Here is a 51812-nt window from a genome sequence, read left to right on the forward strand (position 1 = left end):
ACGGCGAGCCCGATGTTCAACCCGACGTATCGGCACCGCCGTCCAAGCCATCCACACCCTCTTGACCTGCGACTATTCAGGATGAAAGAGGTTCACTGACAGGCTTTTCAGACGCCCTCTAGACGGTCGGGGAATGCTGTTGGATGCTCAATGGCCCCTCAGTCCCGACCACACCGAACACTCGAAAGGCGGCCGTGTAATTGAGTACGATCGAGACCGGAAAAAGCATTCTTGCCGATACCCCGGGGCCGCCCTCGGTGCGGCACATCGTGGGCGCTTATCTATCCCTCTGCAAGCTGCGCATAGTCGAGCTCCTGCTGATCTCGGCGGTCCCTACGCTCTTCGCAGCTAGCGGTGGCATACCCTCGATCACCGCTTTCCTCGCCGTTACCTTGGGAGGCACCTGCGCGGCGGCTAGTGCGGGTGCGTTCAATTGCGTAATAGACCGTGATGTCGATCAGTTGATGGAGCGCACCAGGCATCGTCCGCTGGCTCGCCATCAGGTCGGTCCGCGGGCGGCTCTGCTTTTCGCTACCGCCCTCTGTCTGATCTCCGTCGGAATTTTCCTCGCCCTGGCCAATCCGCTGGCCGCGGTGCTCGCCCTGTGCGCAATCGGTCACTACGCACTGGTCTACAGCCTGCTACTGAAGCGTCGTACCCCGCAGAGTACGCTATGGGGTGGTGTGTGTGGATCCGCCCCTGTCCTGATCGCCTGGGCAGCCGCGACCGGCTCCCTTTCCTGGACCGCGCTGTCGCTCTTCCTTGTCGTCTTCTTCTGGCAGCCGCCACATTTCTGGGCGCTGGCCGTCAAATACCAGGACGACTACGCTAGAGCCGGTATTCCGGTACTGCCGGTCGTGGCGTCGACCCGACGCGTGCTGACCGAGAGCGTCGTGCACAGCTGGCTCATGGTGCTGTCGTCCGTCGCGGTGTGGCCGCTCGCTCCCACCACACCCCTTTACGGCGTCTCGTCCATGGCTCTCGGCGGCGTGTTCCTGTTCCAGGTGCACGGCCTTCATAAGGCGGCGCGAAGCGGACACGAGCCGCAGACCATGCGCCTTTTCCACACATCGATTCTCTACCTCACACTGCTTTTCCTGACCCTGGCCGCCGATTCGCTGCTCCGTCACGGGAGTTGAGGCGTGCCGGTACTGGCACGCCTCAGCCGCACGATTTCAGCCGGCCGGGTCTTTCTCCAGCGCCACAGGAAGGCTGCTCACACCCGTGATGAAGTTCGATTCGATGCGTCGCACCTCACCCCGGAGTTTCACCTTGGCAACCCTTTCCCGCAGAACACGCAGCATCGTGCGCAGCTCCATCCGGGCCAGCACCGCCCCGATGCAGAAGTGGAGCCCGTAACCGAAGGTGAGATGCCGGTTCGGTGAGCGCCCGATGTCGAAGACGTCGGGCTCCGCGAACGCGTGTTCATCCCGGTTCGCTGAGACGTTCCAGATCGTCACAACGTCACCCTCGCGTATGACCTCGCCGTGCAGTGTCACGTCGGCCAGCGCGGTCCGCCCGATGTGCGACGCCGGTGTGGTCCAGCGCAGGATCTCCTCTGTCGCCGGGTCGACCAGGGCGGGGTCCCGGCGCAGCCGTTCCCACTGCTGCGGGTTCTCCATCAGTGCCAGTAGCCCGCCGCTCATGGCGAGCCGGGCCGTCTCGTCCCCTCCGACGATGAGGTTGTAGCAGTTGAGCAGCACTTCCTGCTTGGTGAGCCGACGCCCGTCGACCTCGCTGGTGGCCAGCAGGCTTACCATGTCGCTGCCCGGCGCTCCGCCGCGCACCGCGGCCAGGTTCGCGTAGTACTGCAGGATCTGGCTGCGGGCGACACGGATCTCGATGTCGGGTGCCTCGATGTCACCCGACAGCATCGCCCTGTTCGTCAACTCCAGTACGCGGGGCCGGTCCTGGGGCGGCACCCCGAGCAGTTCACAGATGACGGTCAGGGGGATCTGCGCCGCGACGTCACGCGCGAAGTCGCAGGTGCCCCGCTCCAGCGCCCTGCTCACGAGATCACGCGTCGTGGCCTCGGTGAGGTCCTTGACCAGGTCGAGCACCTTGGGACCGATGCCCGAGAGCATGAGCCGGCGCAGCCCCGCGTGCCACCGGCCGTCGGAGACGGCGACCATGCGCCCCGCGCCGGTGTCGCCGCCGTGCAGCAGGGTCGCGAGCATGTTCCCGCGGCCGACGGTGAATCGCTCGTGGTTCTTCAGCAGGCCGAGCACGTCGGCGTACCGAGTGACGACCCAGAATCCGGTGACACTTCCCTGCGGGGGGTGCCACCATATCGGGGCCTCCTGCCGCAGTTTGCTCCACAACGGCCCCAGATCGGCTGTCGCGTGCAGCGCGGGATCGAGCAGATTCACCCTGTCCAGGTCTTCGAAGGCAACGGATTTCAGCCCGAGCACGAATAATCCTCCCTGTGCGAAATGGGGCTCGCCCGCCCGTGTGGCCAGAGAGCCGAAGGCGTGGGCCCGGCATCACCATCACCCGTTCCCGTGACCTCCGTCCACACCGTGCCGACGGCACAGCGGCCTCACGACTCCCGTTGGTTCGCCTCCTCATGGAGAATCGCCACCGCGTCTACACCCGCCGCGCGCGACATCCCTGACGGGAAATCATAAAAGGAGTTGACGAATGAGCAGCAAATGGGTTTCCCGGATCGGATCCTCCCGCCCCGACCGGCCGCTTCTCCTGGTCTTTCCGCACGCCGGCAGCGGACCGTCCGCCTATCAGCGCTGGCGCACCGTCGTCCCTTTGGAGGTCGAGGTACTTGCGGTGCGATTCCCCGGCCGTGAGACCCGTATCCGCGAGCCGCTGATTCCCGACGTGGAAACGCTGGTGAAGGAAACCGCGGACGGGCTCGCCGAGATCCTCCAGGGCCGCCGCTTCGCCTTCCTTGGACACAGTGTGGGTTCTCTCGTCGCCTACGAACTGGCCCTTCTGCTCAGGCACCAGGGGCTGCCCGGCCCCGTCTGCCTGGGCGTCTCGGGGTACCCGGCACCACAGGTGCGCATACCGGACCCGCTGCACGACGTGCCGGACGAGAGTCTGCTGCGCTTCCTGCTGGAACGTCAGTACGTGCCCCGGTCTCTCCTCTCCCAGCAGGGCTTTCTGCAGATGTTTCTGCCCATACTCCGGGCCGACTTCTCCCTGGCTGGCACGTACCGGCTGCGCCCGGAGCGGCCGCTGGAGTGCCCCGTCCACGCGTTCGCCGGAGAGTCGGACGTGTTCGCCGACCCCGAGGAGCTGCGGGGCTGGGCGGCGCTCACCGAGGCGGAGTTTTCGTTGGACCTCTTCCCCGGGGACCACTTCTATCTCTTCGACCGGGGCGCGGAGATCCTTCGGAAAGTCACCAAGGCTTTGCTTTGACATCAGCCGTGTCCCGTCGACGGGACACGGCTTCAGTGCGTCGCGTATCGCGCCTCACCGTTCCTTGAGTCCGATCCGGGCCCGGAGCTACCGTGGCGCGGCCCCTGTATGAGGTCAATTCGAAGGAGCGATTGTGGTGAATGGAGTTGCTCGGTTCGTTGGGACATCGGCGGGACGACGAACCAAGTGGCTCGTTCTCTTGACTTGGTTATTCCTGCTGGTTCTGGTGGGTTCCCAGGGCAGCAAGATGTTTACGCTGCAGAAGAACAGCGCTATCAGCGCCCTGCCCGACTCGGCCGAATCCGTCAAGGCCGACCGACAATACCAGAAGTTCCCTCAGAGCAAGCGAATACCGGCGCTCATCATTTATCAACGCGGCTCCGCTCTCACCGATACCGATCGGGCCCGGATCGACGCCGACCGAGCGGCCGTCAGCCGGAAAATCACGAAGAAGGTGCAGGTGCACGAGGCCACCTTCGCGCGTGACGGCACGACGGCCGTCGTCCGGGTGGATCTCCCGGTGCCCGGCACCGCGCTGAGCTTCGACGAGACGGCGAACGTGGCCGACTCCGTGCGCGCGGTCCAGCACCTGGTCGGCCGTGGGGACGGCGGGCTCGCGGTGGCCGTCACCGGTCAGGCGGGGTACACGACAGCCAACGCCGACATCATGAGCGACGTCAACACGACGCTCTTCCTGGCCGCCCTGCTGCTCCTGGTGCTGGTCCTGATCGTCGCCCATCGCAGCCCCTGGCTGTGGGCCGTCACCCTGGCGGTCGGCGGCGTCGCCCTGGCGGTCGCTGAGGGCGCGGTCTATCTACTCGGCAGGGCGACTGGACTCACATACACGACGCTGTCGCAGGGGCTGCTCACCGTGCTCACCGTGTGCGTCTCGACCGGCTATGCCCTGCCGCTCGTCTCCCGGTACCGCGAGGAGCTGCGCGGGCACGCCGACAAGCACGAGGCGATGAGCGCCGCGTTGCCCCGTGCTGGCCGTGCCGCCGTCGTGAGCGCGGTCCCGGTGGTCGGCGGCCTGCTCTGCCTGATGGCCGCGGATCTGCGGACGACCCGCGGACTCGGTCCGGTCGGCGCAGTGGCGGTGCTGTGCGGGCTCGCCGCGGCCATGACGTTGCTGCCCGCCGTCCTGCTGGTCTTCGGTCGCTGGATCCTCTGGCCTCTCGCACCGCGGTTCGGGGACGCGGCAAAGGCCGATGCCGGCTTCTGGGGCCGGCTGTGCGAGCGGGTCGGCGGCCGGCCTCGGAGGGTCTGGGCGGTCACGGCCGTCGTACTCGCCGCGCTGTCGGTGGGACTGTTCGCGTCCCGCACCGGACTGAGCACCGACGACACGTTCGCCGGCGAGCCCCAGGCCGTCGTTGGCCAGCAGCTGCTCGCCCGGGAGCTCCCCGCGGGCAGTGCGTCACCGGTGACCGTCGTCGTGCGGTCGGCCGCCGAAGAGCGAGTGCTCGCCGCCCTACGCGCCGACAACGGCCTGACGCAGGCGGGGCGCGCAGCACGGACGGGCGATCTGTCCTTGATCACCGCCGTGCCGACCTCACCGCCCGCGAGCCCGGCCGCCCTGCGCACTGTGACACGTGTGCGCGACACACTCGGCGCTCTCCACGTCGCGTCCGCCACCGTCGGCGGCCCCGACGCGGTCGCCCTCGATACGGCCGACGCGGAGAGTCGGGACCGGAAGGTCGTCGTCCCGCTGATGCTGCTCGCCATGGCGGTGCTCCTCGGCCTGCTGTTTAGGGCCGTGGTCGCGCCCGTGGTGCTGATCTCGACGGTGTTCCTCACGTACACCGCGGCACTGGGCGTCTCGGTCGCCCTCAACCGCCCCCTCTTCGGGTTCTCGGGACAGGAGGGAACGCTGGCGCTGCACTCCCTGGCCTACCTGGTGACGTTCACCGTCGGCTCCGGTGTCTTCCTCCTGACCCGCGTCGAGGAGGAGTCCGTCCGCCTGGGCCGGTCGGCCGGCACGGTGCGGGCGGTCGCCGCCACCGTCCCGGCGATCACGGGTGCCGCCCTCGTCGTCGCCGCCCTGTTCGCCGCGCTCGGGCTGATCCCGCTGGTGGGCATCGTCCAGGTCGCTCTCGTGGTGGCCCTCGGGGTGCTCCTGGACGGGTTCGTCGTCCGGCCTCTGCTGCTGCCAGCCCTGCTGATGGACCTCGGGGAGCGATCGTGGTGGCCGCGACCGCGGTCCGCGCGGTCCGCCTCCGGGGCCGGGCGTCCGGCCCCCGCGCAGTCCACGGCCGGCACGGTGGCGGGAGGCCGGGATGTCTGAGGTCCGGTTGCTGCGCCTCGGTCCCGAGCGGCCGACCGCGCCGGTGGTCGTCTGCCTCCCGCATGCTGGGGGCGGCGCCCAGTCCTTCCGCCGCTGGGCCCGCTCCCTGCCCGCCGAGCTGGAACTGATGGCCGTTCAGCTCCCGGGTCGCGAGGAGAGGGCGGGGGAACCCTTCCTCACCGACTTCGACGAGCTCGAGTCATCGACCGCCGGGGCCGTTGCCCGGGCCGTCGCCGGCCGCCCGTACGCGCTCTTCGGCCACAGCGCGGGTTCGCTGATCGCTTTCGCGCTGGCCCGGCGGGCGCGGCGCGACGGCCTGCCGCTGCCGGCCACGCTGGCGGTCTCCTCGTTCCCCGCGCCCCACACTCTGCAGCCGCGCGCTCTGGACGGTGTCCCGGACAAGGCCATTCTGGATTTTCTGAACGGGCTCTCCTACGCTTTTTCGAATGGTCCGGAATCACAGCCCGATCTGATCCGGGAAATCCTGCCAGTGCTGCGCGCCGACTTCGCTTCCGTGAGCAGCTACCGACATGCCGAAGAGCCGCCTCTGGAATGTCCGCTGCATGTATTCGGCGGCTCGGTCGACCGCTTCGTCAGGCCGGCCGAACTGGAACTGTGGCGGCCTTACGCGGGACGCGAGTTCACCCTGCACGTCATGCGCGGCGGACACTTCTACCTCCACCAGAGCACCGCTCGCATCCTGAGCGTTCTGGCCGCGCACCTCACCCAGCAGCCCATCACCGAGGAGGTCTGACCGGCATGTCCGAAGGCAAGGCGATTCGCACCATAGGCGTGATCGGCGGAGGCAGCGCCGGATATCTGGCGGCGCTGACCCTGCGAGCCCATCTCCCGGACACCGAGATCAGTCTGCTGGAATCCTCCAGCATTCCGGTCATCGGCGTCGGTGAGGCCACCACGTCGGAATTCCCGCCCTTCCTCTACAAGGTGCTGGGTTTCGACATCGAGGACTTCTACCGGAAGGTGCGCCCGACCTATAAGCTCGGTATCCGTTTCAACTGGGGCGGCACGGACGAGGACCACTTCTTCAACTACTCGTTCGACACCGGCACGGCCGCCGAGTCCCAGGAGTACGACGGGCACATCAGGCGCAGCACGCTCGAGTCGGTGCTCATGACGGAACACCGCCATCTCGTCGTCCGCTCCGGCAGCCAGCCCCCGTTCTCCCTGGAGGCGCTGTACCCGTTCGGCTACCACATCGACAACAAGCGGTTCCTCGCCTATCTGCACGAGATGGCGTGGGCCCGGGACATCACCCATGTCGACTGCACCGTGGCCGAGGTAGAGCAGGGGGACGACGGCCTCGTCACCTCGGTCGTCGACACGGAGGGCCGGCGGCACGGGTTCGACTTCTTCATCGACTGCACCGGCTTCAAGTCGCTGCTCCTGGAGAAGACCATGGGCTCCGAGTTCCTGTCGTACGCCTCCACCCTCTTCACCGACAGCGCGCTGTTCGGCACGGCCGGGCACGACGGGACCATCAAGCCCTACACCCGGGCGCAGACCATGGACAACGGCTGGGCCTGGACCATCCCCATGCGGGACGAGGACCACCACGGTTACGTCTACTCCTCGGCCTTCGTGTCGGACGAGGACGCCGAGGCGGAGTTCCGGCGGGTGTACCCCGGCCTCGGACCGGTGCGCAAGGTGCGTTTCCGCTCCGGCCGGCACGACGAGTTCGTCAAGGGAAACGTAGCGGCGATCGGGAACTCCTACGGTTTCGTCGAACCTCTGGAATCCACCGGTCTGTTCGTCATCTGCCGTCAGTCACTGCTGCTCGCCATGGCCCTGGCCGAGAGCGGCGGAAGGCTGACGCCGAAGACGACCGAAGCGGTGAACGGGGCCATCTCCGACACCTGGGACTTCATCCGGTGGTTCCTCTCCGTCCACTACCGCTTCAACACACGCCGGGACACCGCATTCTGGCGGGCCTGCCGCAGGGACACCGACATCTCCGGGGTGGAGAAACTCGTGGCGCGTTTCGGTGAACTGGGCGCGCTCACCTATTCCACCTCCGATCTGAGCGTCGGCGGCACCGTCAACTTCGGTGCCTTCGGACACGACGTACTGCTCTTCGGCCAGCAGGTTCCGCACCAGCGGACGGGTGCCCGGGAATCCCGGGAGGTGTACGAGCGGCGCGCCGCCGGTTATGAACAGCTGGCCGAGGACGCGCTGAGCCAGGCAGATGCCCTGCGTTTTCTCGAGGAGCACCCCGAAATCCTGCGTGAGCCCATCGTCAACGAGTCCTCCTGGATGGCCAAGTTCATGGGCTCGGTGATCGACATCTGCGAGGAAGCCCTACGCACGGGGCATTCCAAGGACACCACCATGGCGGAAAGGAATCAGCAGTCATGACCCTCCCCCAGGAAGCCGTACCGGCCGGCCGCCTGCTGCACGAGCTGGTGGCCGAGCAGGCCACGGCGGCTCCCGGCGCCATCGCCGTGGAAGCGGGCGACGACCGCGTCACCTATGCGGAACTGGACGCCCGCGCGGACCAGTTGGCCTGGGTGCTGCGGGACCGGGGCGTCGGCCCCGAGTCGGTGGTCGGCGTCTGTCTGCAGCGCGGTGTGGAACTCGTCGTGTCCCACCTGGCCGTGCTCAAGGCCGGCGGCGCGTATCTCGCCCTGGACCCCGCCGACCCCGGTGAGCGCCTGGCCTACACGATCGAGAACGCCGGTGCGGCCGTGGTCCTCTCCGAGCCCGGCGTCGTCTCGGACTGGCCGGAGACCGCCGCGAGCCGCGTGCTGGACGTGCACGCCGCCGAGAAGGAGGGTGCCGCCCTGGAGCGCCAGGGTCCGCCGCCGGCCGAACTGAGCGGCGAGCACTGCGCGTACGTGATCTACACCTCGGGCTCCACGGGCCGGCCGAAGGGTGTCCTCGTGCCCCACCAGGGCATCGTCAACCTGGCGCGGTGGCACGTCCATACCCACCGGATCACCGGCGACGACCGGTGCGCCCTGCTCGCCCGGGTCGCCTTCGACGCCATCTGCTGGGAGACGTGGAGCGCGCTGGCCGGTGGCGCGACCCTGGTCGCCGCGCCGGAGACGGTCAAGCAGGACCCGGACTCGACGCTCGCCTGGCTCGCCGAGCAGGCCGTCACCGTGGCGTTCCTCCCGCCGCTGCTGGCGGAACGCCTCTACGACAGCCCGTACGCCCAGCAGGTCAAGCTGCGGATCCTGCTGACGGGATCCGACCGGCTGGCCCAGCACCCGCCGACCGGACTCTCCTTCGAGGTCCACAACCACTACGGGCCCACCGAATACAGCGTGATCGGCAGCGCCGGCCCGGTCCCCGCGGGCGCCGAGGGCTCCCCGTCGCTCGGTGTGCCGGTCGACGGCACCGAGGTCCACATCCTCGACGAGTCGGGTGCCCCCGTGCGGCCCGGCACGACCGGCGAGATCCACCTCAGCGGCGTCGGACTGGCCCGCGGCTATCTGAACCGGGCGGCACTGACCGCGGAGAAGTTCCTGCCGGACCCCTTCTCCCCCGTGCCAGGCGCCCGCATGTACGCCACCGGCGACCTCGGGCACTGGAACGCCGACGGGACACTGGCCTTCGAGGGACGCGCCGACCGCCAGGTGAAGATCCGCGGCTTCCGTGTCGAGTGCGGCGAGATCGAGACGCGTCTGCTCGCGCATCCGTTCGTCCGCGAGGCGGCCGTGGTGGCCGGCGAGGACTCCAGCGGTGCCGCGCGTCTCGTCGCCTACGTCGTCTCCGCGCCCGGTCACGAGCCCACCGAGTCGGAGCTCCGCGAGCACCTCGGTGCCACGCTGCCCGACTGGATGATCCCCGCCGTCTACCACCCGCTGACCAGCCTGCCGAAGAACGCCAACGGCAAGGTCGACCACGCCCAGCTCCCCGACCCGCACACCGAGCGGCCGGACACGGGAACGGACTTCGTCGGCCCGCGCAACGCCACCGAGGAGAAGATCGCCCGGATCTGGGGCGAGGTGCTCAACCTCGACACGGTCGGCGTGTACGACAACTTCTTCGACCTGGGCGGGCACTCGTTGCTGGCCACCGAGATCGTCGAGCAGATCGCCACCGAGCTCGACGTCGATCTCGACGTCCGGGCCATATTCGACTACCCGACGATCGCCGAACTCTCCACGAGCCTCACCTGAGGGAGCACCATGACCGTGATCATCGATGTGGACAGCCACTTCCAGGAGCCCCCGGACTGGCTGGTGGAGGCCGACGAGCAGCTGGCGTCGCGCATCGAACCACGTTGGTATTTCCGGACGTCAACGCAGGACCTGTTCGGGTTCTTCTCGGACGCGGCACCCGCCGACCGGCTCGCCGTGGACGCGGAACGGCTCACCGCGTCCATCCAGCAGTCGCAGAGCTTCTTCGCCGGCTTCCCGACCCTCAAGGAAGCGGCCGCGGCGGCCAACGAGAGCCGGTTCCGCGGGATGGCGTACCCCTTCGGCGGCTATCTGGCCTCCGAACGGCTGGCCTGGATGGACAAGAACGAGATCGACGCGCAGATCATCAATCCGGCTTCCGCCCTGGTCACCGTCGACCGGGTCAGGGAGTATCTCGGGCCCGAGGACGTGCCGCGGGTCATCCGCGCCTACAACGACTGGGCCGCGGGCTGCGTGCAGGGGCACACCGACCGCATGCTCACCACCACGCTGCTGTGGTGGGAGAACGTGGAGTGGTGCGTGGCCGAGCTGCGCCGCACCCGGGAGCTCGGGGCCCGCGCCTTCCTGATACCGGGCCGCCCGCCCGCCGGGAAGTCGGTCGCCCACTCCGACTTCGAGCCGATCTGGGCGGCCGCCGACGAGCTCGGCATGATCGGCGTGCTGCACTTCGGTTTCCTGGGCGGCCCCCAGGTGGCTCCCGGCTGGTACCAGACGGGCCGTCAGGAGCTGAAGGACGTCGGCTATGTGCTGGCCTCCATCTCGGCCGCGACCCCGCAGATGGTGTCGGCCGCACTGATCGCCGCGGGTGTCTTCGAGCGCTACCCCAACTTCCATCTGACGCTCCAGGAGTACCAGGCGACCGGCTGGGCGCCGAACTGGGTGGGGGCGCTGGACTACCTGCTGACCCTGCCGATCCTGCGCAACATCACCGGCCGCTGGTCCCTTCCGCTGAAGCCGAGCGAGTACTTCAGGCGTCAGGTCCTGGTGGTAGCGCAGCCCGGCGACCGGGTCCAGCGGGCCATCGAGGAACTCGACGACTGCGTGGTCTTCTCGTCCGACTTCCCGCACCCAGAGGGCTCCTCGACGCCCACGTCGGACTTCCGCAAGCTCCTGGAGGAGGAGCCGGTGGACCAGGCCAAGGAGGCCAGGTTCTTCGGCGGGAGGATGCACGACATCCTGTCGAGGACGGCATGAGGTTCCGGTTCGGGATCCAGTTCATCGGGGCGAGAACGCGGGACGAGTGGGTGGAGGCCGCCCGGCGGGCGGAAGCGCTCGGCTTCTCCTCCTTCGTGCTGCCCGACCACTTCGGTGGCGGGCAGCTCGCCCCCATGCCGGCTCTGATGGCCGCGGCGGACGCGACCTCCACGCTCCGCCTGGGCACCCTCGTGCTGTGCAACGACTTCCGTCACCCGGTGATGCTCGCGCAGGAGGCCGCGACGCTCGACCTGCTCAGCGACGGGCGGCTGGAGCTCGGTATGGGCGCGGGCTGGATGCGCGCGGAGTACGACGCCGTGGATCTGCCCTTTGACCCGGCCGCCACCCGCGTGGAGCGGCTGGAGGAGTCCGTGCAGATCGTGCGGGGCGTTCTGGACGAGGGCAAGGCCGACTTCACGGGCAAGCACTACCGGGTGTCCGGCTTCGAGGGGGCACCGGAACCCGCCCAGGCGAAGGTGCCGATCCTGGTGGGCGGCGGCTCTCCGCGCATCCTGCGGCTCGCGGGCCGGCATGCCGACATCGTCGGCGTGCACCACGACCTGCGCGCCGGGGAGGCCCGGGTGCACGACATCACCCCGGAGGGGACGGAACGGAAGCTGGCGTGGGTACGCGAAGGCGCCGGCGAGCGGTTCCCGGAGATCGAACTCCAGGTCGGCGTCGGCATCTTCTGGGTCACCCCCCGCCCGCACACCGTCCTCGACGGCCTGAGCCGGCGGCTGGGGATGCCGCCCGAGACACTGGCCACGCTGCCCAACGTGCTGGTGGGCAGCGTGTCCGAGATGGCGGAGAAGATCCTGGAGCAGCGCGAGCGGTTCGGGATCAGCTACATCGTGATACAGGGCCGCGACATGGAAGCCGCGGCCCCGCTGGTCAGTGCTCTGTCCGGTTGCTGAACGCAGCCGTCACCCGGCCGGGGTCTCCCCGGCCGGGTGCGCGTCGCCGTGCCGGCGCTCGTACTCGGCCATCGCCGCGACCATCGCCGTGTCCCAGGCCCGCCCGGCGTCGCCGGTGCTGTCCTGGAGACCGATCAGCTCCATGCGGCGCAGCAGGGTCCGCCGCGCGCCGGCGTAGCGGTGCGCATGCTGCTTGCCGAGGGCCGCCCGCAGCGGTGGGATCGAGGACCCCGGAAGTTTCCGCTCGGGTGCCACCAGTGCCATGGTGACCTGGGGAATCGCCTCCATCATGGTGTTCAGGACCGCGCTGCCGTGGCCCGTGCGCACGCCCTCCCGTGCGGCGTACATCCCGAAGGCCATGTGCCGGGACTCGTCCCTGATCACGTTGCGCAGGCCCGTGTTGAGCACCGGGAGGCTGCCGCGCAGTTGCCGCACCATGGAGAGCATGGCACCGAGGACGGACATCGCGAGCACGCCCTCCGCCATGAGGTGGTAGTACGTCACCGCCTCGTACCAGGCCCGGGTGTCCTCGGGGTGGAAGCGCACATGGTCGGTCCGGGCCTTGAGCTCCTCGTCGAAGATCGTCGAGACCGCTTCGCCGGCCGAGGCCCGGGCGTCCGCGATGACCTCCTCGTGCGTGGGCGCGGACGTCTTCATCTCCTGCAGGTACGTGGCGAAGAACCGTGTGTGCCGCGCCTCGTCGGCTATCTGGGTGCACAGGTACTGGTGCGCGTCCAGGCTGGGGGCGGCGTCGGCGATCGGTGAGAGGGTGTTGCTGACGGCGGCCTCGCCCAGGACGAATCCCTCGATCATCGACTCGAGTTCGCGGCGCGCGTAGGGACGCATGGCGGCCCAGTCGGCGGCGTCCGAGGCGATGGGGAGCTCCGTGAGCTGCCACTGCCCGTGCTCCCACTTGCGGAAAAGTTCGGCCGGTGAGATGACGCGATCCTCGTCCGCCTCCATCTCGGTCAGCACCACTGCGTCGGCGGTCACGACTCCTCCTTGGCGGAGTCGTGCACCACGACTCCATCGATGGTTCCGGTCATCAGCTGTTCGAACATGGCGCGTCGCTTGGGCTTTCCGCTGGAGGTACGGCGGACGGCACCGCGGTTCACCGCGGCGACGACGACCCGCAGTCCCCGTGCCTGCCTGCGGAGTTCACGGAAGACCTCGGCGCTCCACTGGCCGGGCTGCTTCACCACCAGGGCGGCGGCGGTGTCCTGCCCCTCGAGGGTGCCGAGCACGACCGCGTAGCGCGCCTGCCACAGGGCCTCGACCTTGCCGAGCCCGTTCTCGAGGTCCTCGGCGAACAGCTGGACGCCCCGCACCTTCAGACTGTCCCCGAGCCGGCCCAGCACGTACAGCCGTTGCTGCCAGAAGAACCCGGCGTCGCCGGTGACGAATTCACCGGGCCACGGCTCGTGTCCGCGGTAGCCGTCCGCGAGGGAGCTGCCGCCGACCACGATCTCGCCGAGCACGCCCTCCGGGACGGGGTCACCCGCCTCGTCCCGCACGGCGACGGTGACACCGGGCAGCACGCTGCCGCTGGCGGCCAGTTCGAGTGGTTCGTCGACCGGGACCTCGCCGGAGTCGACCACCACCTTCTCGCCGAGCCGCAGGCGGCCGCGGTCCACTCGTACATGGTCGACGGGCGCGTCGAGGTCCTTGCCGGTCACGGCGAGGGTGGCCTCGGCGAGCCCGTAGGCGGGCGCCAGGGCCGCGGAGGGCCAGCCGAACGGGGCCAGTCGTCGCGTGAAGGCGTCCAGCACGCGGCTGTCGATGGGCTCGGCACCGACCACGTTGACCCGCACCTTGGAGAAGTCGCAGCCGGCCAGATCCTCGTCACGGACGCGGCGCAGCATGTGCTTCAGGGAGAACGGCGGTACGGCGGTGATCTGCACCACGCCGCTGCCGAGCAGCCGCAGCCACCGGCTCGCACCGGTGATGAACTGGTCGGGCTGCATCACCCACAGGTTGGACTGGGTCACCACGCTCGGCAGCACCATGCCCACGAGGCCCATGTCGTGGTGGATCGGCAGCCAGGTTCCGCAGGCGTTGCCCGAGTGGAAACCCAGCCACCTGACGAGCAGCCCGATCTGCGCCTGGAGCGCCTCCCAGGAGACGACGACGCCCTTGGGCGTGGCGGACGAGCCCGAGGTGAACTGCAGGAGTGCCGTGTGCGGCCGGGCCGCGGGCTGGGCCGGCGGTGCCGGCTCGGCGGTCGTGCCGAGAGTCAGGGGACGGTGCCCGTGCTCGCGCAGCGCCGGTCCGAGCTGCTCGGCCAGTTCCGTCTCCACGACAACCACGCGGGGGGCGGCCACGCCGAGGATCGCGCCCACGTGACGGCTGTAGGAGGCCCGGTCCTGGAACAGGGCCGGGGGCACCACGGGAGAGGGCGTGGCCCCGGCGGCCAGCGCGCCGAAGAACGCGGTCACGAACCCGGGGCCGTTGCGGTGGATGATCGAGACCACGTCGCCGGGCCGCACACCGGCGGCGGTCAGCTCACCGGCCGCCGCCCTGGTGTTCGCCGCGAGCTCCGGGTACGGCGTGTATTGCCACTCCCCCGCCAGGTCCAGGGTGTTGATGCCGCGGTCCGCACGGGGTGCGTCGAGCCAGTCGAGCAGCCCGGGTACGGTCACGTCGCTTGTCTCCATGGTCAGCTCCCTTGGCTCTTGTTCGCTATCTCGGTGACGGCACGCACGATGAGGACGACGTTGGTGAGTCCCAGCAGGAAGAGCAGGCGGGATCCGATCCAGCTGGTCACCGGTCCACGCCAGCCGTTGACCACCGCCCGCATCCGGCCATGGGCGAAGGTGGCCAGCAGTGCCGCGACCACCAGCAGGACCAGGGGCGGCAGCAGGCTGACGTGTACGACCGCCGGTGCGGTCACCACGATGGGGACCCACAACTGCCAGGTGGGCGCGTTGCGGAGCAGCTCCGCGTCGAGCGCGCGCTCGGTCCACAGGCTCAGCAGGTAGCCGAAGCCGGCGGACAGCAGGATGAAGGTCGGGACGGTCAGCCAGAGCGGCCTGACCGCGTAGTAGTCGACGCCGTCGGGATGGATGAACAGCACGCCGCCGGCGGTGGCCCCGAAGAGGCAGGTCTTCAGCGGCCGGTGCCCCTTGTTCAACCAGGGGCGCACCAGGATGTACAGGGCCCCGACCTGGAGGCCCATGGCGATACCGGTCTCGAGGAGCCCGAAGGTCTTCAGGCTCCACTCGCCGATCGTCGACTTGGCGTCGGTCGTCTTGCCCATCGACGAGTCGGGGGACGTGAAGCGCAGAGCGAACATCACCAGGCGTCCGCCGACGCCACCGACCAGGAGTCCGGCCAGTGCCCCGACCGTGACCCCGACGGAGAGCTTCCACAGGGCCGGGCCCGTGTCACGGTCTTCGGCGGTCCGGACCGCCTCATTCGCCACTGTCATGGTGCGTGGAGCCTCTTTCGTTGATCGACCGTCTGTTGAGGGGCGCGTCCGGGTGGGACACGCCGTGGGAGAGGGCGAGTTCGAAACGACGCGCGAGTTCCGCGACGGTCTCGGACGGCACGCGGGGGGAATGGCCGATGCCGAGCCGTCGGTGCCCGGGTGACTCGTGCACCGAGACATGCAGGTCCGCGGTGAAGCCCGCGCCCTCCATGCCGTACGGCATCCGGTGCAGCCGGCCGTCTGCCGGAGCGTCCTGCTCGTGGAAGGTCTGGTACACCACGTCGACCGCCCCTTCGCTGCTGCGTCGCAGCGCGCGCAGCTCGGGCCGGGCGAGCAGCCGGTGGTAGGGGATCCGGGCCAGCTCCAGGGAGCGCAGGGTGGTCTCGCGGGTGGCGCGCAGCACCTCGCGGAAGTTGTCCGCGGCGCCCAGGACCACGGGCACGGTGCTGATGAAGGGGCCCAGGGTGTCCATCAGCGGCCTGAGCCGCCGGGTGGAGACCTCGATCGCGATCAGCGCCGTGGACTGGCCCGACAGACTCCGCAGGGCGATCGACAGGGCGGACAGGCCGGCCATGAAGGGGCTGGCGCGCTCCTCGGTGAGCAGTGCCCGCAGGGCGCCGTCGGAGACCCGGTCCAGGCCGAAGGAGGCGGCGAGTCCGGATCCGGGGGCCCGTGAGCGGGGTGCGACGCCGGGCAGTTCGTTGGGCCGGGCGTCCTTCAGGGCGATGACCGACTCGTCGACGAGGGCGTCGAGCGTGTCGCCGTACGTGTCCTGCTGCCAGGCCGCGTAGTCCAGGTAGCCGACACGCTCGCCGTACTCGTCGCCCCTGCCGTCGAGCTCCAGCTCGATGCGGCGTTCGATCTCGTCGAGCGTGACCGCGTCGGCGACGGTGTGGTGGACGACGGTCGCGAAGGCGTGCCCGCCGTCGGGCAGTGGTGCCAGGGCGCTCGCGAAGACGGCACCGTGGTGCGGGTCGAGGGGCCGGCGCACGAACTCGCCGAGCAGCCCGACGGGGTCGCCCCCGCCGAGCCGTTCGGTGGGCAGCTCAGCGGTCTCGTCCACCGCCTGCACGAACCGCCCGTCCTGACGCCGGATGCGGGCGCGGAGCAGGGGGCTGCGCGCCACGACCCGGGCGACGGCCGCGACGATCTCGTCGGCCGGGGTCGCGGGGCCGATCTGGTACAGGCGTGGCATGTTGAAGGTGCCGGTGCGGCGCATCCTCGACAGGAAGAGCATCCATTCCTGTTCGTACGAGGCGGGGGCCCGCGTCCGGCCGGTGGCGTGGCCGAGCAGGTCGCTGGTCCGGGTCACCGACCGGACACCTCCTCGGTGATGTGGAACTCCGGCCGGATCTCGAGGAGTTCCGGGAACAGCCGCTGGTCCAGCTGGTCCCGCAGATAGTCGGCGGAGCGTCCGCCGGTGCCGGCGGCGGCTCCGATCTGCCGGCGCACCAGACGCCAGTGGAAGCTCATCCACTCGAAGTGCGCGTCGTCCAGGTCGACCAGCAGCTCCGCCACCTCGCGGACACCCGTGTCCGGGGTCTCGTACACCTTCGTCAGACCGCCCCGCTTGTCCGCCAGGTCCGCGAACTCTTTCCACAGGGACCGGCCCGGGCCGCGGCAGGCGTGGACGAACTCGACGTACTGCCGCGACTGCACGGCCGAAGCCGTGCCGAGAGCCGGACGGAAGGCCGCGAACTCGGTCGGCAGCATTCCGCAGAGCATGTTGAGCGCGCCGGACAGCTGGGCCAGCACGTCCGCTCCGGTGCGCAGTCGGCGTGCCGCCTCGGAGGTGTCCTCGTCCGCGAGGAGGCGTCCCGCCGCGCGGGTCTCCCTGAGGAGGGCGGCCAGCCACAGTTCGGACACCTGGTGGACGGCCACGAACATGTCCTCGGCGGGGTGTTCGGTGCGGGGCGAGTGGAGTGCGAGCAGCTCTCCGACCCGGATGTACTCCTCATAGGGGCTGGGGGGTGTGCTCACCACTGTCACCGCTCTCCTTCTGGTCCGCTGCTGGGGTTGCTTCGGTCGCGTAGGCGTCCGCCTGCGCCCGGTAGAGCTCGGCGTAGCGGCCGCCGGCCGCCATCAGCTCCAGGTGGGAGCCCGACTCGACGATCCGGCCCCGGTCCATGACCACGATGCGGTCGGCGAAGCGCACCGAGCCGAGGCGGTGGGTGATGACCACGACGACGCCCCGGCCGTCCGCGGTGACGGTGCGGGAGGCGTCGGCGTAGTGCCGGAAGAGCCGGTACTCGGTCTCGGCGTCGAGTGAGGCGGTGGGTTCGTCGAGGACGAGCAGGTGCGGTGTCCGCCGCATCATCGAGCGGGCCACCGCGAGTTTCTGCCACTGACCGGTCGACAGCTCGGTGCCGTCCGGGTGCGAGCGCCCCAACGGGGTCCGCAACCCGGCGGGCAGCGCCTGTTCGAGGCCCTGTCCGTCGGCCCGGGCCAGGGCGTCGCGCACGGCGTCGGCGTCGTCGAGGCGCGGCAGGTCGCCGAGCCCCACGGCCTGGCCCGCTTCCGTCTCGAACCGGACGAAGTCCTGGTAGGCGGCCGACACACCGCCGCGCCAGGCGTCGGGATCCAGTTCGGCGAGGTCCACGCCGTGCCAGGTGATCGAACCACCCGTCGGCGCGTAGAGCCGGCACAGGAGTTTCGCCAGGGTGGTCTTGCCCGCCCCGTTCTCCCCGACGACGGCGATCGTACGACCGCCCGGCACGTCCAGGTCGATGCCCCTGAGGGCCGGGGAGGCGGCACCGCGGTAGGTGAAGGTGACGTCCCGCAGAACCAGTCCGCCGCCGAAGTCCCCGGGCACCCGCCCGCCTTCTTCGGAGGACGAGGTCAGCTCGGCGATGCGCAGGTACCGGTCGGCGGTGGCCCGGGCCCGTACGAGCTGGGTCACCGCGTCGGTGGCCATGGTCACCTGTCCGGTCACCTGCGCGGCCAGCGTCGCGGTGAGCAGGACCTCGCCGATACCCGCGTGTCCCGCCACGGCGGCGAGAACCGCGACGGAAACGGCCGCGACGTAGGCGGCGGCGAAGAGCACCGTGGCGTCGGCCTGGGCGCGGAAGGAGCGGTGGGCACCGCGTTCGCGCTCGCCCTGGGCCGCCTCGGAGAGCCGGCGGTGCCGCGCGAGCATCGGCTCGTGCGCGCCGAGCACGGACAGTTCCTGCGCGTGTCCGGCGTCGCACATCACGGAGTACAGCTCACGCGCCAGGTTGTCCTCGGGTGTGGCCCGTTCCAGGGATGCCTGCCGCCAGCGGTCCCCGCGGCGGCTCGCCCAGACCGGGACGAAGCCGAGGACGGGAAGCAGCAGCAGGACGGGGTGCACGTCGGCCAGGACGAAGACGGCGAAGAGCAGCTGGCCCAGCGCCCCCATCAGGGTCAGGAGGAAGATGACCACCTGGGCGAGCCGGTTGACGTCCCGCTCGACGAGCGCGAGTTCCTCCGCGACCTCGGGGTCCTCATGGTGCGCGACGCTCCACGGGGCCATGCTCATCGCGGCGATGTCCATCTCGACCGCGTGCCTGACGCGTTCCTCAAGGACGGTGCGCAGCCCGAACGTGCACCACAGCAGGGCCAGCCAGCCGGCGACGGCGCCCGCGAGCCCCATGCCCCATGCGAACGCCGCATCGGCGTCGCCAGCCACCACGGTGTCGGTGAGCCGCCCGATCAGCAGGGCTACCAGCACGGGGTGGGCCGATATGGCCAGGGTCATGACCACGGCGCCCACCGTCCGCACCGGGTCGGTACGCAGCGCGAGGCGTGTCATGGCGACGGTGCCGCGCCAGCTGTCCGGGGTGGTCATCGCACTCCTCCCTGCTCGGTGAACGGCGCGGCCTGGGCGAGGAACATCCGCCGGTACAGCCCGTCCTCGCGCATCAGTTCGTCGTGGGAGCCGGACGCGACGATCCGTCCCCGTTCCAGCACGACGATGCGGTCGACCCGGCGGACCGTGTTGAAGCGGTGCGAGACGACGATCCGGATCATTCCCTCGGTCTCGTCGAGCAGCCGGTCGAAGAACTCGGTCTCGGCCGAGGGGTCGATGCTGGCGGTCGGTTCGTCGACCATCAGCACCCGGGCCCCCTGGTGGAGGGTGAAGAACGCGCGGGCGAGGGCGAGGCGCTGCCACTCTCCGCCGGAGAAGTCGACGCCGCCCGGCAGGCGGGCGCCGAGGACGGTGTCGGCACCGTGCAGCAGCCGTTCCACCCGTTCCCCGAGCCCGACCCGCTCGAGGCAGGCGAGGACGGTCTTGCGCGTCTGTTCGTCGTCGCGGTCCCCGCGCAGCACGTGCACGTTCTCGGCGACGGTGAGCGGAAGCCTGGCGAAGTCCTGGAAGACCATGGCGAGTTGCCGTCGCCAGTCGGCGCGGCCCAGCTCCCCGAGGGGGATGCCGTCGGCCGTGATGCGACCCGAGGTCGGTTCCAGCAGTCCCGCGAGCAGCTTGAGCAGTGTGGTCTTCCCGGCGCCGTTCTCGCCCACCAGGGCCACGGATTCGCCGGCCCCGACACTGAACGAGACGCCGTCGAGGACGGTCCGCTTCTCGTCGTACGCGAAGGTGACGTCGGTGACCTCGAGACGGTGGGCGGGCAGCCCGGCCGCCGTGCGCACGGCCGTGGCCGGTGAGCCCCGGTGCGCGTCCTTGCGTTCCTCCAGCCGGCGTACGGCGGCCACGGGGGCCAGCGCGACATCCAGCCCGAACGCGGCCGTGCCGCCCGAGACCGCGGAGGCGCCGATGAGCGCCTGCAGGAAGACGGCGAACGCGCCGGTGTCCACAGCACCGTGCACGCCGTCGTCGACGAGCTTCCAGAAGACCAGGCCGTACACCGCGACCAGCGCACAGCTGAGCAGCACGATCTTGGCATCGCTCGGCCGGCGCCGCTCCCAGGTGGGCCGGATCGCGGCCAGCCATTCCCGGTCCAGCCGCGCCAGCACCCACTCGCGCAGCCCGAAGATCCTGATCTCCTTGGCCGCGGCGGCCCGCACGGCGAGTGTGCGGAAGTACTCGGCTCGGCGCATGACGTGGGCCTGCCCGAAGAGAAGTTCCAGCCGTTTGCCGTTCTCGCGGCCGGCGACGAGCCGTACGGCGAACCAGGCCGCCGCCACCGCGGCCCCCGCCCAGACGTGGAAGAACATCAGCAGCAGCAACGGGCCGAGGGCGCCGACCAGGGCGGAGGTGACCTCGGCGAGGCCCGCCACGGCCCGCTCCAGCGGCAGTCCGCCGGCGGCGCCCGAGAGGATCGCCAGGTCGTCGCGTGTCTCGTCGTCCTGGAGATGGTCGAGGCCGTCGTCGATCGAGCATGCCCGCATGGCCCGTTCGCGCAGGGTGATCTCGATCCGCTGGCCGAGGATCTCGCCGACCGCGAAGCGGATCTTGCCGGCCACCTGGGTGACGAGGAAGACCACACCGGCGGCGGCGAGGGGAGCGGCGACCCGGCCGGCCCCGTCGTCGACGCCGAGCCGCGTCGCCTCCGGCAGTCGGCCGACGGTGACGCCGACGAGCAGCATGAAGACGGCGGGTCCCACTCCGCCGACCACGATGGTCGTGAACAGCAGGGCCGTGCTCCCCCGCCCCGACCGCCACGCCAGCCCGATGAGATCCCGTCGGTTGCGCCGATGGGTGCGATTCACGTGGCGTCCTGCTCCCCGGCCTGCGCGTGCTGCTCACTCAGGTGGGCGATGGACTTGCGCAGTTGTTCCTCTTCGAACGTCGTCCCGGTGCGCTCGGCCAGGCCGGTGACGAGGAGTTCGACGTCGGCCACGCTGTGGATGTCGGCGGTCTCCTCCCCGGGCAGCGGCGGCAGCCGGAAGATCTCCTCCAGCGCGAAGGCCAGCTCCGCGAGGGCCAGGGAGTCGTAGCCCAGGTCCTCCGACAGCAGTTGCTCCGAGGTCGCGGTCTCCGGGCGGTCGGGGGCCAGCCGGAGCACGACCTCGCGGACGCACTCACGCAGGGCGTCGGTACCAATGGAAGGCATCATGCTCCTTGCGGGGTCGTGGCCACCGCGGGAACGGACCCGGACGGTGAGCGCAGGAAGGCGAGCAGGCGTGACGCCTCCTCGCGGTTGAGATCGGCGAGTGAGGTCCGGCCGAACTTGTTGAACAGCACCTTCTCGAGCAGCGGCCCGGGGTAGCCCTTGCCGGCGACGGCCTTGTCCAGCGAGGCCAGCTGCGCCGGTGTGGCGGGCGGTTCGGGGGTGGTGATGGCCTCCAGCGAGGTACGCACGCCCGGTCGGTAGAGGAAGTTGTTGTTGAGCCGCATCTGGTCGTAGTAGTCGGTCTCGTCGTCGAGCGAGAACAGGAACAGGGGCAGCTCGGGGGTCAGGCCCTGCCGCTTGTGGATGTCGCGGAACACCTGGCGCATCGCCCGGTACTTGTCGTGCCGGGAGTCGTAGTCCCCGTTGAACGCCTCGATGACCTCGTCGAGGACCTCCAGCTGTGCCGCGTCCGGCTGGGCGCCCGGGGCGATGCCGGCGAACGGTTCGGCCACGGCCTGCAGGTACTGGTCGGCGAGGAAGTTCTCCACCGACAGGAACTTGCTGTAGGGGTTACGGCCGAAGCGCACGTTGAAGGACGCGCCGAGGTCCAGGTAGTCCAGGTAGTGCCAGAGCAGCGGCGGGATGTAGATGGCGTCGGTCGGGTGGATGACCGCGTAGGCGCCTCCCGCGAGCTCGATGAACTCCCGGCGCTCCTCGGGGTCCATGACCTGCAGGGAGATGGAGCCGAAGTTGCCGAAGGGGTGCAGCCAGGGGGAGGAGGAGGGCGGGAAGAGGGCCACGCCCTTGCTGCCGAAGACCTGGGCGAGCAGGACGTGCCGCTGGTCCATGTCGAAGTGCAGGTGGGCCCAGTTCTGCGGGCCGGCGATGAAGGAGTGGAGGTAGAGGCTGTGGTGCGGGGTCGTGGGGCGGCAGAACTCGGGCAGGGTGAAGCTCTGCAGCAGGTCGGTGGGCAGGTCCCACTCCGTGACGACCTTGCGGCTCTTCTCCTGGGCGCCGTAGTCGTCCAGGTACTCGGCGAGGCTGCCGAGTACCGGATCCGGAGCCTTCTCCTTCGTCTCGACGAACTCCTTGCGGGTGTAGTCGATCTGCCGGGTGTACTCGTCCTGCACGAGGACCGGCATGGTGCCGAGCAGCCGACGCGCCCCGTCGAGCGTCGCCGCCTCGGCGATCGGCTGGTCGGCGTAGATACCGCGGATCACGACGGGCTTGCGCGGCAGCACGAAGCGTTCCCAGAAGCCGTCCGTGTCGGCGGCGGATATCTCGTCGATCTCGAATTTCGGCATGGTGCTCTTCCTTCCTGGGGCCGGCGGGATTGCTACGCCCCGGCCCGGACGCGCGCGTCGGCCGTGAACTCGGCGATGGTCCGGCGTTCCAGAACGATGCGCGGCTCGATGGACAGTCCCAGCCGGGCGGTGAGCCTGGTGGAGATGGCGGCCGCCCGCTCCTCGTCGCCGCCGAGGGCGTAGAAGTCGTCGTAGATGCCCACGGACCCGCGCCCCAGCACTTCGGCCCAGACCTCGGCCACGGTCTCCTGGATCCGGTTGCGAGCCGCGATCGCACGAGGTGCGGTGGCGGCGGGGACGACCGTCAGCGTGCCGTCGTTGTTCCAGCGGCCGCGGTCGCCCGTGGGCCGGCCCGGGTGATCGTGCGCGGCGCCGGGGCCGCTGACGTACACCTGCCCGGTGGTTCCGATCGGCACGGGCTCCAGCGCCGCGTCGAGGACATGGATCCGCAGGTCGCCGACCGGCCTGCCGTCGACGCAGACCAGCCCGATGTCGCCGGGCCGGTACTCCAGGGCCACGTCGTAAGCAACCGGCGTGGACGGCGCGGCCGTGCGGTCGCCGCTCGTGATCAGCAGGCGCAGCGCCGTGTCCGTGGCGTGCGGGCCGTAGCGGAGTGCGTCGGCCGGCGCCGGATCGAGCGCGGCCACCGTGATGCCCTGACCGGCCAGCCAGGCGCCGGTGTCCTCGGGGGTCCGCACGGCGGCGGGCGGTGCGATGACCGCGGTGGCGCCCGCGACCAGAGCAGTCCACAGGTGCCGGCCGGCCTCTTCGTGCAGGGCTGCGGGAAGCAGCGCCCAGCGGTCGTCGGGCGTCACGGTGTAGGCGTCGAGGCAGTCGTCGACCACGGCGGCGAGCGCGCCGTGGGACAGCGGTGTCCACCTGGCGCCGCGTTGCATGCCGGTGTAGGCGGCGTTCTCCGGGGCCACGGTCGTCCCGGCGTGCCGGTCGCCGCCGCGGGCGTGCGGGTCGATCCGCGTCCAGGGCCCGTCGGGGGCGGCGGAGGCAGCCGCGACGAGTGTTCCGGCACCGGCGTCCCGCATGATCTGCTCGCGCCGCCGCGGGCTCAGGGCGGGGTCGAGCGGCACCACCGCTCCGCCGGCCAGGAACACCGCCAGCTGGGCGGTGACCGTGTCCGGTGACGGCTCGGCGACGACACCGACCGGGGTTTCCTGGCCGACGCCGTGTTCGTGCAGCGCCGCGGCGAGACGGCCGGCCCGGTCGAGGAGTTCGCCGTAGGTGAGGCTCTCCCCGCCGGCCACCACGGCGAGCGCGTCGGGTGTGCGGGCGGCGTGGTCCGCGACGCGCTCGGGCACCAGGGGCACCGGGGTGTTCGTCCGAGACCGGCTGAACTCGTGCAGGACCAGTCGCCGTTCCTCCTCCGTCAGCAGGTCCAGACGGGAGAGCGGCACCGTGGGGTCCTGCGCGATCTGCCTCAGGACCAGCAGGTACCGGTCCCACAGGCGGCGTATCGTCACCTCGTCGAAGAGGTCCGCGGAGTAGACCACGAGGCCGTGCCAGTCCTCGCCGTCCTCCTCGATGAGGTGCAGTTCCAGGTCGGCCCGGGTCGTGACCAGGTCCAGGTGGAAGGGGTCCACGCGGACGCCGTCGAGGTCGAGCCGGGCGGCGGCGGCCGAGCCGGAGTCGGTCGGCTGGACCACCTGGAAGAGCACCTGGACCAGCGGGTTGCGGCTGAGGTCGCGAACCGGTGCGAGTTCCTCGACGAGCTTCTCGAAGGGGAGGTCCTGGTGGTTCAGGGCGTCGTGCACGCCCTCGCGCACCCGGGCGAGCAGCTCGAGGTACGACGGGTCGCCGCCGCAGTCGGTGCGCAGCACCAGCCAGTTGGCGAAGAAACCGATGAGGTGTTCCAGTTCGCGGTACGACCGTCCCGCCACCGGCACGCCCACGGACACGTCCGGTGTGCCGGACCAGAGGCTCAGCAGGGCGTCGAAGGCCGCGAGGAACACCATGAACAGGGTCGCCGAGCCGCGTTTCGCGACTTCTTCGAGCGCCGTGACCAGGTCGGCCGGCAGGGTGAAGTCGAGCCGGTGGCCGACGTAGTTGAGGGTTTGCGGCCGGGGACGGTCGATGGGCAGCTCCAGTGGCCTCAGGCCGTCGAGCCGTTCCTTCCAGTAGGAGCTGAGCTCCTCCAGCACCGGACCACGCAGTCTGCGTCGCTGCCATTCGGCGACGTCGGCGAACTGGACGTCGAGGACGCGGGCTTCGCCGCCGGCGTACAGGGTCTCGAGCTCCTCGCACAGCACCGACAGGGACCAGCCGTCCGCGGCGATGTGGTGGGAGGCGATGACGAGTACGTGGTCCTCGGTGGCGATCCGGTAGAGCCGCGCCCGCAGGAGCTGGTCGGTACCGAGGTCGAAGAGGGTCCGCCCGAACCGCTCGCCGAGCGTACGTGCCTCCTCGGCTCCGGTGACGTCGACCACCGGTACGTCGACCGGGGCGGCGCCGTGCACCAGTTGGCGCGGTGCGCCCGCCACGCGGCCGAACGTGGTCCGCAGTACGGTGTGCCGTTCCACGATCGTGCTCAGTGCCCGGGAGAGCCGGGCCACGTCGACCGGGCCGCGCAGTCTGAAGCCGAGGGCCACGTTGTAGAAGGGCTGGTCGGGGGCGAGTTCGCCGAGGAACCACAGGCGCTCCTGGCCGAAGGACATCGGCAGGTCGGTGCGTCCGGCGAGGTCGCCCTGGAAGATCCGGGCGGGCCCGTCGCCTTGCGCCAGGCCCCCGGCGGCCTCCACACGCTCGGCGAGCTCGGCCAGCGTCGGACTCTCCAACAGGGCCGACAACTCCAGCTCCACCCCGAAGACACTCCGCAAACGCGACCACCACCTGCGCCGCCAGCAACGAATGCCCACCCAGATCGAAGAAGTTGTCCTCCGGCCCGACCGACTCCACCCCCAGTACCTCGGCCCAGACACCGGCCAGCGCCTTGATCACCGCTCCGTGCAGGTCCGGTGACAGGGGCGGGCAGGCTTCGCCGGTCGGCCTTCCCGCTCGTGGTCTTCGGCAGCTCCGTCAGGGTGACGAACGCGGACGGGACCATGTAGTGCGGAAGCCGCTCCCGGACGTGCGCGCGCAGCTCCGCCTCGGGAACGGGGGCTGCGGAGGGGACGATGTAAGCGACGAGGCGCCGGTCGTCAGGGGTGTCCTCCCGGGCGGTCACCGCGCACTCGCGGATCCCGGGATGGGTGAGCAACTGGGCCTCGATCTCGCCGAGTTCGACCCGGAAGCCGCGGATCTTCACCTGGTCGTCGGCCCGGCCGAGGAACTCCACCGTGCCGTCGGTGTTCCACCGGCCGTAGTCGCCCGTGCGGTAGAGCCGGGCTCCGGGTCGCTGCGTGAACGGGTCGGGTACGAAGCGCTCGGCGGTCAGGGCGCGCTGTCCGGCGTAGCCGCGGGCCACGCCGAGGCCACCGACGTACATCTCGCCGCGCGCGCCCACGGGTACCGGCTGGAGACGCTCGTCGAGGAGGTAGACGTGGGTATTGTCGACGGGCCCGCCGATCGACAGCGGCCCGCTGAGGTCCCCGGTCTCCTCGGGGAGGTACCTGCGCTCCGTCGAGATCACCGACAACTCGGTGAGCCCGTAGACGTGGTGGACGGCGTCCAGCCGGCCCGACCAGCGGTGTATGGTCCGCGCGGGCAACTGCTCGCCTCCGATGACCAGCCGGCGCAGCCGCACCCCGGAGTCCGGGTCGATGCCGGACCAGAGCGCGGGCACGGTCTGGATGACCTCGATGCCGGAGTCCCGGATGAACCGCTCAAGGCCCGGACCGGAGGTGTCGTCGGCGGTCGCCAGGTGCAGTTCGGCGCCGGCGATGAGGGCGACGTAGACGTCGAGCACCGATACGTCGAAGACCGGCGAGACGGCCTGGCCCACCTTGGTGCCGCTGGTTACGCCCCAGGTGCGGGCGGAGGAGAGGGCAATGTTGACGATGCCGCGGTGCGGCACCACGACGCCCTTCGGCCTGCCGGTGGAACCCGAGGTGAAGATGACGTACGCGCAGTGGTCGAGACCAGTCACCGCGGGCGGCGGCCCTTGGCGTGGCTCGCCGGCGTGGACGTCGACCACCTGGCACCCCGCCTGCTTCGCCCAGTCGTCGGCGGCGCGCGGCGCGGCGACGACCAGGGAGGCGTTCACCGTGCCGACCATGTACGCGAGCCGGTCCACGGGGTCGCCTGGCGACAGCGGCAGGAAGCCGCCGCCGGCCTTGAGCACAGCGAGTTGCGCGACGATCGAGTCGATGCCCCGTTCCAAGCACACGCCCACCACGGAGTCGGACCGCAGCCCCTGTTCGTACAGCGTCCAGGCCAGCCGGTCGGCCCGGGAGTCCAGTTCCGCGTAGGTGAGGGAGGCGTCCCGGGACACGACGGCCACGGCGTCGGGGGTGCGGCGGGCCTGTGCCGCGACGAGGTCGTGCAGCAGAAGCTCGGGCACCGGACGGTCGGTCCCGTTGAACCCGCGGACGACATCGTGCCGCTCGTCCTCCCCGAGGATGTTCAGTCGGGACAGGGGCAGCTCCGGTTCGGTCGCGAACTGCCGGAGCACCCGGACGTAGCGCGACCATAGGCGGCGCATGGTCGGCTCGTTGAACAGCTCGGTGGAGTAGACGAGCTGGCCGGACCACAGCCCGGCGGAGTCCTGGGCCACCTGCATCTCCAGGTCGAGCCGAGTCGTCAGGATGTCCACCTCGAACGGCTCCGCGTCGATGCCCGGCAGGTCGATCCCGGCCGCTCCGGCCTCACGGGTACCGGCGACATGGAAGAGCACCTGGACAAGCGGGTTGCGGCTGAGGTCACGCGCGGGCGCGAGCTCCTCGACGAGTTTCTCGAAGGGGAGTTCCTGGTGGTCGAACGCGGCATGGGCGTCCGCGCGCACCCGCCCGAGCAGATCCGCGAGTGTGGGGTCGCCGGCGCAGGATGAGCGCAGCACGACCGTGTTGACCAGGAAGCCCATAAGGGACTCAAGCCTGCGGTGCGAGCGGCCGGCCACGGGGACACCGACTGCGATGTCTGTCTGTCCCGACCAGCGGCTGAGCAGGGCGTCGAAGGCAGCGAGAAGCACCATGAAGAGGGTCGCCGAGGACTGCTTGGCCACGGCTTCAAGCTCTGCCACGAGGTCGCCGGGCAACGCGAACCGCAGCCGGTTCCCGGCATAGCTGAGCGCCGCTGGCCGAGCGTGGTCCGTCGGCAGTTCCAGCGGTGCGAGCCCGGAGAGGCGCTCGGTCCAGTACACGCGCTGGCCATCCAGCGCACCGCTCGACATCCGGTCCCGCTGCCAGCGCGCGTAGTCGGCAAACTGCAGTTCCTGGGCGGGGAGTGCGGCGCCCGCGTAGAGAGCGGAGAGTTCTTCGCACAGGACGGACATCGACCAGCCGTCGGCGACGATGTGGTGCACCACGAACAGCAGAACGTGTTCGTCGGGGCCCAGCCTCAGCAGTCTGTAGCGGACCAGCTGTCCCTTCTCCAGGTCGAATGGGCGCAGCAGCCAGGCACGGGCGGTCTCCCGTGCCGCGTCGATACCGTCGACGTCGACGGTCTCCAGGTCCACAGGGCCCGGTCGGCGCACAACCTGGTGGGGGACGCCGTCGACACGCACGAACGAGGTGCGCAGGACGGCGTGCCGCTCGGCGAGGGTGTTCAGGGCGCCGGTGAGCCGCTCCTGGTCGAGGGCGCCGCGCAGCCGGAAGGCCAGGGCCACGTTGTAGAAGGGCTGGTCCGGGGCGAGTTCGCTTAGATACCACAGCCGCTCCTGGTCGAACGACAGCGGCAGCGCGTCGTACTGCGAGAGATCGCCTTCGTGACGGCGGACGGGGCCGTCCGTCTCGTTCCGGCCGGACGCGTCCGTGTGTTCGCCCCGGGCGGCCTCCACACGGGCGGCGAGCCGGCTCACGCTCGGGCCCTCCAGGAGCGCGGAGATCTGCAGGTCCGCCCCGAACGCCTCCCGTACCCGGGCCATGACCTGGGCGGCCAGCAGCGAGTGACCGCCGAGCTCGTAGAAGTCCTCGTCGACGCCCACCCGTTCCATTCCGAGCACCTCGGCCCAGATGCTGGCGATGGTCTCCTGCACGGGGGTCAAGGTGGCGGCGTTCGCGTCGGCGAGTTCGGAGCGGGTGCCGCTCGGACGGGGCAGGGCCTGGCGATCGACCTTGCCGCTGGCCGTCTTCGGTAGCTGGTCGAGGACCACCACCGCCGACGGCACCATGTAGTCGGGCAGCCGCTCCCGCAGGCCAGCCCTGAGCCGTGACTCCGTGCAGCCGCCGTCGGTCAGCACCACGTAGGCGACCAAGCGCTTGTCGCCGGGGGTGTCTTCGCGCGCGGTGACGGCGGCCTCGCGCACGTCCGGGTGCGCCAGGACGTGCGCCTCGACCTCGCCCAGCTCGACCCGGAAACCACGGATCTTCACCTGGTCGTCGACCCGGCCGAGGAAGGTGACGGTGCCGTCCTCGGCCCGGCTGCCGAAGTCGCCGGTACGGTACAGGCGGGCGCCCGGCTCGGTGGAGAAGGGGTCCGGTACGAAGCGGTCCGCCGTCTGGGCCGGGCGGCCGGTGTAGCCCCGGGCGACGCCAGCTCCCCCGACGTATATCTCCCCTCGCTGGCCCGCTTCGACCGGCCGCAGCCGCTCGTCCAGGACATGGACGGTGGTCCCGGGCAGGGCCTGGCCGATCGGCGGGTAGTCCTGGACCGGGGGCGTAACCTCGCAACTGGTGCAGATGACCGTGGCCTCGGTGGGGCCGTAGGCGCTGAAGAAAGCGCGGTCCTTCGCCCAGTGGTCGGCGACCTCCGGGGGCACGGCCTCGCCTCCGGAGATCAGCTGACCCAGCAGCGGGAGTTCGGCGCGGGGCATGGACTGCAGCGCGGCAGAGAGCACGGCCGCCGTGGTGACCTCGTAGTCCCCCAGCACGCGCAGCAGGTCGACGCCCGAGCCGACGGCGTCGGGGGGAAGCAGGACGAGTGTGCCGCCGTTGCACAGGGCAAGGCACAGGTCGAAGACGCTCGCGTCGAACCGCACGGGGGCGAGCTGGAGCACCCGTTCGCCCGGCCCGTGCCGGTACAGGCTCCGCTGCGCCAAGGCCAGGTTGACCACGGCCCGGTGCGGGACGACGACACCCTTGGGGGTGCCCGTGGAACCGGAGGTGTAGATCAGATAGATGGCGTTGCCGTCGTCACCACCGACGGGCACGGGCACCGTGGGGCACTTCGCGACCTCGTCGGCGGCCTCGTCGACATGGATCACGGCCCAGGGGCCGTGATCCCAGGTGTCCGTCATACCGGACCGGCTCAAGACGATGGGCGCGCCCGCGTCCGCGAGCATGAATCCCACGCGGTCCGCCGGATCGGCCGGGTCCAGCGGCAGATAGGCGCCGCCCGCCTTCATGATGGCCAGGAGGGCCACCACCTGGCCGATCCCTCGCTCCAGGCAGAGCCCGACCACGGTCTCCGGCCCGACTCCCCGGTTCCGTAGGAGATGGGCCAGTTGATTGGCGCGTCCGTCGAGTTCTCCGTAGCTGATCCGTTCTGTTCCCGAGACCACGGCGACCGATTCGGGCGAAAGCAGCGCCTGGTCGGAAATCAACTGATGGAGCAGAGACCGGTCCGGCATTGCGGTCAGCCCTCCTGAGCGACGCTCGCCGCGACGGACTGCCGCACACTCAACGGCGTTATGTCGGTCCAAACGTTCTCGATATGGGCGAGGCAGTCTTCCTTCGAGCCACGGAATCCCGCGTTGCGCCACCCGTTCGGCAATTCTCTTTCGGAGAGCCAGATCGAGTACTGCTCTTCATGATTCACGACCACGGAGTATTCGTCTCCACCGATCATCCTGATACCTCGTTCCACATGCAGGATTAGGCTGCGACCAGCGACTGCGGGATGCTATTTATGGCGCATCTGGACCGTCAAGGTTCAGATGGCCGCGTGACGATGGCCGACACCGGCGAGTTCTCCGTTGCGGAGAAGCTCGACCGCTTCCCTGTCGAGCACTCGTTGAATCCACTCGTCCAGTGATGTACCGGACTGGCTGGCCGCCGCCTGCCACCGTCGCATTCGGTCGGGCGGCGCCTTGAGGGTCACGGTTGCCGGAGCCGGAACCGGGATTCTGTCACCGGTCGCCTTATCTTCCTTGACATTCCGGCGGAGTTCGGTGACCGACCAGCCCTCCTGCTCGGCACGGTCGAGCCACAGTTCCTGCTCCTCCTCTGACAGGGCAGCCACTTCGCCGTGGTGCTGCATGCTCAGCGTGTCCCGTCGACGGGACACGTCGAACTTGCGTGCCACCCATGCATAGTTCCGAAGAGTCTTGTAGTGCAGAGAGCTCGCCTCGATTGCCCGCTTGTAGCGGTCCGGATACCGGTTCTGGCCGTAGATGAGCCAGTCACCAAGCCACCAGGACGACGCGTCGGCGACGGAGAATATCTCGACACCGATCGATATCCAGGCCTCTATGGGTACCGCTCTGGGAAAGCTGAGACTGGTCCGTTTCTTCTGGACTGTCGCTGCAGAATTGACGGGCCGCCGTGCGTTCATGGGAAATCCCCCGTTCAGTGATGCGGGACAGGAGCATCAGTTCGTCAGGTGGACATCGCGAGGACGGCCGGGGCGACATGACGAACGCCGAATGCCTTGAGCGCCCTCACCAGCGCTTCCGCTTCCTCGCGGCTGTCCGCCAGCAGGCATCCCGGCTGGATGCGCAACCGTTCGATGGCGTCGGCGGGGACGCTCAGCGCGGCGTCCGCCACCTCTCTCACCTCGATGCCAGAGAGGTCGCCGGCCCACTCCGCCACCACGTCGGCAGCCGTCGGCAGCCGGTGCGGCACCGTGACGATGATCAGAACCTCGGCCAGTCCCCCGGGAGCGACAAGGACCTTAGGCAGATGCTCGATCACGTCCTTGACCAGGCCTTCCGCATGGAGTGGGGGCGTACCGTCCGGTTCGTTGTGCCCACCGGAAGCCCGTCCCGGCGCGTTGAAGACCACGTGGTCCACGGGCCCAAACTCCTCGAGCCCCACCCGGAAGTCCCCCACTTCGAAGACCGCCTCGCGCCCGGCGAGGAGCGCGTTGACCCGGGCGTAGGCGACCGCCCGCGGGTCGATGTCGACTCCCGTCACGGACGCGTACCGGTGCGCCCGACTGAGCGCCAGCACCCCCGACCCAGTTCCGATGTCGAGCAGTCGGCCGCCACGAGGAGTGATGTGCCGCATGAAGCGCAGAGTGCTGGCATGCGGCGGCATCACCGGATCGAAAGGGCCTTCTGGCTTTTTGGCCATGACCGGATATCCGCCGGACTCCGCCTGGCACTCGAAGAGCCGATCCGAAAGGTAATACGATGAGCCGAGCGGCGAGATGGAGGCGCGGGCCCGAATTCGTCCGCCGACGTCGGAAACGAGACGGAGGGCGTCGAATGCGGACCGTGCGGACCGGGAGAGTTGGCGCCCGTAGGTTCCCGACGGAACCTCCCCGTTCCTGACGAACAACTCAGTGAGCACGCCCACCGGGGTGGCGGTCAGTTCGCCGGTCCGGTCCCGTGACCACAGCGCGTACAGCGCGGAGTTGGCCAGGAGGTCGTTGTCACTGGCGGCACGCAGAAGAGAGGCGACAGAATCCGACGTGAAACCGTGGCTCCGTAATTCGTCACCCAGTTCACGGAGTGCCGGCGTGAACACCGACGAGTGGGGGGTCGGTTCATCGGTCCAAGGAATCATGTAGTTCACCTGTGAGTTGACTGGACGAACTGTCGGTCCACATAGAGCAAGGGACCCGATTCATGCGATGTGACGCGGACGTCCGTGACGAGACCGATCAGGAGAAGATGGGTGGAGCGGTCCACGACTTCGTCGAGCTTGCACACGAAACTGGCCAGGCAATCCGCGAGCAAGGGAGCACCTGGGCACTCCTCGCGCCAGTTCCCGTACGAGAAACGGGCCTCACCCCGCACTCCCGAGATCAGCCCGGCGAAGGCCTCGGCGACTGGGCGCTGACGGGCGGACAGTACATTGACCGCGAATACCGAAGCCTTCTGGATCGCACCGCCCAGACGTGTGTTCTTGTTGACGCACGCAACGAGTGCCGGGGGATCCACCGTGAGGGAGCAGACGGCCGTCGCAGTGAGGCCGCAGGGCTCGCCACTTTCATCGGATCCGGTGACGACGCATACCCCGCCAGCCAGATGGCGCATCCCCGAACGAAAGTCCTCTGAACGTTCCTCGGAACGTCGATGAATCACCCTCAACTCCCCCGTCTTGAGCCGTCCTCGAACTAGCCCGAGCAGGCCATCGATTAGATCAACGGCGGATGTCGAGTGGGAAGGAACAAGCTTTCGACGGTCACGTCCGCCAGCACCTCACCGCGGGCCAACCAAACCCAATCGGGGGAGAGTTGACCGAATCAGTGTCAATCTTGGCTGATTTTGGGCCACTTGAAGGCGTGAAAGCGGCCGGGAGGCTGCTTGAAGCCGCGATCTCGCCCCTGTCCGAGCTCTCATCAGAATGACAAGGCGTCCTTGACAAACGCGTTTTGTCAATCAAACATTGCCGGGTCCCCGCTCATCGCAGCGCCCACCAAGGAAACGGATCCCGCATGAGCACCTCTCCCCCCACCGACCTCCGGTTCCCACCCGCATTACGCAGGGTTCTCCTGGTGACCGTGCTGGGCTCGGTCATGTCCTACCTCGACGCCACGGTCGTCAACGTGGCTCTGCGTTCCCTGTCCGACAGCATGGACACATCGCTGGCCACGATTCAGTGGCTGGTCACGGCCTACCTCCTGGGGCTGGCGGCCGTGATCCCGGTGAGCGGATGGGCCGCTGCCAGGTTCGGGGCCAAGCGGATCTACGTGCTGTCCCTCTCCGCCTTCACCCTCGCCTCCCTGGCCTGCGGACTCGCGGGCAACGTTGGGGAGCTGATCGCGTTCCGCGCCGTGCAGGGCGCCGCCGGAGGTCTCGCGCTACCCGTCGCCCAGATGATCACCGTGCGGCTCGCGGGTCCCGAGCGCATCGCCCGTGTCATGAGCGTCAGCGGTGTACCTACCCTGCTCGCCCCCGTCTTCGGACCGGTCCTGGGCGGTCTCCTGGTCGAACACGCGGGCTGGGAGTGGATCTTCTACATCAACGTACCGATCGGACTGCTGACCGTCGCGCTCGCCCAGTGGCTGGTGCCGGCGGACGCCGCTCAGCAGGCCGGCAAACTCGACGTCCCGGGCCTGGTGACGATGTCGCTCGGCTTCGCCGTCCTCACCTACGGCCTCGCGGAGATCGGTACGACGGCCCGCGTGCTGTCCGCCCAGGTGCTGGTCACCGTCATCGCGGGCCTCGCGCTGATCTCCGTCTTCGTCCTGCGCGCGCTGCGCACCGAGCGCCCGCTCGTCGATGTCCGGCTGTTCGGCAACAGGCTGTACTCGGCAGCCCAGTTGACCAACGTCTGCCTCGGCTCGGCGGTCTTCGGCTCCGTCATCCTGATGCCGCTCTACTTCCAGATGGTGCGCGGTGAGGACCCGGTGGCAACGGGGCTGCTGCTCATCCCGCAGGGCATCGGTGCCGGTTTCGCGATGATGGTCAGCGCCCGACTGGTGGACAAGCTCGGCAGCGGGCTCACGGCCTTCCTCGGCGGCGTCGTGAGCACGGTGGCGACCCTGCCCTTCCTGGTCATCGAGGCGGACAGCTCCTACTGGTTCCTGGGGGCCGCGATGCTCGCCCGGGGCTTCGGCATCGGCGCGTGCGCCATCCCGGCGACAACCGCGGCATACCGCGTCATCCCGCCCGGCAAGGTCAACGACGCGACCGTCCAGATCGGCATCCTGCAACGGGTCGGCGGCTCGACGGGCACGGCATTGTTCGCCGTGGTCCTGCAGAACGCGCTCGACTCCGCAGGCGCCCCCGCGGCGCGAGCCTCCGCCTTCGGCACCGCCTTCTGGTGGGTACTGGCCGCGGCCGTCCTCGCCACCCTCCCCACGCTGCTGCTGACGAGCGCGGAACGGCGCGCCAACAGAGCCGTCGCCGTACCGGAGCACGCCTAGTACCCCGGCAGGCAACGTTCACCCCGAGGCGAGCCCGGCACGCGCCCCCCTGCCTCAGGGCGTGGGAGGTCCCCCCCCCGCTCGCCGCACCGGCCGAAAGCCCAAGTACGTCCAGTACGAGGACTTCCAGCCAGCACTCCCCAGCCTCCGACCGGGGGGACTCCCGGAGCACGCTCCTCCGCTCTCGGCTTCGCTCGACCGGGAGGGACCCCCACGGCGCCGCTCTTTGTCGGGCAAACGTTGCCTGCCGGGGCACAAGTTCTGGCATCGCCAGTACCCGTCCTCTCCCGCGCCCACGTCGTGAATCCGGATTCACGACGTGGGCGCGGCCGTCTCCGGCGGCTTTCGTACGGCGGCACATTCCTGGACCTGGAAGCGGGCCGTTCGCTACCTTCACGCAACGGCCGCAGCCGCCACCACCGCCTTCTCCCACCCCACCAGGACGGGCGGCTGCCAGTACCGGTTGAAGCGCTGTGTGCGCTCCCGGCCATCCCACTCCCACGGCTGAGGTAGATGTGACACAACGTGCTGTTCGTACAGCCACATCCCGGTCATCGACGAGCGAGGGCCGACCCGCCCAGGGCCGGCGTCGTGCGCTCGGCTACGGGCTGCTGGTCGTCCTGCCCCTCCTGGGCTCCGCGGTCATCCTGGTGTCACACGGCTCACGTCCGTCCCACGCCGGGAACGCCACCACCCCCGACCACGCGGCGGCCCTCTTCTTCGCCGTAGCGGTCGTGGTGGCCGCAGCCCGGACGGCCGGCCTGCTCGCGGCCCGTCTCGGTCAACCGCAGGTCGTCGGAGAACTCGTGGCGGGCATCGCGCTCGGCCCGACGGCACTGGAACGCCTCGCCCCCGGTGCCTGGGCGTGGCTCTTCCCCGAGTCCGCCCTCGCTGGCATCGGCGCCCTGGCCCAACTCGGGCTCGTCCTCTTCATGTTCGGTGTCGGACAAGAGGTGGTGCGCAGCAGCCGGGACCGGATGGGAGGGGACGGGAGCCTGATCGCCCTCACCTCCTTCGTGCTCCCGTTCGCCGCGGGCACCGCCGTCGCCCTGCCGCTGGCCCGGCACTTCACAGGAAGCGCCGGTGACAGCCTCACCTTTGCCCTCTTCCTCGGGTGCGCGCTGAGCATCACCGCCTTCCCCGTCCTCGCCCGTATCCTCACCGACCTGGACCTCCTCCACGCCCGCACCGGACAGCTCAGCCTGTTCGCCGCCGCCGTCGGTGACGGCCTGGGCTGGCTGCTGCTGGCGGCGACACTGCTGCTGGCCCGTGGCGGAGACCTGGCGTCGCTGTGGCCGAAGCTGCTCCTGGCCCTGGTGACGGCCGTCGTCCTGCTCGGGCCCGTGCGGATCGGACTGGCGCGGTATCTGGGACGCGGAGACCGGCGGCCGGGAGCGGCGTTCGTGCTGATGATCGCGGTCGCCGGCCTCGCCCTGTCGTCGGGCGTCACCTCGTTGCTGGGAATCCACCAGCTGATCGGCGCCTTCCTGTTCGGGCTGGCCTGGCCGCCCCAGCTGCCGCGCGAGGTGTCCGTCACACCCTCCCTCGGTGCCATGGCGCACCTTCTCCTGCCGTTCTTCTTCCTGGGCTTCGGGCTGTCGGTGGACCTCGGCGCACTGCCCTTCACCCCCCAGACCGTGGCCGTCGCCGGCCTGCTGCTGGCCGTGGCGTCCCTCACCAAGATCTGCGGAGTCGCGCTGGCCGCTCGCTTCTGCGGAATGGACCGCACCGAGGCGACGACCCTCGGCCTCCTGATGAACTCGCGGGGGCTCACCGAGCTCGTGGTCCTGGGAGTCGGTCACGAGGCGCGCCTGATCGACGAGGAGATGTTCGCGATCCTCACCCTCGTCGCCCTGGTCACGACCCTGATGACCGGCCCAGGGGTGCGGCTCTTCGGTGCCCTGCGCAAGCCGGCCCCGGAGATGGCACGATGACCGCTCCCCGCCCGGTGCCGGCCGTGGGGCTGCGGGAGAACCTGAGCGGACTCGCCGCGCTCCGCCGTGACCAGGTCGGTCACCTCTGCGCCCTCGTCCGGCGGCACGGGGACATCTTCCGGGTGCTGCTGGGTGGGATGCCGGTCGTGATGCTGAACCACCCGGACCTCGTCCAGCACGTGCTCGTCGACCACCACACGACCTACGACAAAGACACCTTCATGTACCGCTCGGTCCGCTCCGTGATCGGGGACGGACTGGTCGCCCACGAAGGCGGCAGGGTCTGGCACCAGCGGCGCAGGATGCTGCAGCCGGCCTTCCACCGCGCGAGCGTCTCCCGCTTCACCTCTGTCATGGCCGACGAGACGGACCGCATGCTGGCCGCCTGGACCCGGCACGGCGGTGAGGCCTCCGCGGTGGACGTCACCGCGTCCGCCGCGGACCTCGCCCTGAAGATCGTGCTGCGGTCCCTGTTCGGCGCCGCGTCGGACGAGCGGGCTGCCCGCTTCGAGCAGGACTTCCTCGAGACCAACGCGCTGGCCGGCGCGTTCTTCCGCTTCCCCTTCCCCCCGCTCGGCTGGCCCACGCCGGCGCACCGGCGGCTGCGCTCCCGGGTCGCCGCCATGCACGGGTTCATCGCGGAGCTGATCGACAGCCGTACACACCGCGGAGGCGACGACCCGGCCCGCCCCGACCTCTTCTCCCTGTTGCTGCACGCCCTCGACGAGGAGACCGGGAGCCGGCTCACCCGGGAGCAGGTGACGAGTGAGGTCCTCTCCATGATCGTCGCGGGCTACGAGACGACCAGCAACGCCATCGCGTGGATCTGCCATCAGCTCGCGCACCTGCCGGAGGTCCAGCTGCGTCTCCAGGACGAGGTCGACCGCGTGCTCGGCGGCCGGACGCCGCGCTTCAAGGACCTGACGCACCTGACATACGCGCGGATGGTGGTGGACGAGACCTTGCGGCTGTTCACCCCGGCATGGCAGACCATGCGCCGGGCTGCGGCCGACGACGTGGTGGGCGGCCATCGCATCCCTGCGGGAACCGGGATCTACATCAACTTCCTCACCCTCCACCGCCATCCCGAGTTCTGGCCGGACCCCGAGCGCTTCGACCCCGAGCGCTTCGACCCGAAGGCCCAGGCCGGCCGCCCACGCCATGCCTACCAGCCCTTCGGCGCGGGTCCGCGCCACTGCATCGGCAAGCACTTCGCGCTCACCGAGCTGCTGATCATCACGGTCATGATCGCCCAGTCCTGCACGCTGGCGCGGGTGCCGGGAACGCCCCGCACCAGCTTCGCCCCGCTACTCACCCTGCACCCCGCGGACAACATCCGCCTTCACATACGGAGTCGCCGACCACATGACCCCGCAAGCCCTGCCCACCGCCGGTGCCCGTGAGCTGTTCGGCGGCGCACTCGCCTTCAAACGCGACCAACTCGGTTTCCTGGCGGAGAACGTGGACCGGCACGGCGATCTCTTCCGGTTCCGCCCGCTCGGGATACCGATGATCCTGGCCAATCACCCCGACCACATCCAGCACATCCTCGTGGACGGGGAGGAGCGGTACGACAAGAACGCCACCATCTTCAAGGTGGTCCGCCCCGTGCTCCGCGACGGACTGATCGCCATAGCCGACAAGGAGCGGTGGAGCCGCCAGCGCCGCATGATGGCACCGCACTTCACTCCACGCACCGTCGCCAGCTTCGTCGAGAACATGACCGTCGAGACAGTGCGCATGGTGGAGCGCTGGGAGCACCGGCCGCGCTCCGCCGGCGACCTCCTCGACGTCACGGACGAGGTGGGCCAGCTGGCCCTGCGGATCGTCAACCGCTCGCTGTTCAGCGCCGACGTCAGCCGGGCCGCTCAGGCCTTCGAGCGTGCCTTCGGCGCCGCCAACGACGTGCTCGGTTCCTTCTTCCGGTTCCCGTTCCCGCCGTTGAGCTGGCCCACGCCCCGGCGGCGCCGACTGCGCCGCGCCATCGACGACATGGACCGCTTCGTGTCCGGCGTGATCAGCGAGCGACTGCGGGGTTCCGACGCCGAACGGACCGGGACAGCGCAGCCGGACCTGCTGACGCTGCTTCTGAACAGCGTGGACGACGACGGCAACGCGATGGACCTGGAGCAGCTCCACCACGAGGTGCTCAACCTCTGCATCGGGGCCTTCGAAACCACCACGAACACCTTGTCCTGGGCGTTCTATCTGCTGGCCCGGTACCCGCACGTCGAGGAGCGGCTGCACGCGGAGGTCGACGCGGTGCTGGGCGGGCGCGTCCCGGTCTTCGAGGACCTGCCCCGGCTGCGGTACACCCGGATGATCATCGACGAGACACTGCGCATCTACTCCCCCGCGTACCAGACCATGCGGCACGCGCGGGAGGAGGACGTCATCGCCGGTTACCGCATCCCGGCCGGCAGCAACGTGCTCCTCAACAGCTATCTGCTGCACCGCCACCCCGAGTTCTGGCCGGACCCGGAGACGTTCGACCCGGACAACTTCACCCCGGAGCGGGTGGCCGCGCGTCCGAAGCACGCTTACATCCCCTTCGGCAGCGGCCGGCGCGTGTGCATCGGGAAGCACTTCGCCCTGACCGAACTCACCCTGGCGCTGGCCACGGTGGCCCGCAAGCACCGACTGGTCCTGCCGGAGCAGGCGCCCGTCGTACGGCCCGAGCCCCTGATCACGCTGCATCCGCGCGGCGGCGTCCACCTCCGCCTCGCCCGCCGCTGACGCCCCGGCCCCTCGTCCCTGGAGCTCCCTTGATCGACATAACGTGCCCCTTCCCCTTCTCCGTCAACCCGCACGCCCGGCAGGCCCGCGAACACCTGGAGGCCTGGACGCGGGAGAACGGTCTGCTGCGCGGCGCCCGGGCCCGGGAGCGCTTCGCCCGGGCCGACTTCGGTTGGTTCGCCGCGCTCGTCTATCCGACCGCCGACGCCGAGGCGCTCGACCTCATGGCCGAGTGGTTTGCCTGGCTCTTCCTGGTGGACGACCAGCTGGACGACGGGGCCTTCGGCCGATCCCCCAAGCGCATGGCGCAGGCCGTGGCGCTGATGCGGGAGATACTCGGCGACCCCGCCCCGCCGCTGGACACGGCCCTGCCGCCCGCCGCCGTCGCTCTGGCCGACCTGTGGCGCCGCACGGCCCGCCGGGCCTCGCCGCGGTGGCGCGCGCGGTTTGCCCGTCACCTGGAGCAGTGCCTGATCACGGCCACGGTCTGGGAGGCAGAGAACCGGGTCAGCGGATCCGTGCCCACCGAGGAGTCCTACATCGCCAACCGGCGTCACACCGGCGCCATCTACGTCTGCATGGACCTCATCGAGACGGCCGAGAACGTCGAGGTCCCGGCGCCGAGCTACGACACGCCCGCGTTCGAAGCCGCGCTCAACGCCGCCTGTGACGTCGTCTGCTGGGCCAACGACGTCTACTCATTGGCCAAGGAGCGTGCCCTTGGGGAGGTCCACAACCTGGTGTACATCGTCGGTCACCACCGGCGGCTGGACGAACGGCAGGCGCTGGAGACGGTGTGCTCCGCCATCGCCGCGCGTACGGAGGACTACCTGACCGCCGAGAAGGAGCTGCGACGCGAACACCCCCGGGACGCGCCATGGCTGGAGCCCACCCTGGCGGGCATGCGGTCGTGGATGCGCGGAAACCTCGACTGGTCGCAGCGCACCGAGCGCTACGCCTCGGACTTCGCCCGGGACGGTGCGGACACCCAGTACCTGGAGGCAGCACTAATGGAGGTGGGCCAGTGACCGCCGTCAGCCACGACACGGATGTGTGGGAGCTGCTGTCCCAAGCCCGGCAGCTGACCGAGCCCGCCTTGTGCAAGGCCGTCGCCCGGCTGCCCGAGCCCACTCGAACGGTGGCGGAATACCACTTCGGCTGGCGGGACCGGGAGGGCAATCCGGCGGCCGGCGACTGGGGCAAGGGGATCCGCGGAGCGCTGGTCCTCGCCTCGGCCCAGGCCATGGGCGCCGTAGCGGAGCGGGCGGTCGCCGCCGCGGCCGGCGTCGAGCTCGTGCACAACTTCTCCCTCGTGCACGACGATCTCATGGACCGGGACGCCCTGCGCCGCAACCGTCCCGCGGTCTGGGCCCTGTTCGGTGAGGCACAGGCCGTGCTGGCCGGGGACGCGCTGTTGGTCGTGGCGACGGATGTGCTGGCCGGGGAGCCGCCGATGCTCCGGGAACTGTGCGACGCGCTGCTCGCCCTGGTCGCGGGCCAGGGCGCGGACCTCGCCTTCGAGGAGCGCACGGACGTTGACCTGGCGGAGTGTCTGGCGATGGCCGCCGGGAAGACCGCGGCGCTGCTGTCGGCCGCCTGTGCCCTCGGCGCGCGGGCGGCAGGAGCCACGCCCCAGCGTACAGAGGCCCTGCGGCGGTTCGGGCATCACATGGGACTGGCGTTCCAGCTCGTCGACGATCTCCTGGGCATCTGGGGACGCAGCCCGGTGTCCGGCAAGCCCGTGGGAGCGGACCTGCGGCGGCGCAAGAAGTCGTTGCCAGTCGTGGCGGCGCTGCGCTCGGACACGCCCGCGGCCCATCGGCTCGCTGAGCTATACCTCACAGGAGCGGGCCCCCTCAGGGAGAAGGAAGTGCGTGAGGCCACTCGTCTGATCGGCCTGGCAGGCGGACGCGACTGGACGGAACAGGAAGCGCGGCGGCAGCAGACCCGGGCACTGGCGGCGCTGGCGGCGGCCGACCCGGCACCTGAGGGGGCCCGGGCGCTCACCTCGCTGGCCGAGGCCATCACCCGGCGTAGTCGGTGAGACACGGTCAGCTCGGCCCCTGCCCGCGGGAGTTCCACGAGAAGACACCTGGTACCAATGCCACGACTCTGTTGGTGATGTTGGTAAGCCGTGAAGAAGACTGGCTTTGTGCGGTGCACGCTGGAGCGTTCGGAACGGTGTCGTCGGCGCGGTGGTCGCCGTATCGCTGCGACCGGAGAGTCACCAGCGAATCCCGGCACGGACGGTGCGAACGGCGCAGGCCGCGTGTCCGAAGGGCAACCCGGCTATGTTCATCCGGGACCGGCTGGATGTCCTGTTCGAGGACAGCAGTTACCGGTCTGCCCCGGACGGCGGCGGACGCGGTCCGCACCCAGGTCGGCTGAAAGTACGCCCTGGGGCTTGAGCTGGAGGATCCGGGCCTCGACCACGCGATCCTGCGAGTTCCGGGCCCGGCTGGCCGACCAGGACAGCGCCGCCGACCGGCTGCTGCAGGCGACGCTGGCCCCCGAACTGGTGGTCCAAGTCGCCATTAGCCTGTCCACCGTCCGGGACACCCGGTTCGCCGAGGCAGATTGCTGGTCGTGCCGGGACCGCACCCTGTATACGTCCTCCGTAATCCGGCCTTGCTCAGTAGCAGTACTGCCCGGGCCGCTACACGAGGTTCAAGCGCAAAACCGGCTCGACCAGCAATGGCAACACCGATACGCGATCCGCACCGGCATCGAGGCCCCCACACTCCCAGGACGTCCGGGCCCACAGGCTGCGCCGTTCCCGCCACGGTGGCCTGGCCCTCACCCCCGTCCAGCACGTCCTCGCCACGGTGGCCTGCACTTTCGCCCGCATCGCCGACTGCATCGCCGACTGCATCGACACCACGCCCAGGCAACGCTTCCGGGCCAGACACTCTCGCGCTCCGTGCTCAGCCATCGCATGATCTGCCCAACATCAACAGCAGAGTCACGACATTGAACCTAGTGCTGTGACTGGGATGGTTCATCGTGATCGGAAGGCGGCTCGTGGGACGAGCGCACGCGAAACGGCTGGTATTACTGGGGCATGCAGGAAGAGACCGCACGCTCCGCGATCGACACGTTCATCTCCGCGTTCAACGCCTCGGACGACAGCTATGTGACTGCCCTGCTCTCCCAGGCCCTGACCTCAGACGTGGTCTTCTGGGGACCGTTGGGCCGCAGCGAAGGAATCGCGGCGGTCGAGCGGTTCGTGCTGGACATCCGGCGCCACCCGGCGGGGACCGGCACGATGGTGCGCTGCTCAGCGGTGGACATGCCTGACGAATGGGCCCGGTACCAGTGGGTCTTCACCACGCCTCATGGAGGCCCCCGCCTGGCGGGAACGGACGTCGTCCATCTGCGACGGAGCCTCATCGACCAGGTCATCGTCTTCGCGGGGCAGATCGAGCCGTCCGCCTCCTGAGTCATCCTTCGGTCGCTGTCCTTCTCCTGAACTTGCCCTTTCGGTGGCGGGCGTTGGTGTTGCGCCAGGCAGGTAGCGGTGCAGTGCCTGGGTTTGCGCGGGGTAGCTGCGGTGGTGGGAGTTGGCCAGGGCGAACTGCCGCAGCGGGCCGAAGTGGGCCTCGATCGGGTTGGCCCAGGAAGCGTAGGTCGGGGTGAAGCACAGCTCGACCTTGTTCTTCTTCGCCCAGCGGCGGATGTCCGCGCCGGTGTGGGCGGAGAGGTTGTCCAGGATGATGTAGATCGGGGCGCCGTCGGGTCGGGCGGCGCGGATCGACTTCAGTGTGGCCAGAGTGTTGGCGGTGCCCTTGCGGCAGCGGTTGACGCCCCACAGGCGGTCGTCGCCCATGGAGTAGCAGCCGTGGAAGTAGGTGACGCCGTGGGTGCGGCGGTAGGTCGCCGGCAGCCGGTTGGGTTTGCCCTGCTTCGCCCAGCAGGAGCCTGCGGTGGGCCGGATCCCCAGGGGGCCCGAACTCGTCGAAGGCGAAGACCCGGTCCGGGAAGCGTTCCAGCGCCTGCTCGATCTGGTCGAGCTTGGCGTCGCGATCAGGGGCGGGTGGCTCCTTCCAGGGCTTGGTGCGCTGGAAGGTGACGCCGCGGTGCCGGAGCAGGCACGTAAGGCTTCACGGCCGATGCGGATGACACGTCCGTGTACTTTCCGCAGGTAGGCGGCGAGTTTGCGGATCGACCAGCGGATGAAGGGCTGGCCTAGCTTGCTGGGGCGAGTGGTGGCCGTCCGGATGACGAAGTCCTCGTCATCACGACTGAGTAGGCGGGGACGGCCTCCCGCCCACTGAGGGCCCAGGCAGGTCAGGCCGATCTCGTTGAAGCGGTGGATCGCCTCCCGCACGGTGTCCTCGTCGGCCTGGACCATCTGGGCGATCACCGGCACCCGGTTCCCACCCGCCGAGACGAGCAGCATCATCGCGCGCCAGTAGCACTCCGAACTCGTGCTACCCGGCGCACGATCTGCTGCAGCTTCTGCCCCTCCTGGTCGGTCAGTCTGCGTACACGGACAGGCTCAGCCACCGCGCCTCCAGCGATCGCATCGGGCGTCACCGCACATCCAACCGTCGCGACCACCAACCCGGCGATCCTTCCCGGTCAGAGCACTAGTGAGCCGGATTCGGGTTTCTGCCAAACCACGTCAGGCGCGTCCAGCACCAAGCGCCTGGTCAGCGACCCGCCGATCATGCGATTGGCGATGGAGAGAACCCCGAAATCGGGACACTAGTCCATGTCGGCCAGCACCTTGCCGAGGCGTTCGAGCCCTTCCTCTAGTACCTCGACCGGTCGCGCGAAGCTGATGCGGAGGGCCCGTTCGGCGCCGAACACCTCGGCTGGCATCACGAGCGTCCGGTGCTGTTCCAGCAGCCGCTCGGCGATGTCCCGGGAACTGGTCCGGGCCAGGGTTTCGACCCAGGCGAAGGGGGTGCCCTGCGGCGCAACCAGCCGCATCCGGTCGGCGTGCCGGCGCGCGAAGCCCTCCAGAATTCCCAGGCCGGGCTCGACGAGGCGGCGGTAGCGTGCCACGTGCCCGGCACGATGCAGCAACGCCAGTTCGCCGGCCCGCTCCCAGACGAGGGAGTTGGAGACCGTGGTGTAGCGCTTGTAGTTCACTACTGCCTCGACCAGTTCCGGTGCGGCGCACAGCCATCCCAGCCGGAGGGCGGGCATCCCGAACACCTTGGACAAGCCGGAGACCGAGATGCCGTGGGGGTGGCGGTGGATGACCGAGCCAGCAAAGTCGAGCAGGTACTCCTCGTCGTTGACCACCGCGATTCCGCGCTCGGCCGTGGCTGCCACGACGGCGTCCCATTCGCTGTCGGTGAGCACGCAACCAGAGGGGTTACCCGGGCTGTTGAGGATGACCAGTCTGGTGCGCGGACCGATGGCGCGCAGCAGCCCCTCGGAGTCGAAGGGGGTGCCGGGCGGCCAGGGCAGTACGGTGACATCGCAGCCGATGTGGCGGGGCACCTCCCAGGCCTGCTGCCAGCCGGGGCTGGTGGCAATGACGTGGTCGCCGGGCCGGAGCAGGCTGCGGTACAGGAGGTAGAGCCCCTCCTGGGCTCCGTGCGTCACGGCGACGTGGTCGGCGGAGAGTTCCGGCTGCCCACCGTACATCTCGGCGATCGCACCGCGCAGTTGCGGTCGCCCGCGGTCGAGGCTGTAATCGAGTTCCCATTCCGGCCGGAGGTCCAGATCCTTGAGGAGCTGGAACTGCACGCCGCTTTCGGCCAGGTCGATGTCGTACCGCCCCTGCGCCTCATCGAAAAGCCAGCGCTGGATGGCGTATTCGGGAATACTCACGCGCTCAACTCCCGTCTCGCTGGAGATCGAATGTGATGACCACTACGTCCCGATGGGCGATGACGCCGGGGTATTTCGGAGTGATGGGGGTGACGTAGTGCACGACTCTGCGGTCGTCGAAATACAGTGTCTCGCCGGGAGCCATCACCCGGTCCAGCAGGACGTCCCCCTCTCGGCCCTCCCCGTCCTCTTCTCGGACGAGTGAGATACCGCCGCTCACGTTCTCGGCGGCAACCACCGTGACGGCGACCCCGTCGAACCCGTCCCGGTGGAAGCCCTCTGGGGCTGGCAGGCCGATCTGGTCGTCACCAGCGACGACGCGGATCTGATGGCAGCCGATGAGGAAGTCATCGCTCCCCACGAGCCGCCGCAGAGCGGAGTCGCGCACCAGTTCCTCGGCGAACCCGCGAGCGGGTTCGCCGAGCGGCTGGAACCTGCGCTCGATGCCCCCCGCGTATCCGTTGAGGTCCGCACTCTGTAGAAACGAAGAATCCTGCTGCCACACGGTTTTCTCACCTTCGACGCGGGCGGTTCCGAAGGCCCGAAAACGAAAGGGGACCAGCGACTTCACATACTCGTCCTGGGCAAGAGCGTGGAAACTCGTGACAAGCTCGTCTGATATTTTCCCGCACATATTGAGGAGAGCCAGACGCATACAGTGCTCCACATTCCCGACGATCCGAACTCAAGTGTTCACTGAGTCGAACACGATGCGCCGCGACGGGTCAAGAATTGGTCTCGTGACCCACGGGCCCGCCCTCGGCACCCGTGACCGTGGCCGGAAACAACCCACCCCGACCTCGCGAGGCAAGCGATGCTTGACAAAACAGCAACTGTCAAGAATTACTTGCCTCATGACGCTTCCAGACCTTGATGACCTCATCGCCGAAGTGGACAGGACCTGTGACTCCGCCCATCGTCCGGGCGGGCAAGACCAGCCGGACTGGCTGGCCCTGCTGACCGTGGCTGCCGGCATCTCCGGCCAAATGCAGGCGCTGGCGGACGACCTGGTCGAGGACTACGTTGAGCACTGCCGCATGCACGGCATCTCGTGGGCTGACATCGGCGGGGCCCTCGGAGTCACCCGCCAGGCAGTGCAGCAGCGCTTCCACGCACCCCACAAGCGCTACACACCCGAGATGCTCACCGAAGGCCTGCAACAGGCCATGACCCACATGAAGCGGGCCGCAGTGCAGCACCGCAACAACTACCTCGGCACCGAACATCTGCTGTTCGGCCTCACCACAGGGGACGAGAGCTCGGGGAACAGCGCAGTACAGCTTATGCGCGCGGTCGGTGCCTCTCCGGAGAAGATCAACCGCGCTGTGGAGGGACGGTTGAGCTGGGGGGCCTCCCAGGCGGCGGAACGCATCGCGTGGACGCCCTTCTCACGCAAGGCGATCGCCATCGCGGAGGAGCGGGCGGAACAACAGGGTTCGGCACTCATCGACTGCGATCACCTGTTGCTGGGGCTCGCTCAGATCGGCCGGGGGCTGGCAGCGACGGTCCTGGGCGAGGCCGGAATCACCCTGGAGACCCTGGAAGAGGCTTTCGCGGAGGGTAAATCAGCCACCGCATGAACGCATCCCTGAAACGCCAGTCGTCATGCTGCCGCGAGGTCCGGTGAGGCCAGGACCGAGAGGGTGGATGTCCACTCAGGCTGGTACTGCGCCGCACCGACCTGTTCGGGAGCGGGTGTGCGCCCCAGGTGGAGCATCGTGAACCCCTTGCGGGTGAGGTCCCCGATGAGATGGCGGAGCAGCGCGTGGTCCGGGGCGAGGTGTCGACGCCTGTCGTCCGTCACCGGGATCAGCGAGTAGCAGTGGCGGCCGCGGGTCAGGCACAGCCGTGCAGCGACCACTGTGTCGTCGAGGGACAGGGTAGCGATGAAGGTCGTCGCGGGGTCGAGTTGCCCCAGTACGGATCGCCAGTGGTCCCGGCCGTTCGCCGACGTCGGCCCGGAGAGAAGGGGGCTGTACCAACGAGCCGGTCGCAGGCAGGCCATGACAGACTCGGCGTTCATCAGGGCCTGGCGGTGGCACGTGCGTGCGTAAGTCACCTCGCAGTCTGAGGCGACACGGACCCAGGCCCGTTGCCGACGCAGGTGCTCGCGTCGCGTGGAACGGGGCAGAGCCGCGTAGACGAAGGGCAGGCGGACGCTGGCGTATCTGGTGTCGACACGACTCCACCCGGTGTTCTGCGACATCTGCGTCAGATACCGTCCCAGGCCGCTGTTGGCCAGGACATCGGTCATGCTCACACCCTCGCCCGTCTCCTCCGCCAGCAGCATCAGATGGAAGACGAACGACGCCACGACGCCGGGATCGTCCGCGTGCGGGCCGACCGGCCGGACGCACTCGGCATACGGCGCCGAAAGTGGGGAGACCTGAGTGCCGGTGCCGTCGTCGTGGCGGGCGAGGGCCAGGGCAGCGAGGGGCTTGCCCGTCGACGAGGTCGAGACGAGCACGATCGGGGTCACATCGCTGGCCAGCTGCCGCGCCCATGCGATGAGCCAGGCCGATGACTGGAAGGGGGTGGCGGCCGCATCCCGCGCGTACAACTCGCGCCAGGAACCGCCGAGGAAGTCCAGGGCCTGCGGACCGGTGAAAACGCGAAGGGCGTGAGTCATGGTCGTCCTCTTGCCGTTCTGTACGTGGGGGGAAGGCCGCCGGAAGAGAGTCACACGCAGTGCGAGGCCCGGCTTTTGCCCGGTACATCCCAGTATCTCCGCTTACGCGAATGCGGAGTTGCTCGCGCGATACGCCCCCTCACCTGCGAGTCGAGGGCACACGCTGGCAAGAACCGCGGCAACGGCCTTGGCCACCGGTTCCGTTCACACCCCCGAAGTCTCTCCGCCATTGGCGAAGCGTCCAAAATATTGACACCGGGCCGCACTTGAGGTCAACCAGTTACGCATGGGATCCAACAGATGGTGCTGTGTGGCACATCTGCCATCCTGTTGGCGCGAGGTCCAACTAATGCTGGGAGCGCGATCATGAAGGCAGAGGGCGACCAGGGGCAACAGCAGTCGCTGGCGGAACGATTGAACGCACTTTTCGCCATGGCCCGATGGACCGATACCTACGGCCGGCAGCGGGAGTACTCCACCGCCGAAGTGGCCAGGGCGATCACCGCCGACCCGTCACATCCGGCAACCCTCTCTCGAAGTTACCTGGCGATGTTACGCAACGGGTCGCACACCAACCCGACGTTGAGCGTGCTGGAGGGGCTCGCCAAGTTCTTTGACGACCACCGCCCCGCGGGGACGGCGCCGATCACCGTGCAGTCGCTGCTCGCCCAGGACGACCCCCAAGACGAGCTGCTACGGCAGCGGCTTGCCGATCACCAGGTGCGGGCGATCGCAATGAGGGCGGGCGAGATGACGCCGGCCATGCGCAGGCAACTGCTCAAGATGATCGCGATCTTCGATCAGGACAGCCCCCCCGATCCGGGCACCGGGACATAAGAAGGGACACAGTGGTCGCACGCGAACGCGAACTCCGCCGGCAGTGCAAACGCCTGCTGCGGAAACTCGACATTCAACCTCCCCTGCACATAGCTGAGCTGTGCCGCAGACTCGGTGAGCATCTGGGCAAACCCATCCGGCTGATCCCCTGGGCGCTGCCGGTCCCGGGACCGTTCGGATTATGGATGTCCCGGCCGAGTGAGGAGGTGATCTTCTATCAGGAGGAAACCACCCGTGTCCACCAGGATCACATCATCCTGCACGAGATCGGTCATATTATCGCCGATCATCAGGACGACGGTGATCAGAGCGTGGAATTCCCCGATCTCGGCCCGGACTTCCCCCGCGACCTGATCAACCGGGGCTTCCGTCGCACCTGCTACACCGAGGACTACGAACGCGAGGCCGAGCTGGTGGCGACCATCATCCAGGAATGGGGGATGGTCATCGACTACGTCAGTGCGCGTACGCCCGAGGACCCGGACTTGGATCCGCTGCGCTCAGCGCTGAACGCCCCATGGGGGTGGACCTGATGTTCCAGGTGCCGCTGATCACCCTGCTGGGAATAGGGGCGTTATGGAAGGGCACTGACCTCGTACGCGCTCCGCACGACCGGGTGCTGCGTTGCCTCGTCGCGTCCCTGGTCTTGCTAATGGCCGGGGAGATCCTCAGCTTCCCCGAGGTCAACGCCGCGATCGACACGGCCACCGCCCTCGGCGTCGGCAAGGTCCTGTTCAACGGGATCTACATGTCCGGCCTCTCGGCGCTCGTCATGGTCTTCGTCTCCACAATGCGTGGCGCGGACGCCGAATACCGTCGCCACCGGCGGATCAACACCGCCCTGCTCACCGTCGTCCTGGCCGCCCTGACCGTCGCCATGATCGCCACGCCTGCGGGGATGCGCGGTCACTTCTTGGGCACTCCCCACATGGCACAACCGGCCATTGCCACGTTCTACCTTGTCGGCAACACCTACTTCGTCTACGCCTACCTGGCATCCGCCCTGTGGGCCCTGCGTTATGCGCGCCGGGCGTCCCGGAACCTTAGGTTCGGCCTGCTGACCATGACCCTGGGACTGCTCGGACTGACGACCACGGCGATCAACCGAATAGTCCTGGTCGTTCTACGTATCGACGAACCCGGGTCGCACGAGACCTTCAACACGGTGAACTGGTCGCTGTCCAACTGGGCCATGGGTACCGTCCTTGTCGGAATCTCCTATTCGGCCTGCACGCAACTGGTCACCCGTGTGCGGTCGGTCGTGCACCACCGTCGTATGTATCACGAGCTCGCCCCCCTCTGGACGGCTCTGACCGCTGCCTACCCGGAGCTCGTCCTGCACCGTCCGTCGGCCGATTCCGGGTGGCGTGGTCTGCGCCAGCGCCGTACCCACGAGCGGCGGTTCTATCGGCGGCTCATCGAATGCCGTGACGGACTCGTCTGTCTGAGTCCCTACCTGACGCGCGTCGCGCCCGATGCCGATCTCGCCCGTGGCCCCGCCGAACAACTCGCCCGGCACATCACCGAGGCGCTGGCGCTCAAGCCGACAACCGAGTCCCCACACACCGAACTGCCGGCGGTGCTTGTCGCCTCGCCCGCCGACAACGACCTGGGTGCCGACGCCCACGAACTCATCGCCATATCCCACGCCCTGCGCGAAAGGACATCGTGAACAAGGTATTGATCATCGCGGACCGCATCCTCGCCGGGCCGGCGGATCGTGTAACCAACGACGGCGCCGTTCTGGTCGAATCCGGCACGGTCGCCGCCGTCGGTGTCGCCGCCGAGTTGGACGCAGCGGTCGATGCGCAGGTGCCCCGGTTGCGGAGTCCCGGTGCAACGGTGATGCCGGGAATGATCGACTGTCATGTTCACCTCGCCTTCGATGCGGGTCCGAACCCGATCAGTGCGGTGGCCGAGGCGGATCCCGCCGAGCTGTCTCTCGCCATGGCTCACCGCGCCCAACAGATGCTGGCCGCCGGGGTGACGACGGTACGAGATCTCGGCGACCGCGACGCGCTCACCGTGGCGTTGCGTACGTCCATCAGCTCCGGGGCCACGGTCGGGCCACGTATCGTCGCCGCGACCGCACCGTTGACCTCACCCGGTGGCCATTGCGGTTTCCTCGGCGGTGAAGTGAACACGGACGACGACATCCGAGCACAGATTGCCAGCAACGCGGCGGCGGGGGCCGATCTGATCAAGGTGATGGCCTCGGGGGGTGCACTCACCCCCAGCGGCCCGCGTATGTGGGAGGCGCAGTTCACGCCCGGTCAACTGCGCCTGATCGTCGAAGAAGCCGAGCGCCACGGACTGGGGGTGGCGGCGCATGCGCACGGCTCGGAGACCATCGCCCACTGCGTGATCGCCGGCGTCCGAACTCTCGAGCACTGTTCCTGGCGCACTGCGGAGGGCATCGTCCACGATCCTGCGGTCATCCGGCGCATGGTCGAGGACGACGTGGCCGTCTGCCGCTGCGTCTCCGGTGACTGGCGGCTGTTCCTCGACCAGATGGGGCCCGAGCGCGCAAAGGCGATGGTCGAGGTCATCCTGGAAATGAGGGAGGCCGGTGTCCGTTTCATCGCCGGCACCGATGCCGGTGTGCCGGGAGCCCGTTTCGGCGACTACGTCGGCATGCTCGAATTCTTTGCCTCGCTCGGTTTCGCACATGCCGAGATCCTCGACATGGCCACCGTCAATGCCGCCCACGCCCTCGGCCTGTCCGACGCAGGCGTCCTGGCCCCCGGAAAGCGCGCCGACCTAATCATCGTCGACGGCAACCCGTTGGCCGAGTTGAACGCCCTCCGCCGGATCCAACATGTCTTCACGGCAGGTCGCCTGTTCGCCAAGTGAGCAGCGTTCAAGTTCAACGTTCCAGGCCCGGGTGGTCTCCCACTCGCGCGGACGGTGGCCGTTGTGGTGATGATTGGCTCAATCGTCACTGAACCTCTTTCATCCTGTGGTCTGAGGAGTGAAACAGGCTGGTCAGGTGGGGTGACGTAGCGAAGCCCCTCGTCGTTGGTGTGGTGATCTCACTCAACACGCCGACGGCCGGGGGGCGCTCGCCGTGGCGGAAGTTGAGCTGCTTCAAGCAAGCCCTGCTGACACTGGCCCATCTGCGGAAGAACGAGACGTTCGCACAGGTCGGCGCCGGGTTCGGGGTGCCGGAGGCGACGGCATGGCGCTACGTCGACGAGACGATCGAGGTCCTGGCCGCCTGGGCGCCGGGCCTGCACGA

The 51812-nt window shown here is 69.2% G+C and carries 39 protein-coding genes and 4 pseudogenes; 22 read left to right on the plus strand and 21 right to left on the minus strand.

From position 1 onward, the window contains the following. Both IH68_RS56020 and IH68_RS0147730 read left to right on the plus strand, forming a co-directional pair. Positions 1-85 (plus strand): annotated as a pseudogene (locus IH68_RS56020) (IS5/IS1182 family transposase); the annotation flags it as partial. A gap of 115 nt (positions 86-200) precedes the next feature. Beyond that, positions 201-1139 (plus strand): heme o synthase, encoded by a 939-nt coding sequence (locus tag IH68_RS0147730; RefSeq protein WP_030949819.1) that lies wholly within the window; start codon positions 201-203, stop codon positions 1137-1139. A gap of 36 nt (positions 1140-1175) precedes the next feature. Here IH68_RS0147730 and IH68_RS0147735 read toward each other — a convergent pair whose 3' ends face one another. Continuing rightward, entirely contained in the window at positions 1176-2411 is a 1236-nt protein-coding gene (locus IH68_RS0147735) for a cytochrome P450 (protein WP_051834130.1), read from the minus strand. A gap of 229 nt (positions 2412-2640) precedes the next feature. Between IH68_RS0147735 and IH68_RS0147740 the strand changes: the two genes are divergently transcribed. From IH68_RS0147740 to IH68_RS0147770, 7 genes are all read left to right on the plus strand, one after another. Beyond that, positions 2641-3375, plus strand: coding sequence for a thioesterase II family protein (locus IH68_RS0147740; RefSeq protein WP_051834131.1), 735 nt, complete (start codon positions 2641-2643; stop codon positions 3373-3375). Between the two features lie 247 nt (positions 3376-3622). After that, positions 3623-5656 (plus strand): MMPL family transporter, encoded by a 2034-nt coding sequence (locus IH68_RS0147745; protein ID WP_159403879.1) that lies wholly within the window; start codon positions 3623-3625, stop codon positions 5654-5656. After that, positions 5649-6410 carry a thioesterase II family protein gene (locus tag IH68_RS0147750; protein ID WP_051834133.1) on the plus strand — a complete coding sequence of 254 codons (762 nt, stop codon included), beginning with the start codon at positions 5649-5651 and terminating at the stop codon, positions 6408-6410. Before IH68_RS0147745 ends, IH68_RS0147750 begins: the two co-directional genes overlap by 8 nt. Before the next feature lie 5 nt (positions 6411-6415). Continuing rightward, complete coding sequence (locus IH68_RS0147755) at positions 6416-8029, plus strand: tryptophan halogenase family protein (protein ID WP_030949830.1); 1614 nt, start codon at positions 6416-6418, stop codon at positions 8027-8029. Continuing rightward, positions 8026-9798 carry a non-ribosomal peptide synthetase gene (locus tag IH68_RS0147760; RefSeq protein ID WP_051834134.1) on the plus strand — a complete coding sequence of 591 codons (1773 nt, stop codon included), beginning with the start codon at positions 8026-8028 and terminating at the stop codon, positions 9796-9798. Before IH68_RS0147755 ends, IH68_RS0147760 begins: the two co-directional genes overlap by 4 nt. A gap of 9 nt (positions 9799-9807) precedes the next feature. Continuing rightward, the gene (locus tag IH68_RS0147765) at positions 9808-11013 is read left to right on the plus strand and encodes an amidohydrolase family protein (RefSeq protein ID WP_030949834.1); all 1206 of its coding nucleotides are present in this window, start codon (positions 9808-9810) and stop codon (positions 11011-11013) included. After that, positions 11010-11927: a TIGR03621 family F420-dependent LLM class oxidoreductase gene (locus IH68_RS0147770; protein ID WP_037886544.1), complete on the plus strand. Its 918-nt coding sequence runs from the start codon at positions 11010-11012 to the stop codon at positions 11925-11927. Before IH68_RS0147765 ends, IH68_RS0147770 begins: the two co-directional genes overlap by 4 nt. A gap of 9 nt (positions 11928-11936) precedes the next feature. Here IH68_RS0147770 and IH68_RS0147775 read toward each other — a convergent pair whose 3' ends face one another. The 16 genes and pseudogenes from IH68_RS0147775 to IH68_RS0147845 all read right to left on the minus strand — a co-directional run bounded on the left by IH68_RS0147775 (position 11937) and on the right by IH68_RS0147845 (position 32864). Continuing rightward, the gene (locus IH68_RS0147775) at positions 11937-12920 is read right to left on the minus strand and encodes a ribonucleotide-diphosphate reductase subunit beta (protein ID WP_030949839.1); all 984 of its coding nucleotides are present in this window, start codon (positions 12918-12920) and stop codon (positions 11937-11939) included. Beyond that, a complete protein-coding gene (locus IH68_RS0147780) occupies positions 12917-14581 on the minus strand; it encodes an AMP-binding protein (protein ID WP_030949841.1) in 1665 nt (554 codons plus the stop codon). The genes IH68_RS0147775 and IH68_RS0147780 overlap by 4 nt, the downstream gene beginning before the upstream one ends. A 2-nt stretch (positions 14582-14583) precedes the next feature. Next, positions 14584-15354, minus strand: coding sequence for a hypothetical protein (locus IH68_RS0147785; RefSeq protein ID WP_159403880.1), 771 nt, complete (start codon positions 15352-15354; stop codon positions 14584-14586). Continuing rightward, the gene (locus IH68_RS0147790; RefSeq protein ID WP_030949846.1) at positions 15338-16666 is read right to left on the minus strand and encodes a condensation domain-containing protein; all 1329 of its coding nucleotides are present in this window, start codon (positions 16664-16666) and stop codon (positions 15338-15340) included. Before IH68_RS0147790 ends, IH68_RS0147785 begins: the two co-directional genes overlap by 17 nt. Next, positions 16663-17334 (minus strand): tryptophan 2,3-dioxygenase family protein, encoded by a 672-nt coding sequence (locus IH68_RS0147795; protein WP_159403881.1) that lies wholly within the window; start codon positions 17332-17334, stop codon positions 16663-16665. Before IH68_RS0147795 ends, IH68_RS0147790 begins: the two co-directional genes overlap by 4 nt. After that, positions 17309-19159: an ABC transporter ATP-binding protein gene (locus tag IH68_RS0147800; RefSeq protein ID WP_051834135.1), complete on the minus strand. Its 1851-nt coding sequence runs from the start codon at positions 19157-19159 to the stop codon at positions 17309-17311. The genes IH68_RS0147795 and IH68_RS0147800 overlap by 26 nt, the downstream gene beginning before the upstream one ends. Next, complete coding sequence (locus IH68_RS0147805; RefSeq protein ID WP_051834136.1) at positions 19156-20982, minus strand: ATP-binding cassette domain-containing protein; 1827 nt, start codon at positions 20980-20982, stop codon at positions 19156-19158. The genes IH68_RS0147800 and IH68_RS0147805 overlap by 4 nt, the downstream gene beginning before the upstream one ends. Continuing rightward, the gene (locus IH68_RS56025) at positions 20979-21326 is read right to left on the minus strand and encodes a hypothetical protein (protein WP_063763616.1); all 348 of its coding nucleotides are present in this window, start codon (positions 21324-21326) and stop codon (positions 20979-20981) included. Before IH68_RS56025 ends, IH68_RS0147805 begins: the two co-directional genes overlap by 4 nt. After that, complete coding sequence (locus IH68_RS52240) at positions 21326-22630, minus strand: cupin-like domain-containing protein (RefSeq protein ID WP_030949856.1); 1305 nt, start codon at positions 22628-22630, stop codon at positions 21326-21328. Before IH68_RS52240 ends, IH68_RS56025 begins: the two co-directional genes overlap by 1 nt. Positions 22631-22662: 32 nt before the next feature. Beyond that, on the minus strand, positions 22663-25416 hold the full coding sequence (locus tag IH68_RS54720) for a condensation domain-containing protein (RefSeq protein ID WP_159403883.1): 2754 nt from the start codon (positions 25414-25416) through the stop codon (positions 22663-22665). A gap of 91 nt (positions 25417-25507) precedes the next feature. Continuing rightward, positions 25508-25579: pseudogene (locus IH68_RS60065) on the minus strand (hypothetical protein); the annotation flags it as partial. A 61-nt stretch (positions 25580-25640) separates the two neighbouring features. Further along, positions 25641-30245, minus strand: a pseudogene (locus IH68_RS58880) (amino acid adenylation domain-containing protein); the annotation flags it as partial. 5 nt (positions 30246-30250) lie between these two features. Beyond that, the gene (locus IH68_RS0147830; RefSeq protein ID WP_030949862.1) at positions 30251-30463 is read right to left on the minus strand and encodes an MbtH family protein; all 213 of its coding nucleotides are present in this window, start codon (positions 30461-30463) and stop codon (positions 30251-30253) included. An 84-nt stretch (positions 30464-30547) separates the two neighbouring features. Next, positions 30548-31168: an LmbU family transcriptional regulator gene (locus IH68_RS0147835; protein WP_051834137.1), complete on the minus strand. Its 621-nt coding sequence runs from the start codon at positions 31166-31168 to the stop codon at positions 30548-30550. 44 nt (positions 31169-31212) lie between these two features. After that, positions 31213-32343 carry a class I SAM-dependent methyltransferase gene (locus tag IH68_RS58885; RefSeq protein WP_234341844.1) on the minus strand — a complete coding sequence of 377 codons (1131 nt, stop codon included), beginning with the start codon at positions 32341-32343 and terminating at the stop codon, positions 31213-31215. A 5-nt stretch (positions 32344-32348) separates the two neighbouring features. After that, positions 32349-32864 carry a flavin reductase family protein gene (locus IH68_RS0147845; protein WP_159403884.1) on the minus strand — a complete coding sequence of 172 codons (516 nt, stop codon included), beginning with the start codon at positions 32862-32864 and terminating at the stop codon, positions 32349-32351. Positions 32865-33217: 353 nt separating this feature from the next. On the opposite strand from IH68_RS0147845, the gene IH68_RS0147850 reads away from it, so the two are divergent. The 7 genes from IH68_RS0147850 to IH68_RS56030 all read left to right on the plus strand — a co-directional run bounded on the left by IH68_RS0147850 (position 33218) and on the right by IH68_RS56030 (position 42760). Next, the gene (locus IH68_RS0147850; protein WP_063763617.1) at positions 33218-34651 is read left to right on the plus strand and encodes a DHA2 family efflux MFS transporter permease subunit; all 1434 of its coding nucleotides are present in this window, start codon (positions 33218-33220) and stop codon (positions 34649-34651) included. A 515-nt stretch (positions 34652-35166) separates the two neighbouring features. Next, positions 35167-36585: a cation:proton antiporter gene (locus tag IH68_RS0147855; protein WP_051834140.1), complete on the plus strand. Its 1419-nt coding sequence runs from the start codon at positions 35167-35169 to the stop codon at positions 36583-36585. Further along, the gene (locus IH68_RS0147860) at positions 36582-37988 is read left to right on the plus strand and encodes a cytochrome P450 (RefSeq protein ID WP_030949876.1); all 1407 of its coding nucleotides are present in this window, start codon (positions 36582-36584) and stop codon (positions 37986-37988) included. The genes IH68_RS0147855 and IH68_RS0147860 overlap by 4 nt, the downstream gene beginning before the upstream one ends. Further along, on the plus strand, positions 37951-39321 hold the full coding sequence (locus tag IH68_RS0147865) for a cytochrome P450 (RefSeq protein ID WP_051834141.1): 1371 nt from the start codon (positions 37951-37953) through the stop codon (positions 39319-39321). The genes IH68_RS0147860 and IH68_RS0147865 overlap by 38 nt, the downstream gene beginning before the upstream one ends. 29 nt (positions 39322-39350) lie before the next feature. Then, entirely contained in the window at positions 39351-40349 is a 999-nt protein-coding gene (locus IH68_RS0147870; RefSeq protein WP_030949881.1) for a terpene synthase family protein, read from the plus strand. Further along, a complete protein-coding gene (locus tag IH68_RS0147875; RefSeq protein ID WP_030949884.1) occupies positions 40346-41365 on the plus strand; it encodes a polyprenyl synthetase family protein in 1020 nt (339 codons plus the stop codon). Before IH68_RS0147870 ends, IH68_RS0147875 begins: the two co-directional genes overlap by 4 nt. A 1017-nt stretch (positions 41366-42382) precedes the next feature. Then, positions 42383-42760 (plus strand): nuclear transport factor 2 family protein, encoded by a 378-nt coding sequence (locus IH68_RS56030; protein WP_030949888.1) that lies wholly within the window; start codon positions 42383-42385, stop codon positions 42758-42760. A 40-nt stretch (positions 42761-42800) separates the two neighbouring features. On the opposite strand, the pseudogene IH68_RS54725 reads toward IH68_RS56030, so the two are convergent. The 3 genes and pseudogenes from IH68_RS54725 to IH68_RS0147905 form a co-directional block, all read right to left on the minus strand. Continuing rightward, positions 42801-43827: pseudogene (locus tag IH68_RS54725) on the minus strand (IS630 family transposase); the annotation flags it as partial. A gap of 201 nt (positions 43828-44028) precedes the next feature. Beyond that, on the minus strand, positions 44029-45108 hold the full coding sequence (locus tag IH68_RS0147900) for an aminotransferase class I/II-fold pyridoxal phosphate-dependent enzyme (RefSeq protein ID WP_030949890.1): 1080 nt from the start codon (positions 45106-45108) through the stop codon (positions 44029-44031). Positions 45109-45112: 4 nt separating this feature from the next. Next, on the minus strand, positions 45113-45763 hold the full coding sequence (locus tag IH68_RS0147905) for a 2OG-Fe dioxygenase family protein (RefSeq protein WP_051834142.1): 651 nt from the start codon (positions 45761-45763) through the stop codon (positions 45113-45115). Between the two features lie 199 nt (positions 45764-45962). Here IH68_RS0147905 and IH68_RS0147910 point away from each other — a divergent pair, with 199 nt between their 5' ends. Continuing rightward, positions 45963-46688 (plus strand): Clp protease N-terminal domain-containing protein, encoded by a 726-nt coding sequence (locus IH68_RS0147910; protein ID WP_234341841.1) that lies wholly within the window; start codon positions 45963-45965, stop codon positions 46686-46688. Positions 46689-46711: 23 nt separating this feature from the next. On the opposite strand, the gene IH68_RS0147915 is transcribed toward IH68_RS0147910, so the two are convergent. Then, positions 46712-47737: a GNAT family N-acetyltransferase gene (locus IH68_RS0147915; protein WP_030949897.1), complete on the minus strand. Its 1026-nt coding sequence runs from the start codon at positions 47735-47737 to the stop codon at positions 46712-46714. A gap of 366 nt (positions 47738-48103) precedes the next feature. On the opposite strand from IH68_RS0147915, the gene IH68_RS0147920 reads away from it, so the two are divergent. The 5 genes from IH68_RS0147920 to IH68_RS0147940 all read left to right on the plus strand — a co-directional run. Next, the gene (locus tag IH68_RS0147920; protein WP_199932016.1) at positions 48104-48574 is read left to right on the plus strand and encodes a hypothetical protein; all 471 of its coding nucleotides are present in this window, start codon (positions 48104-48106) and stop codon (positions 48572-48574) included. An 11-nt stretch (positions 48575-48585) separates the two neighbouring features. After that, positions 48586-49107 (plus strand): hypothetical protein, encoded by a 522-nt coding sequence (locus tag IH68_RS0147925; protein WP_037886548.1) that lies wholly within the window; start codon positions 48586-48588, stop codon positions 49105-49107. Next, positions 49092-50246 carry an MAB_1171c family putative transporter gene (locus IH68_RS51130; protein ID WP_063763618.1) on the plus strand — a complete coding sequence of 385 codons (1155 nt, stop codon included), beginning with the start codon at positions 49092-49094 and terminating at the stop codon, positions 50244-50246. The genes IH68_RS0147925 and IH68_RS51130 overlap by 16 nt, the downstream gene beginning before the upstream one ends. An 8-nt stretch (positions 50247-50254) precedes the next feature. Beyond that, positions 50255-51427, plus strand: coding sequence for a metal-dependent hydrolase family protein (locus IH68_RS0147935; RefSeq protein ID WP_234341842.1), 1173 nt, complete (start codon positions 50255-50257; stop codon positions 51425-51427). A gap of 128 nt (positions 51428-51555) precedes the next feature. Next, the coding region (locus IH68_RS0147940) for a helix-turn-helix domain-containing protein (RefSeq protein WP_420719044.1) at positions 51556-51812 on the plus strand (257 nt) is incomplete at its 3' end.

Origin of the sequence: Streptomyces sp. NRRL S-646 (assembly GCF_000720765.1) — a bacterium.
In the GTDB taxonomy this organism is placed as follows: domain Bacteria; phylum Actinomycetota; class Actinomycetes; order Streptomycetales; family Streptomycetaceae; genus Streptomyces.

Excerpts from the sequence above, each read along its gene's own strand:
- IH68_RS0147740 (WP_051834131.1), top strand. The coding sequence starts at position 2,641 with ATGAGCAGCAAATGGGTTTCCCGGATCGGATCCTCCCGCCCCGACCGG.
- IH68_RS0147745 (WP_159403879.1), top strand. The coding sequence starts at position 3,623 with ATGTTTACGCTGCAGAAGAACAGCGCTATCAGCGCCCTGCCCGACTCG.
- IH68_RS0147750 (WP_051834133.1), top strand. The coding sequence starts at position 5,649 with ATGTCTGAGGTCCGGTTGCTGCGCCTCGGTCCCGAGCGGCCGACCGCG.
- IH68_RS0147755 (WP_030949830.1), top strand. The coding sequence starts at position 6,416 with ATGTCCGAAGGCAAGGCGATTCGCACCATAGGCGTGATCGGCGGAGGC.
- IH68_RS0147760 (WP_051834134.1), top strand. The coding sequence starts at position 8,026 with ATGACCCTCCCCCAGGAAGCCGTACCGGCCGGCCGCCTGCTGCACGAG.
- IH68_RS0147765 (WP_030949834.1), top strand. The coding sequence starts at position 9,808 with ATGACCGTGATCATCGATGTGGACAGCCACTTCCAGGAGCCCCCGGAC.
- IH68_RS0147770 (WP_037886544.1), top strand. The coding sequence starts at position 11,010 with ATGAGGTTCCGGTTCGGGATCCAGTTCATCGGGGCGAGAACGCGGGAC.
- IH68_RS0147780 (WP_030949841.1), bottom strand. The coding sequence starts at position 14,581 with ATGGAGACAAGCGACGTGACCGTACCCGGGCTGCTCGACTGGCTCGAC.
- IH68_RS0147785 (WP_159403880.1), bottom strand. The coding sequence starts at position 15,354 with ATGACAGTGGCGAATGAGGCGGTCCGGACCGCCGAAGACCGTGACACG.
- IH68_RS0147800 (WP_051834135.1), bottom strand. The coding sequence starts at position 19,159 with ATGACCACCCCGGACAGCTGGCGCGGCACCGTCGCCATGACACGCCTC.
- IH68_RS56025 (WP_063763616.1), bottom strand. The coding sequence starts at position 21,326 with ATGCCTTCCATTGGTACCGACGCCCTGCGTGAGTGCGTCCGCGAGGTC.
- IH68_RS52240 (WP_030949856.1), bottom strand. The coding sequence starts at position 22,630 with ATGCCGAAATTCGAGATCGACGAGATATCCGCCGCCGACACGGACGGC.
- IH68_RS0147830 (WP_030949862.1), bottom strand. The coding sequence starts at position 30,463 with ATGATCGGTGGAGACGAATACTCCGTGGTCGTGAATCATGAAGAGCAG.
- IH68_RS0147835 (WP_051834137.1), bottom strand. The coding sequence starts at position 31,168 with ATGAACGCACGGCGGCCCGTCAATTCTGCAGCGACAGTCCAGAAGAAA.
- IH68_RS58885 (WP_234341844.1), bottom strand. The coding sequence starts at position 32,343 with ATGATTCCTTGGACCGATGAACCGACCCCCCACTCGTCGGTGTTCACG.
- IH68_RS0147850 (WP_063763617.1), top strand. The coding sequence starts at position 33,218 with ATGAGCACCTCTCCCCCCACCGACCTCCGGTTCCCACCCGCATTACGC.
- IH68_RS0147860 (WP_030949876.1), top strand. The coding sequence starts at position 36,582 with ATGACCGCTCCCCGCCCGGTGCCGGCCGTGGGGCTGCGGGAGAACCTG.
- IH68_RS0147865 (WP_051834141.1), top strand. The coding sequence starts at position 37,951 with ATGACCCCGCAAGCCCTGCCCACCGCCGGTGCCCGTGAGCTGTTCGGC.
- IH68_RS56030 (WP_030949888.1), top strand. The coding sequence starts at position 42,383 with ATGCAGGAAGAGACCGCACGCTCCGCGATCGACACGTTCATCTCCGCG.
- IH68_RS0147905 (WP_051834142.1), bottom strand. The coding sequence starts at position 45,763 with ATGCGTCTGGCTCTCCTCAATATGTGCGGGAAAATATCAGACGAGCTT.
- IH68_RS0147910 (WP_234341841.1), top strand. The coding sequence starts at position 45,963 with ATGACGCTTCCAGACCTTGATGACCTCATCGCCGAAGTGGACAGGACC.
- IH68_RS0147915 (WP_030949897.1), bottom strand. The coding sequence starts at position 47,737 with ATGACTCACGCCCTTCGCGTTTTCACCGGTCCGCAGGCCCTGGACTTC.
- IH68_RS0147920 (WP_199932016.1), top strand. The coding sequence starts at position 48,104 with ATGAAGGCAGAGGGCGACCAGGGGCAACAGCAGTCGCTGGCGGAACGA.
- IH68_RS51130 (WP_063763618.1), top strand. The coding sequence starts at position 49,092 with ATGGGGGTGGACCTGATGTTCCAGGTGCCGCTGATCACCCTGCTGGGA.